We start from the raw sequence: 54491 nt of genomic DNA on the forward strand, positions 1-54491 counted from the left end.
GCGCACGCGGTTGAAGCCTGCGAGCATCCGGCGGTGGCGCCCCTGCCAGAGGGCGGCGCCGGGGATGGCGACCGCGTGAAGGCCGATCTTCTTCAGGATGATCCGGTCGAGTTCGCCCTCGGTCACGTCGATGGTGTCCCCGGCCTGGTGCACGTCGGCGATGCCGTACATGCGGGGCGGGTCGTCCTTGATCGTGTTGTACTTGCCGTGGAAGTGAGCGCGGTGGTCATGGTCTTCCAGGCAGCGGAAGCGGATGGTCAGAGGTTTGCCGTTGCGGTCGAGGTACGGGATGGCGAGCATTCCGCGGAAACGCTCATGACCGGGGAAGGGGCGGTCACCGACGACGCCAAGCCGGTGTGTAACCGCCTGTTCGCGGTCGATTCCCCTGTCGAGGAGATACCGCGCGGCGCCCGGCGTAAGCGCTGCCTGATACGCGCTGGTCGCCTCCTCCAGCATCTCTCGTTGCGAGGGCGAGAGAGGCTGCAAGGGCTCGTGCTCCGACAAAGTCAGTGCCTTCCTTCTCCATGATCAGACTGAATGAGTCGCCGCCCTTCCCGCAGCTGTGGCATTTCCACAGGCCCTTGTCGGTGTTGAAGGACATGGAGGGGGTGTTGTCCTCGTGCAGCGGGCAGGCCGCCATGCCTGTGGCGCGGTGCGAGTTGAAGTCGATGCCGTAGTGCTCGAAAACGGCTTCGAGAGTGGGCTTGTCGTGGCCCTGGTGGTCGCTGTCGATGCGGCGGAACCTCACGGCACCCGCCTTCCGACGAACCATCCCTTCTTGTCGTCGTAGCCGAGCGACTCCAGTCCTGCGGCCCCGGCCGTCTCCGGATCGAAGCGCCCCAGCTCCTCGACGAGGCGCTCGTACTCGGCGGCCTCTTCGTAGGTGATGGCGTTCACTCGGCGTCGTCCAGGCCGAAGTACGCCTCGACCGTGGTCAGGACGAAAGCCTTCCGCCAGCCCTTGCCTCGGCGCTTGACGACGACGATCGACTCCACGCGGCCTGGGTCGATGCCCCGGTGCTTGGCGAAGTTCAGGCGCTCGCGCTCGGCCTCGTCGAGGAACGGGCCCGGCTCGAACTTCGCGTTCTTCGCCTCGATGACCGTGAACAGGCCGCCGTCCTCGCGCACGGCGAGGTCGCCCTCGTCCTCCGCTCCGGTCAGCCGCAGCCGTTCAACGTCCTCGCCGACAGACCGCAGGCCCGTCATGAGTTCGATCTCCCACTCGGCGCCTCGGCGCTTGTTCGCCTTGTTCCGCTTGGCGATCGGGTCCAAAATTTACACCACCTTCTACTTCGTCAGGGCATCTGTGGGAGACCAGGGCTTCGCGGGCGTAGCCGCCGGCACCGCGCGTTCGAGCTTGGAGAAGCGCGTCACCTCGGGGTGGCACCGCATGCTCGCGTACCGCCTGGCGGTCGGATCGCAGGGGCCCATCCGTTGCTTGATCACGGCGACCCGGTACTCGTGCGAGGTCGGGTCCAGCGCGACGGAGAGGGACAGCTCGGGCTTCTCCGACAGGCCGCCCTTCACCTGATCACGCGAGGGCGGCGCCCACGGGTCCGACTTCGCCTCCCAGCTCTTGTCGCTCGCGTGGTGCAGGACGATCACGGTCGCCCCGGTCGCGCGGGCCAGCTCGGTAAGCCCGCTCATCACGGACATCTGCTCCGTGTAGTCGGACTCGGCCCCCTCGAAGTCCATGAGGTTGTCGAACACGAACACCTGCGGGTAGGCGTCCCACAGCTCGACGAACGCTTCCAGCTCCTCGTCGACGTTCTTCCAGGTGATCGGCGAGCCGAACGCGAAGGTGATGTTCGAGTCCGCGAGGGCGGAGAGGTACTCCTCGCGGTGGCGGCCACCGGCCGCCATCCCGGCCTCGACCATCTCCGTGGTGTCGCCGGTCGCCATCGACGCCAGGCGCGAGGACGCGGTGAAGGCGCTCATGTCCGCCGAGAAGTACAGGGTGGGCAGATTCATGGACGCGACCCAGAACAAGGCGAAGCCCGACTTCTGCGTGCCGCTCCTGCCCGCGATCATGATGACCTCGCCGTGACGCGGACGGCACCCCATGCCGTACAGGGCCTCGAACGCCTCGACCCTGGGCAGTTCCTTGCCCGACTCGGCGTGCAGGGCCAGCGACCTAGCTGGGGTGAGCACTCGGCGACTCCTCTCGATGGACGACGCGGCGGATTCCCGCCGCACGGATCAAGGTCATGCAGGCCGGGCACGGCTTGCGGGTGACGTACAAGGTCGAGCCCCGGAGCTGGGTGGGGTCGGCGTGATGGATGGCGTTCGCCTCGGCGTGGATCGCCGCGCAGTTCGAGTAGTCCGAATCGCGGGCGCACTCCTCGACCGTGAGCCGCCCCCGCGGGCAGTTCGCGGCCGTCGCGCAACCGGGCAGCCCCGCCGGCAGGCCGTTGTAGCCGACGCTCAGCACGCGGTGCGTGCGGGACAGGAGCACGGCCCCGACCTGCGCCCGCGTGCAGTCTGCGCGAGTCGAGACGGCCTCGGCGATGCTCATAGCCCAGCAGTCCCAGTCAGGACGGTTCACGGGTCCTCCAGACCCGCGAGGCGGGGGCCAGCCAGGCGACCAGCCCCCAGCTCCTCGCGTGCGTCAGTCGAAGTCGGGGGCCTGGGCGACAGCGGCCTCGACGGCGGCCTCGCGAGCCTGCGCGTACTCCATGACCGCCTTGCGGATCGCCGCGTCGGTCACCGGACGCCAGACCCAGGCGGGGTGAGCGCCCGGCCGCTTCGGCGGGACCTGATCCAGCCGGACGATCGTCGCGGCGCCGACGACCTTCTCCAGATCGCGGGCGAGAAGGGTCTGCTCGACGCGCATCCCCTTGTTGATCTCGGGCGCCTGCTTCTCCAGGGCCTCGCGGTCCTTGAAGACGGTGATGTCGCACAGCGCCGAGTCCTTCGGGCCGTTCGGCGTCGGACGCTGGGCTTCGTACGAGTTGACCTCGACCAGGAACGCGATGGCGTCCTTCACCTCGGCGGGCTTGAACCAGCCGCCGCCAGCGGTCGGGATCTCGACGAAGTTCAGGGTCACTCGGTTTCTCCTTCGGTGGTGATGTTGCGGTAGTACGGGGTCGGCTCGGTGAGGCGCGGGACGACGACGGAGCCCAGCGCCGAGACGACCAGGACGAAGGCGAGGATCACGACGAGCACGGGATCACCCGTTCTTCAGGGCCCGTCCGCGGGCCTTGTAGGCCGCCATGACGGCGGGATCGGAGAACATCGCCTGGTTCGCCGCCCAGAGCTTTTGAAGGCCGGTGACGGTCGTCTGCTTCTCGATCTCGCCGAGAATCCAGGCCGAGTCGTTGCTCGTGGTCTGCTCGGCCTGCGAGGCCGCAGCCGCCCAAGGGTCGTTCTCCGGGGTCTGGGCGGGAGTCTCGGGGATGACCCGAGCGTCGAGGATCGAGGCGATGTTGCCCTTCCCGTGCGCGGCGTTCGTCGCGTTCACGACGAGATCGCTCAGCGACAGTCCGGTCTCATCTTTACACTCGAACCCGAAGTAGTCGCAGATCAGCTCGCGGACCTGCCTCACGGAGCCGCGGAAGACGGCCCAGGTGTCCTCGTAGCCCTTGCCGTACTTGATGGTGACGGCGATCGAACCGTCCGGATAGGACGCCACAAGCTCTGCCTGATCTGCTCTCACTGCTACTCCCTCTCTTCTGATCCAAACTTAACACGCGGGCCGACGTTATGCAGCCTTCTGATCTGTGACACCGCTCACCCACGGGAGCATCGCGCCCTTCAGGCTGCGAGTGGCGCGGACCTCCATCGCCAGGCGTGCGGCGGCCCAGCCGATCTCCAGGTCGACCCAGTGAAGCGTGCACTCGCCGGACCCTGCGGGCAGGTTGATGATGATGCCCCACTTCTGCGACACCGCCGGCAGGGGCGTGTACGCCTGGGCGGCCTCGGCTGCGGGAACTTCCCGCTTCTTCCAGTCGGCGAACGCCTTGCGGTCCGCCGGGTCGACGGGAAAGCGGGTGTGGTCGTACAGCTCGCCGCGCGAGTACACGGCGAGCTGCATCGCCATCTTCAGTGCCCCGTACTGTACGGAGCCCGTCTTCAAGTCGCCGATGAACAGGCCCTCGACGTGCTCGCCGTTCGGGCCCGGCCCGGCGTATTCGAGGAGCCGGTCGAACGTGCCGCCCGTGCGCAGCTCGGGCACGACGACGAACTTCTCCACGGCCCTGACCTCGAAGTCCACGGTCGCCGCCATGTAGGCCGCCATGTCGAGTACGTCCTTCGCGGAAGTGCCGGCGGGCAGGGGCTCACCACGGTCGACGTACTCCGAGAGCGTGTGAAGGTGGGTGCCCTTCTCCCGCTTCGCGTTCGCTCCCGAGATGTCCTGGGCCTGCTCGGCGAGGGCGTTCAGCCGCCTCTTGTCATCCGGGTCATCCGGGTCGAGCTGCCTTGCCACATCGAGGATGGACGGCCGCCTTGCGGCGCCGACGAGGGTCATGCGCGCCTTCCAGTCGGAGATGGCGCTCTTGTCCTCGATGCAGTCGATGAACGTCGTGGTGCGAGTCAAGGCGACCGGCTTGCCTCCATGCTTCGGCACGACGAGAGGGCGGTCCCGCCCGTCACGCGGGACGGTCAGCTCGGGCGTCAGGTCGATGAACTTCAAGCGAAGGACTCCATGTTGTCGTCGGCTTCGAAGGGGTCTTCGGGGGCAATGGGGACGAGCCAGATGCGCACCGAGCCGTCGTCGAGCAACTCGGGCTCGCACTCGTCGTCGTCCAGCGGCTCAAGGCCGAAAAGGTTCACCACCGCCAGAGCCTCCTGCATGTCTGAAGGGGAGGTGTCAGGCTGGACAATCAGGGCACGATCCCAGGTGGAGGAGTCTCCGACCAGCTTGATACCGGCCGGTAGGCTAAGCTCGCTACCGACGAGTATCCATCTGCCGATGTGGTCCTCGCCCAGGGCATACAGGTCCGGCAGTGCTTCTTCGTGGGGAACGTCTTCCCTGTCCCGCACGAACAGGCACTTCGTAGTGAAGCGCTTCAGTTCCTCGATGCCCTCGGTTCGCACGATCCCGGTGAGCGGCATCCGTTGAGCCCCCTACGTGTAAACATTGGACTTGCCGGATCTTTTCTACGTGGGTCCTTCACGCAATGTCAACCGGCCGTGTCTCGACGTTCACATGAGCGCACGCAAGCGGAACCACACGGGCCGCTTACGGCGGTCACCCTAACTTCCGCAGGTCAGGGGGCCTATCAGACTTCAGAACGAGAAACCCCCCGCCGATCTCCGACGAGGGGTTGATTCGAACTTGAATCGAACAAGGGCAAGCTAGTCACGGGCTCGGTTGCCGGTCGGGGCCAGCGGGCGACGGATCAGGTCAGTGTCCTGCTCCTCGCGGGGGATGTAGAAGAAGCCCTCTTCCGTGTCGGGGTCGTAGTGCACGACGAGGTTGTCCTCGTCGAGGGACTTCTTCCAGCTCTCCAGGCGCCGCAGCTTGGTCGGGTCGATCGGGCGCCCATCCCGAAGACGGCCCTCAAGACGGAGCATGAGGGCCGGGTAGAGGTGTCTGTGTTCTGCCTTGATCTTCCAGGGGAGTAGGTCGTCAGCGCGCGTGTTGCGTCGGTCGAGGCCCTTCCGCCGGCGGAAGGCCGCCCACATGGGAATCGTGGTCTCGATCCCGTACTTCTCGCGGTACTTCTGCTGCATCCACTCGTACGTGCGGCCCTCTTCGAACCACCTCACGACTTCCTGTTCATCCTGGATTTTCCGAGGTGGCATGTGTCCCCCTTCTGTGATGGCCGTCCCACTTCGACCTTCGCGTACAACCTCTGGCTATTGAGTAAAGGTTGACTCAAGGCGGGTAACCATGTCAAGCTGTGACCGGCCAAAAACAAGGTCACAAACTAAACAGGTGACCCCGGCAGCGCGCCAACGCTCCGGGGTCTGGCACTGAGAGTCGGTAGCTCCCAATGCAGATCCATCGTATCCCCTCGCATGAGCGGGACTTCGTGATCATCGCCAACAAGGCGATCCAGGACCCGCGCATTTCCCACACGGCGCGCGGCATCCTCGCGTTCTGCCTGTCCCTGCCCAGCGGGGCCAAGGTGAACGTCCGCACCCTGTCCGACAACTTCCCGCAGGGTCGCTCCGCGGTGGCCAAGGCCGTCAAGGAGCTGCGCGAGTTCGGCTACTGGGTGACGAAGACCGAGCGCGACAACGAGACGAACCAGATCGTCTCCACCGTGGACGTGTACGAGCTGCCGAACCTGGCCTCGTCTCCGGTTCCCACCCGTCCGGTCACCAGCACTGCGGACACCCGGAACACGGGCACGTCCCCTTCCGGGGAAAAGGACTCTCTCAAGGACGGGGACAAGAACCCTCCCTTCCCTCCCGCTGACCAGGACCGCCCGGCCGCGCCTGCGGCGAGGGAGGGCTTCAGCGAGAAGCAGGAGAGCGAGACCCCCCAGCTCGCCGAGGCCGCCCGCATCCTGCGCCGCCTCGCCGCCATCGACGGCCGCCTGAAGCTGTCCGACCGACAGGTGAGCAAGCTCGCCCCGTCCGTCGCCGACTGGCTCGACCGTGGCGCGACCGTCGCCGAGATCACCGATGCCGTGACCCAGGGCCTTCCCGCGAAGGTCTACTCCGCCGCGCGCCTGATCGCGGACCGCCTCGACCGCAAGCGCCCCGAGCGCAAGCGGCAGTGGAAGCAGTTCGCCGAGTGCGCGGACGGCTGCGGTCGTGTCCTGCCCGCTGGCCAGGAAGGCATCTGCCGCTTCTGCGCCGGGGTCGAGGTCTCCCCGGAGACGAAGGCGCACCTCGGCCTCGACCAGGCCGCGCCCGGCCCGCTGGCCCCCAAGGGCCTCGCCGCCTTCCGCGCCGCCCGTGCGGCCTGCGGCATCTGAACCTCCCCTTCCCTTCACTCGCACCACCCTGAAAGGCACACCCATGTCTCAGCCTGCCCGCATGCCCCGGTACGCCTACGTCGTCGGCGGCCTGGTGCTCGCCGTCGCCCTGGCGATGTCGGCTCCCGGCGAGTACCAGCTCGCCCGTACCGCCGGATGGAACGAGTGGGTCGCCGCCGGCATGCCGGTCTGCATGTCCGTGTACGCCGTCGTCGCCGTCTGGTTCACCGAGAGCCGCGCCAAGGGCGAGCGCGGCCGAGGCAGCGCCATCGCGGGTGCCGTGGGCGCCCTGGGCATGACCCTGGCCGGTCAGGTTGTCGCGCACTGGATCTCCGCCGGGTACATGGCCAGCTCGAAGGCCCTGGTCGCTGCCGTCTCCGCCGTCCCCGCGATCGTCGCCGGGCACGTCGCCCACATGGTGATCCGCGCCGCGAAGCATGTGCCGGCGGAGGCCGCGCTCGTCGTCGAGAACCAGGCCGACGACGAGCGCCAGAGCCAGGACGCCGAGCCGGTTCAGCCGACCCTCGACGGCGAGGAGCCGCGGGTCGACGAGGTTGCCCAGGCCCGCGCCAAGCGCCGCCCCGGCCGCCCGGCCCCCAGCCTTGAGGAGATCCGCCAGGCCGCCGAGCGACTGAAGGCCGAAGGCCGCGAGGTCAACGGTCCCAACCTCGCCAAGGTCATGGGTCGCGACCGCCGTACCGGCAGCCGCTACCTGAACCGTCTCCAGGCCGCCTGACCGACCCTAACTGCGAGCCGCAACCCCGGTGGTGGGGGACACTGTTGGCAGAACAGGTCCCTCACCACCGGAAAGCGGAGGAATGGACGTAACGATCACCATGCGCGTTTGCGACATCTGCAAGCGTCAGGACCGCCCCGCTACGCGGTACACCCTCACCCCAGAGAACGGTAAGCCGAGGAAGCGGGACCTGTGCGACGAAGACGCCGCCCCTGTGCTCGCAGCCTTCGGCGACGCAGTGAGTGTGGCCCGCAAGGATAAGTCCCCGGCCCAGGGCAAGGCGCCCGCAGCGAAGACTCCGGCCAAGACCACCACCTCCCGCAGGCGAGGTAGGACGCCGGTCGCCACCCTCGAAGAGATCGAGGCGAGGAAGGCTGCGGCCGACAAGTCCTGAGACAGAAGAAAGCGCCCCCCTACCGACCCGAGAAGGCCGATAGGGGGGCGCGGTGCTACTCGTCGCCGGGCCGGTCGACCAGGCCCAGGGAAGTGGCCACCTGGACGATCAAGGCGATCTCGGGCCTGTCGGCGTAGACCACGGCGGCGACGCTCACCAGGACGCCCAGGGCCGCGCAGACGGCCCCAGCGCGCGAGCGGTAGCGGACAGGCAGGACAGACAGGAATGCGGCGACGGGCTTGCGATGCTTGCTCATCGGCGCCCTGCCTGCTTCTGAAGTGCGATGAAGCCCCGCGGCCCGATCTTCGGGTCATGCAGGCCGACACGGTACTTCGGGTTGCGGTCGTGGAAGCGGGCCACGGCCCGCTGCGTCTCCGGGCCGTAGAAGTCGGTCACGGCGCCCTTGATCGGACCGTACCCGGCCCGAATGAGGAGCTGCTGAAGCTCCTTGACCTGGGGGTGCCGCACGCCGGGCCTCACGGCCGGGTTCAGGGAAACGATCTTCGAGGCGGGCTTTGCGGCGGACTTGGATGCCGCGGGCTTCGGTGCCGGCGTCTTCGACTTCTGGGACGCGACCCCCTTCGGCGCAGGCATGCCGTCCTTCACCCACTGGTACAGATGAACGCCGGGACACGCGGTCGCGTAGCCATCCTTGTGTCCCCGCTTGGCCAGGGTTCGGCCGGTCCGCTTGCACGCCTCGTCGTACAGCGCGCGAACGGATGCGAGGGCCTTGTCGCTGGGCTTCTGGTCGCCGCCGATCGCGACGTACACACCGAAACCACTGACGTTGTGATTGACACAGTGGGCGCCCTGAAGGTTCCACCCCCGGCCCTCGTAGATCGTCCCGTTCTGGTCGACCATGAAGTTGTAGCCGACCCCGGCCCACTTGTTCGCGAGGTGGATCTTTTCGACCTCGCGCGGGACAGCCACGCCGGTCGAATGGGCGGGAACGCCGCCGTGATAGTGGACGAAGAACTCGGTCCGCTTACTCATGGGGACAGTTGCAGGGGCGCCGTTCCAGGGCTTCGCGCCCCAGGTCTTACGGCTGACGATCGAGACAGTCACGGGACCTACCTCCGGGCATGACAAAGGCCCCGCACGCGACGGGGCCACAGGGACAAAAAACTGGGTCAGCTGACCTTCGGGCCAGCCATAGAGATGTGGTTGTCGAGACGATCGGCGACGGCCAGGCGCTCGCTGCGCTCATGGGACAGCTCTGCGCGCAGCTCGCGAATGTCCCGGCTGTGCTCGGCCTGCCCTTCAAGGACGCGATCGAGTCCCGCGATCACGCGGTCGAGGTCGTCCCGAAGGTTCGTGGTGTGCGTGTTGGAGACCTGTTCGCGGGCCTCCTGCGCGTGCTCGCGCACCTCGGCAATGGCTGTGCCCTGGCGACGCACCAGCTCGACGAGGACACCCATGAAGGCCGCGGTGACCACTCCGCCGGCGGAGACAAGCGCAACCTGGACGTTGGGGTCAATACTCATCGGGACATGTCCCTCACAAGCTGCTCCAGGCGCTCGATGCGCTCGGCCTGGTCCTGCACGACAGACAGAAGGGCCACGCCGAGAAGGTCGTAGCGCAGGGCATCGACGCGCCCCTCCTCGTCGTACTGGACGATCTCGGGCAGGTGCTCAGCAACCTCTTCAGCGATCAGGCCGAATTCGTCCCGCAGGTACTCGCCACCCTCCTCCTTCGGTAGCCGGTCGTAGAGGCGGGGACGCAGGGACAGAACTGCCTCGGGGTCGATGTCGATGTCCCGGATGTTCTGCTTGAAGCGGCGGGACGAGGTGTTCCGCGCGAAGGTGCCATCGCCCTGCACCCACACCGCGTAGTACGTCCCGGAGCCGGACACGCTGTCGGCGTGCACACGCTTCGTACCGTTGGCCCAGGCGATCGTGTCCCCGGCTTCCAGGTAGGACGAGTGGGAGTGGGACGAGGGCGGGAACGTGGACGGCTTCGAAGTAATGCTCGACCACGAGTGCGTGTGGGACGACGGCGGATACGTCGCGGGCGTCCCCGTGATTTCGCTCCAGGCGTGTCCGTGCGTGGTGGGCGGGTAGCTCGTCGGCTTGCCCGTCACCTGCGACCAGTCGTGCGTGTGGGCCGTCGGAGGCAGGGACGAGGGGGCGTCGGTAATGTCCGCCCACTTGTGCGTGTGCGTGGACGGCGGGAACGTCGCAGGCTTGCCGGACAGGTTGGCCCAGTCCACATTCGAGATGAGCGGCGTCCACTCCGTGTCGTTCCAATACTCCCAGCGATCGGTGTCGGCGTTGAAGCCGAGCATCCCAAAGCGCGGGGACGCCGGGCGGGTGCCGGTGTCCCACACACCGACACGATGCCCCACGAAGGTTCGGGTGAGGGCGATGTCCGCGGACGTGATCGAGGTGACGTTCGCGCCCACCGTGACGGACGCGAGCCCGATCTCGAAAACGCCCGTGTCCGTCTGAGTCAGGGCCGGGGGAGTTGTCGACCCGGCGGCGCCTTGCTTTACCGCCAGGACGATGGAGTTCAAGGACGGGTCGAGACGCAGAACCACGCGGTCCACGCGGACGGACGTGCTCGCGGACGGAATCGCCAGGACTTCAGTTGCAGTGCTCTGCACCATGAAGCCTCGCAGGAAGGCCAGGCCCGCCGAGACGTTCACGTTCATGCCGGTGCCGGCGGTGACCTGGAAGCCCGAGGACGAGCCGAACGAGGCGACGACCCCCGAGTCCTGGAACTCGCGGAACATCTGGCTGTACTGCGTCTCGGTGACGACCTGGGCATCAAAGGGGTAGGAGGTGATAGCCAAGGGGGAACTCCTTACAGAGCCGGTCCGGCATCCTCGACGGCGAGCGTCGAACGGGTTGAGGTGAGGTACCGGACACGGCCGTACGTCGCGGCGGCCCGTCGCGCCACGAGGGAAACGCCGACCGTGATCAGTCCGGCCGGCGGGTCGTTCAGGTAGAAAGTCGCTTCCACACCGGTTGAGGTGTTCGAGTCGTCGTCGAAGACGGTCGTGTAGAAGGTGCCGAGTGACGCCGCCGATGTGGTGACGGTCGAGGCCGCCGCCCACCTGACGGTGGTCATGGCGCTCTGCTTGGCGTACCGAAGCGAGGTGGAGTCGCCGGTCCCGTCCGTATCCACCGACGCGATCCTGAGAACCACCTTGTAACACCGGCTCGCTTCAGCGGTGAAGCTCTGGGTGTAGATCATGGTTTCGGTATCGCCGACGTACTGCGCATCGGTCATGGCCGTGAGGGTCTGCAAGGCGACGACGCCCTTCGCGGCCTTCTCGTTGAAAGCCGAGGTGCGCCAAGCCGTCCAACCCGCCGCGTCGTTACCGGTGCGCGTCCACTGCTCGACCGTGGTCGAGCTGAGCCGTAGCCACGTCTGGTGGGCGTAGGTGCTGCCCACGGGGCGGACGGTCCGCAGGGTGCCGTACTTGCCTCCGGTACCGAAGGCCCATCCGCCGGCGGCTGCCTGCGTGTCGTTCATCGTCAGAGTGGACACGCCGTAGGGGTAAGTGCTCGGCAGAGAATCTTGCGTGTAGCTCGCGGGATTCAGCAGCGCATCGAAACCGACCTGCCGCCAGGGACCCCAGCCGGTCTCGTCGCTTCCGCTGCGCTCCCAGTCCTGCGTGCCATCGGCGGTGCTCAGGCGACTCCAGCGCTGGTGGGCGTACGTGCCGCCGGGATTGCGGAACGTCCGCAGGACGCCGTACCCGGCGCTCGCGAAGGACCAGCCGCCAGCGCTCGCCTGCGTACTGTCCAGCACGACCCAGGAATCGCCGTGCGGATAGGCGGTCGGCAGAGAGGCTTCCGTGTAGTTCGCCGCGTTGAGCTGACTGTCGAAAGCCACCTGGCGCCAGGGCGACCAGCCGCCCGAATCGCCACCGCGGACCCACATCTCATGCTGCGAGGTGGTCGCGTGCACCCTGCGCCATGTCTGGGTGGCGTCGCCGCCCTCCCAGGTCCGGGTGGTGACGTATCCCGCCTTGCCTGCGAAGTCCCATCCGCCCTGCGTGGATGCGGTGGAACTCAGGAAGAACTCGACGGTCTCGCCCTCCGGGTATCCGGTGGGCGGGGTCGCTTGCGTGATGCCGGTCGGCTGGATGACTCGGGGGCCAGGCGGGGTGGCCTCAGCCGTGCGCTCCAGAGAGGAGACGCGGGACTCTAGATCCTTCTGCGCGGAGGCCGCAGCCGCCTCGGAAGACAGGGGAGTGGGGTCGCCCAGGGTGGCGCCGAGCCGGTAACCGTCTGAGTCGACCTTCAGGACCATGCCCGTGACGACGGCCGCCATCTCCGTACCACCGATGATGACGGACACCTTGTCGCCGAGGAACCAGTCGCGGCCGAAGTCGAGCGCGGAGTCCTCCATCGGCACGGCCTGGGCCGCCCGAATGGTCGTACCGCCATCGGCGAGGGCCTCCGTGCCCTTCTGCGTCAGCTCGGCTGTGTCGGTCGAGGACCGCTCGTCGATGAACGTCTCGATCCTTCGGCCCCAGTCCGCCTCGGCCGCGATCGAGTCGGCGTTGTCGACGGGGACGAAAAGGCGGTTCGAGCCGTCTCCGTCGCCACCCACGATGACGCGGGTCTTTGCCGGCGGCGAGACCGTCACTCGCTGACCCGCGAGCGTGTTGTTCACGACGCCAAGGCGGACCTCCTTCGTGCGGTCCTGCACCGCGTACGTCTCGAAGACGAGGTTCGAGCCGCGCTGCACGACCCGGAAGCCCAGGCCGTTCGGCTCGGCCAGCTCCTTGCACAGCTCGCCGAGCTGCTGGAAGCGGGCCGCCTTGCTGACGATCGTGCCTCGCGCGCCGTTCGTGCCCATGACGAGACCGGCCCGGCGCCGGGCGGGCGGGGCGCTCGGCCCGCAGTTCGCGTCCACGTAGTAGTGCATGAGCGACTCGGCCGCGTCGGTCCGGTCGTCGTAGGCGCGTGCCTGGGTCGAGGCATCCCCGTTGGTCGGCTCGGGCCAGGCAAGCATGTCCGCCAGGATGATCGTGTCGTCCACGCCCTCGACGGTCAGCGTGCCGAGGGGGTCGGTCGCGGTGACGGCGGTCTCCGCCTTCGTCACCGGCCCCGAGAACAGAACGTCCGTGGGGCCGGTCACGATGATGCCCGCGCCGGGCGTGGACAGGACGGCGGCGAGTGGATGCTCGGCGCTCAGGCTGAGCTTCCACGTCCCGACGTTGTTGTGCACGTCCTCGGCGTCCAGCGTCAGCAGATCCGCGGGGATGGCGCCGACGCGCGTCAGAGTCTTGTCGCGCACCTCGACGAGGAGATCCTCTTGCCTCACTAGATCACCACCCACTTACGAGGACGCCACGAGCACACGATCTTGGAAGCCGTCGTGGTATTGAGGAGAGAAGCCGTCACGGTCGAGGTGCCGGGCGCGACCGACCAGAAGTGCGGAGCCGGGGCCAGCAGGGCGTACCGGTTCGCGCCGGTCCCGTCCTTCACGGTGCCGGCGCCCATGTCGACGATGAGCTTCTGTCCGGCCGCGAGCGTCCCGGTCCAGTGCAGGGTCTTGCCGGTCGGACTGATCGCCTTGAAGTTGTCGCCCGGCCCGGTCACCTCCCATACGGGGAAGGCCGGCACATCACCCTCGTTGGCCAGCTCCACGGAGCCGATCGCCTGCGACGAGGCGAGCGGCATGGACGACAGCGACGACAGGAACGGGCTCGCCGTCGCGTCGCCGATCGTGACCGTCTGCGGGGAGTCGGCCAAGAAGTAGGGGGACGGGGCCCGCAGGGTGATGACCGTCTGCACGTCCCGCATGCCGGCGCCTGCGTCCATCTCTCCGCCGCCGATCCATGCGACCGGAGTCGACCAGCGCCCGCCCGTGCTGTCGATGTACGTCAAGGTCAGGCCGCTTTCGTCCGCCAGGACCCGAGCGAGGCGGGTCACCAGCTCGGACAGGTGTGCCCTGTCCCGTCCCACGATGTCGAGGGGTATGTCGATGTCGCGGGGGAGGACGCGCCGCCCACGGTAGGCGGCGCCGTCCCCTGCGCCTTCGAGCCACTGCACGGAGAGCTGGGGCAGGCCCAGGCCGGTGATCCCGGCGAGGGCCTGGAACCCCATCCCGTCCGTCTCGAACCCGTCCAGGCGGAGCCTGTCCGAGGCCGAACTCAGCTCCAACTTCACCAGCCGACCATCCTTGCCCGCGAGGCAGCCGCGAACAGCTCCTCCTCGGACGAGAGGGAGCTTCCGGAGCCCGCGTAGTAGTTGAGAACCTTCGTCACGGTCTGGCTGGGGCCAGCCGTCGCCAGGCCGCCAGAGACGGCGGCCGTGACCTCCCGAGAGGCGCCCGAGACGGCGCTCGACGCGAGCGCGTTGGTGGCGCGTTCGACGCGCCCGCGCTCGTCCTCGACGCCCAGGCCGAAGCCCTTGCCGACGAACGAGCCGAGCTTGCGGAACAGGCGCGAAGGGCTGTGGATGTCCAACGCCTTCTTGATGGCCTTCACCATCGCGTCGGCGATCTTGAGCATCTGCGCTTCGATCTTGTCCTGCTGCGCTTCCAAGCCCTTGACGAGGCCCTCGGCCGCCTGAATCCCCGCGTCGTACATGTAGTGCGAGGCGGTGGACCCGGCCTTCGTGGCGTACTTCTCCAGCTCCTTTTGCAGGTCGTTGATCTCGGCCACGCCAGATGCGCCCGCGTTGGCGATGGCCTCGGCCGCGGCGAGCCCGGCTTCCGGCCCGGCCATAGCGATCTGGTCAAAGGTGGTTGCGTTCAGCCCGAGCTTTCTGAGCTTTGCGAGCACGTCCGCGAACCGCCTGGCCTGTACGACCGCGTTCTTCAAGGAATCCGAGATCGTTTCGAAGCTCGCGTCCTTGACCTTCGTCACGTCGCCCGTGTCGATGACCCGATCCGCGACCTGCTGCGCGTACTTGCTCATGTCGTCGCGGAGTTTGTCGAGATTCTCCTGCGCCGCCTTGAGCTTCTTCGTTCCGGCCTCCCACTGGGCGGCCAGCTTGAGGAGCTGAGTCCGGTCCGAATTGATCCGGGCCTTCAGGCCCTTTGAGGCGTTCTTCGGGATCTTCGCCGTCAGTTCGTTGAGCGCCTTCTTTACATTGTCGAACTGGCTATCCAGACCCTTAATAAGCCCCTGGATGATCAGTCGACCGGCCTCGTAAAGAATGACGGCATCCTTCTTGGCCGGACCCTTCCAGTCCGGGAGCGAGTCGGTCAGCTCGCCGAGCTTGGCCTTGACTGCGCCGAACATGCTGCTGATGCCGGAGATGAAGCCCTTGATCAAGGTGACGCCGGCACTCCTCAGCGTCGAACCCAAGTCGCCGAGCCTCTGCCGGGCGAGACTCGGCAGCCTGCCGACCGCCTCGGCGCCCTTGCTGATCCACTCGCTGATCGTCGAAACCAGAGCGTTGAACTTCTCGACGGCCGTCGTGCGGACCGAAGTCCAGCCGTCAGAGAAGTATTGCTTGATTCGACTGATGCCGGTGGACGCCTTCGAGAGCAGACCGGAGAAGAACGACGAGAAGCCCTCACTGATCGAGGACCAGGCGCTCTTACCGAATGACTTAACCGCTTCCCAGCCAGCCTTGAAGGTGTCCTTGATGGCGGTCATGCCCCTCTTCGCGGCGCCAAGAACACTGACCGAAAGCCACGTCAAGAACGCGCCGAGGATCGTGTTCCAAAGGCCCTTCACGACCGACCAGAGAGCCTTCAGGATGTTGATGATGTCCTGGCCTAGCTCGTCCCACTTGCCGGTGAAGAGATCCTTCCAGAACTCAAAGACGGCCCTGATGTAATCAAAGGCGCCCTTGAAAATCTGCTTCAGGCCCTCCAGCATCATGGAAACGCCGTTGATCGCGGAGATGAACGACCCGATCAGCAATTCAGCGATGAACTGAATCGCAGGCGCGAGGACGGGCATCAGGAAGTCGATCAGCGACTTGATCGCTTCCAGGAAGGGCATCGCCGCTTGAACCAGGCGATCCCAGGCTTGCGCCAGGAGCGGGAGCATCGTCGCGGCGATGTTCTGCACCACTGGAATCAGCGGGAGCAGAACGGCTTGCAGGATTTCCAGGAGTACCGACACCAGCGGCATGGACGCCTGGACAACCTGACCGATGAATTGCGCGACTATCGGCAGGATCGGGGCAAGGCCCGAGACGAGCTGCGCGACGAGCGGCGCGACCGCCGCCATGATCTGCGTGAACGCCTGGGTGACGATCGGCAGAATTTCAGACAGCGCCGTGAACGCCTGGCCGAGGGCCTCGGAGATCACCGGCACCAGTGCGGCGATGACCGGCGAGAGCTGCTGGAAGACGCCGGTCAGGGCGCCGCCCAGAAGCTCGATGACTGGCAGGACGGACGGGACCAGCGCGGCGAAGGCGTTCGCGAGCGGAGTCAGCGCGGCAGCCACGAGCGGGCCAAGCTGGGCCGCGAGCGCGCCCACGACTTCGAGCACAGCGCCGAGCGCCTTGCCCAGTGGGGCCATCGCCGGGACCAGGCCCTCGACCGCGGCCTGTATGCCGTCGAAGAGGGCGTAGAGGCCGACGAAGACCTCGGGCTGGTTCAGCGCAGCAGCGATGCCGCTGACGGCCGTACCGATGATCGTGCCGACCTGCGGCAGGAGCACCGTGAGCTGGGTCGCGAACTCGCTGAAGAATGCCTTCAGCTCGGCGCCGCCGGCGGATGCCATGTTCGACATCGCGGCGTGCGCGGCCGAGAACAGGCCGACGAGCTTGGCCTGCACGCCACTGCTGTCGATGGCGGCGTGGATGCCCGCGAGGGTGTCGCGGACCATGCCGAGGGTGGACCCGCCCGCCTCGTTGGCCGCGCGGGAGATGCCGGCGAAGATGCCGCCGACCTCGTACAGGATTCCGCCGAGATCCTTCAGGGCTTGGATGCCCTGGTCGATCTCCTCGCGGAGGCCGGACTCGCCCTTACGGTTGAGCCAGGCGTTCGCCTTCTCGGAGACCTCGACGAACCACGTCGCGAGCTGGGGGAGGTAGCCTGCGCCAACCTCGCCCAGAACCTTGATCATGTTCGCCCAGGTGGCGGTGCCGCCTGTGGCAATCTCGATCGACTTCGAGAGGTCGTCGAACATGCCGCCCAGCGCGGGGGCGACGGTCGACTTGATGGCGGTGGCGAATCCGCCGAAGAACGAGCCGAGCTGCGTTGCGGTCTTCCCGAACCCGGCTTCCAGCTCAGGCAGAAGGCCGTTGATCAGCCCCCGGATCGGCGCCTCGGCCTTGGCCCAGAAGTTGTTGCTGATCAAGTTCTGAAGCTCGGAGAACTTCCCCTTAACCTCGGGAAGGACCTTGTTGAAGTCCTTGAGGGCGGCGATTGTGACGCCGAGGCCGATCGCGATGCCGCCAAAGATTCCGGGCAGGGTCAGGGACGTGGCCCCGATCTGCGCCAGCGACGCAGACAGCGTGAACAGGTTCGACGCCGCAGCGATGCCCCAGCTCGCCAGACCGGCTATCGCCGTGGCCAGGGTGCCGATGATCGGCACGGACTTGTCGAGGCTGCGCAAAGCTGCGCCGAGCTTCTCGAAGACCTCGCCCAGAACACGCCCGCCCGAAAGCGCTGCAAGCATGGCGCCGGCGGACGCGGCGGCCGACAGGGACACCTTCGGGAACAGGTTGACCACGCGGTCGCGGGCCAGGCGGCCCAGCGCGAGCGCCACCGCAGCCATCGCGCCGTGCGACACCTCGGGCTCGATCTTCGCCTTGAGGCCGTCGATCTTGTCCTGAAGCTCCTCGATCTCCCGCTCGACCTTGCGCTTCGCCATCGCGTCCAGCTCGGGCGTGAGTTTCGCCTTCAGCTCCCGCATCCGCTCGAAGGCCGCTTCGAGCTGCCGCTTCGTCTGGGCGACCATCTTCGCGTCGAGCCCCGGCCGGACCTTGATGGCGTCCATCTGGGCCTGGATCTCTTCGCGCGCCCTCTGGGCTGCCTCGCGGTCCACGGCGACTCTGACCCGAGCGGAAGCGTCGAAGGTGATGCGTCGCTGGTTGGCTCGCTGCTGGTACGCCTGGGCGGCGCTCCTGACCTCCGACGACACGCCGGACAGGTCGAGCTTCGTGTAGAAGCGGATCTTCCGGGAGTCGGTCGCCCGGTTGTCGCGGTTGATGTCCCGGACGGCCTGAAGGACATCGGCGCGGGCGCCGGAGGCGTCAGCCTTCGTCCGAATCGTGATCGCGAGATCGTTCTCGATCCGTTCGAGCTTGGCCTTCAGGTCTTGCTTGAAGCCGGACGTGTCCGGCATGACCTTGACCGCGATCCGACCGACGATGTTCGGTTCCGACGCCACGGGCTTACCTCCGCTGGAAGTGCTTGTAAATCTCCGCGACGGTCCGTGGCTTCTTGGCCTTGTCCTTTTTCTTCTCGGCCTTCGTCGCCTTCGGCCTCGGATAGGCGGGGATCTTCGGAGCCTTGCCCTTGCCCCACTGGCCCGTTGCGCGGGTGTTCTGGTTGATGGCGTCGAATAGGTCGGCGGCCAAATGCCGGTCCTGGCCCCAGCCGAAATGCTCACGGCCGCCCGACGCCAGAGCGACAGTGAGGGAGGTGTCGGGAAGCCTCTGCACGAGCAGAAGGACGAGCGCAGGGGAGGGCCCCCGGCCCGCTATCACGTCGGCGAGATCGACGCCGAAATGGAAAAGCAGGTCCGGGTAAAGGCCCTCTCCGTATTCGTCGATCAGCCCTGCGAGGCCGAGGCTTCCCCCACCTGAGTGCTCTCGCCGTAGTGGCCGAAGATTTCGGCGAGGATCGCGAGGTCGCCCCCCACGGCGTCGAGGAGCTTCTCGGCGGCCTTCTCCGACTCCGCGACGGTACGGATGGCCTGGGCCAGAAGCTCGGCCTGGTCGGAGTCCTCGTTCCCCATCTCGTCCTGAAGGGCGAGAAGCGCGTCACGCCGGGCCTTGGGCAGACGCAACGGGTTGAGGAGGCGAACCACGTCCTCGCCGAAGGTGATGTCGGTCGAACCGTACTTGCGCTCGGCGGCGGCACGGATGTCGTCGAGAGAGAAAGTGGCCATGAGGGTGCGGACCTCCGAAACGAAAAGACAGGAAAGGGGCTGCGGACCTGGGAGAGGGAGGGGAGGACCGGCGCGGGCGGGTCCGCATCACACCCGCGCCGGGAGTTGTCAGGCGGCCTCGCCAGCCGCCCAGGCAGAGCCGGTCCAGTGCGCCTTCGAGCCGTCGCCGAGAACGACGTGCTGACCGGTGGTCCACGCACTCGACGGGGTGGCGATGACACTGGACATGGCGGCGAGGTTCTCCGGAGGAACAGCGCCCTCCGGGGTGAAGTAGCCCGGCGTGCCGGCGGTCGCGCCGGTCGCGAGGGTGCCGCCCAGCGGCGTGATCGCGTACGTCCAGACGTTGTTGCCGTAGGCCATCGGCTTCACGCCGAGCGGCAGACCGGCGAGGCTCTCCGTGTCAGAGATCGCCATGTCGTCCGCGCGGTAGATTTCCGCGCGCGGCGCGTAGAAGGCGAAATGGTTGTCGCCGTCGATGAAGACCGCCAGGAAGGCCGCCTGGGTCGGCTCGGGCTCGGTAGGAACGCCAACCGATCCGTCCGGCAGGATCGGTGCGTTGGCGCCGAAGTAGAGCTTCAGTGCAGCGGTGTCGAACTGCTGCAAAGTGAAAGTCATCGTCTCCGTGCGCGCCGAATACTTGGTGCGGAGAGACTTGTTCTGAAGCGACCCGATAGTGGTCGCCTCGCCACCCTCGGACGTGATGCCGAAGATGTCTTCCAGGGAGGTGTGGCCGACGTTCTGCCACGGGGAAGTCGGGGTCAGGAGATCCGCCGGCATCTCCGTGCCGACCGGCGCCGTCAGGTAGTTACCGGAGCCGACGACAAGGGTTGCTGCATCGTTGATCGGCAAGGGGCTGCATCCTTACTCGCGCACGCAAAAGGCCCGCACCCCCGAAGGGGGCGGGCCTGCGTAAAGGGGAACTGTCAGGGGGTATAGGGGCGAATCCGCGGCTTGCGGATCTGCACGTCGTAGATCGACTCGTAGCGCCAGACCCCGGTGGGGAGGTCGGCGTACTGCACGGGGCCGGTGGCGGTCGCCCAGTCCGAAGCCCGCCTCGGCGCGGAATTCAGGTCCACGCGGATGATGTGACCGAGGCGCGGATAGACCTTCTGGTTCAGCCAGGCGTCGCGCATCACCACGCGGACGGCCTCGGACAGAATTGCGGCGTCTTCGTCGCCGTTCGGGTCTGGCGCGAAGCAGTTCACGACGATGCGCGCCGCGTCGGTGAAGCGGGTGTCGCCCTGCCATTCACCGAAGGTCGGGTCGCGGCGGACCAGGACCAGGGGGAACTTCTCGTGCAGGTCAATGAGGGACTTCACCCGGACTCCGGGCAGGCCCTCGCGCAGTACGGCGAGAAGGAGATCCTCGACCGGGGACAGCTCCGCCAGGGCCTTGATGTGGTCGGGAAGTCCTGCCATTAGTCGAGGTGCACCTTCCCCTTCCGCTTCTTCGGGAGGTTGGCGGCGCGGGCCAGGATGAACAGGCCCTCGGACGCAGGGATCACGTCGAGGTACTTCGTGCCGTCCTTGCGCCTCTTCACGACGATGGACTCAGCGCGGCCGTACTCGATCGACAGAGCGGCCTTGTCGCCTCGCTCGTCGTCGAGGATCACGTACTTGTCCACGTCGCCGTCCGCCACGTCGATCCTCGCGTGGCCTTCCTGGCGGTGTTGGAGAAGCAGAGCCTCGGCTCGCGCGGCGACCTCGAAGCGCTTCTCGTCGAGTTCGGCCTGCACGCCAGGCAAGGTCGCGACGAGCCGTTCGAGCTGCCGCTTCCCGCTGCGCTCATAGATTTCTGCCATCAGGGCCGCTCCCGGATGTCCACCGACCAGTGCCGCGTGCGGCGGTCGCCGTGGTGGTAGGCGGGCGGCGTCACGATGTCCCACATGCGGCCCTGGTACTCGACACGGGACCACAGGGTGACGCCCTCGACATGGGCGTCCACGATCATCCGCGTCACGTTGATCTGCTGCTGGCCGGGGACTTCGGCCTTGCCTGACCGCTGCGGGATGAAGGCGGCCTTGACCGTGACGGGGTTGTCCTCGTCCACGGTGATCACGGTGTTGCCCCGGTTGTCGATGACCTCTTTCGTCCGCCACACGCGGGCCGTCTGGCCGCGCCTGCGCTGCATGCTCACCAGGGGCTCACCCCGTCACTGAACATGGGGAAGGGGGAGTCCGCGGAGTAGTCGACGGGTACGTGCCCGGCCGCATCGCGCTGGGGGAGCTTCGTGCCCCAGGCGGAGACGACCGCGCTGTAGATGCCGCGCTTGCGCCCGGCGAGGTCTTCGAGGAGCCGGATCTCGTCGCGGGTGAAGTACACGCTGCCGGCGTCTCGGCCGTGGGCGTCCGACCAGGCCAGCGTCTCGTCACCAGCCCGGCTCTGCGTGTACCCGTTGGGGTTGCGCACGTAGCGTGCTGCCGCCTTCAGCACGAGCGTCTTCACCAGGCGGGGCACCGTGGCCTCGGGCCACTCGCGACCGTACGAGGCCGCAAGCTCCGAGGCATCCACCAGCGCCCCCAGGGCGATGCGCTCTTCGCCCTCGTCCAACTCCCAGTCGAGACGGCCCTTCAGCTCGTCGAGAGTGGCATACGCCAATGAGGCTCCTCTCGGGAGAAGGGGCGGCGGAGCTGGGTCATCTGGAATCAGGGCCAGGTGAACCAGCTCCGCCGATCAGGTCAGGCGTTGGCCGGGTCGGTCTCCGCCTTCATGCCGGTCGGGGTCCACACCTTCGCGTCGGAGACGCCGGTGATGGTGGCCAGCTCGGAGCCGGCGGGCGGGTAGTCCGAGGCACCGTCGAGGGCGAGCTTGATGCCCCGCACGAAGTGCTCCTGCGAGGAGACGATCTCCTTCTCGTTCGCCTGGTCCCAGCCGACCAGGACATCGGTGACGGAGCGGAAGCCCGCGTAGGTGTTCACGACGGAACGGTCCTGCATGTAGAGCGGGTCGTAGTCGCGCACCCAGCGCAGGGCGATGTTCTCGAACGAGGTGGTCGCGCCGTAGGGGACCGACTGCGGGACCGAGGGGGCGCCGGACAGGAAGATGAACGCCGAGGACGCGAAGGCGTACGCAGCGTCGGCCGGGATGGTCTGGTCGACCACGATGCGGAAGCCGAAGCGCTCGCCGATGGTGGCGGTACGCAGTGCGGACTCGGCCTCGGAGTCGCCAACGTTCTGCGCGAGGTTGAGCTTGTCGTCGTTCAGGAGCGCCGACTCGAACTCGGTGCCGACGAGGAGGTAGCGGCCCTCCTTCGGGGCGTGGAAAGCGTTCAGGACCCGGCGGGCCTCGATCAGCGCGCCGCGAAGGTTCTGTACGGCGTTGCCGATGGTGACGTTGTACGTCTGGCCGGTCAGGGTGTTGACCGCCCGGCGCTGGAGGCCGCGGGCGACCGCCTTGGACTGCGGGCGCAGGAGCTTGGCCCACTGGTCGATGTCGAAGTCGTTCTGCTCGTCGGTGAGCTTGACCGCCGAGTAGACGTTCCCGCCGAAGGTCACAGCGATGGTCCGCTCGCTGTACTCGTCGAAGACGATCGGGTTCGTCCGGTCGTTCCTCCAGCCGTAGTCGTGGAACGGCAGGATTCCCTCGACCTTCATCGAGATCGTGTCGTTCTCGGCGCCCTTGAACTGATCGACACCCTGCTTCTGAAACAGGTTCGGGATGACGAGTTCCTGCTCCAGCATGCCGACCGCAGTGTTCACGAGCTTCTGCGGCTTGACTACCTGATGCTGAACGGTGGGCAAGAGTGCTACCTCCGGGGGCATGAAGAAACCCCCGGCCGGGTCAGCACGGGGGTTGAGTAAGGGGGGTCATCGGGGCGCTAGAAGCGCCGGGTGCGCCGCGCGAGCTTGCGCGGGTCCATCTCTCCGTCGTCCTCGTCGTCGGACGGGGTGAGGCCGCCGCCCAGGGCGGGAGGGGCCGCGGGGGTGAGGAGCGCCTGAAGGGCCTTCGCGTCGGCTTCCAGCTCCTCGGGGGTGTCGCCGCGCAGGCGCCCGGCCAGTTCCTCGGGGAGGTCGTACTTCCGGGCCACGGACGCGACGACGAGCGAGCGCTCCAGCTCCGCGTTCTTCGCCTTCACCTCGGCGAGAGCGGCCTCGAACTCCTCCGGGCTCTTGGCCTCGGACAGCTTCGCCTCGGCGTCCCGCAGTCGAGTACGGTAACCGGCCGCCTCCTGGCGGACCTTGGCCAGCTCCTTGCGGGCCCAGTCGGGCAGCTCGTCTTCCGGCTGGCCGCCGGCACCGCTCTTGTCGTCCGGCTTCTGCTCGTCGTCCGGCTTCTGCTCGGGCGCCGTCTCGCCCGGCTGCTCGCCGGTCGGCTTCTCGTCAGGCTTCTCTTCGGGCACTTCACGCCTCCGGGGCTGTGTCAGTGGACTGCCGCGCCTCCTGGGCTGCGGCTCGTTGCTGGCTGCGGATGAAGCGGCGCCAGACGGACACCGCGGCCTTTCCGCTGTGGCCCTTTGTGACCTCCGGCCACAGGGCCTCGTACTGCCGCGAAAGCGCGGTCAGCTCGCTCGACTGGTACTGATCCCGGTTCCAGACCGGCATCGCGTAGCAGTGGCAGTTGTCGTGGTAGCGGTCGCCGTCGCTGAACAGCGCGGACGACTCGCTCTTGTAGACCGGGCCTCGGCTGATCAACATGGCGCACCAGCCGCACGGGGTGCCGGTGCGCGACAGGCGCACGTACCCCAGGGCCCGCCGGTCGCGGCGCATGTGATTCCAGTTCGTTGACCGGGCGCCGTTCATGGCGATGCGGGCTGCGGCTGCGGCCTGCCGGGCGCCCGCCTGCCGGTGGGCCTCGTCCGGGTTGGCGTCCTCGACGGTCAGCTTGCGGTCGAGGTTGGCGGGGCCGAGGGCTTCCAGCGCGATCCGAAGTTCTTCCTCGGCCTGGCGCTCGATGCGCTCCTCGTCCTCGCGCAGCCCTTCGAGTTCCTCGACGAGGATGCGCTCCCAGTCGGGCTCGTCCTCGTCGTCGTCCTCGGCGGGCTGGGCGGGCGAGGCTTCCCCGTCCTCGACGGTCGCGGCCTCGCCCGCCTGGTCGGTGGGCGGCTCGTAGGTGCCTGCCAGTTCGGCGAACTCGCGGCGCAGGTCCGCCAGGGTGACGTGCGACGGTTCGGGGTGGTAGGGGTCGGCGACAGTCCGGCCGGTCTGGAGCGCTCGGGCGAGCCGGTAGTAGGCCCGCGCGAGGTCCCGGCTCTGCCGCCGGCGGCTCATGACGAGGGTGATCGCCTTGCGTAGCCAGGCCCCAGCCGTAGCGGCCCGCCGCTCGGGCGGAACGTCCTGCCACAGAGCCAGGGCCTCGGCCGTGGTCCGCACGCCGATCTCGGTCAGGGCGGCATGGAAGGCGGCCGAAACCTCGTCGGTCTCGGCCATGCGGGACGAGGCCACTACGCAGCCACCGCCACCGAATCCGCGGTGACCGGCTCAGGGTCGGCGGTCGCCCGCGTCAGCGCGGAGGCCAGCTGGCCCACCGAGTCTTCCTCGTCCGCGAGGTCTTCCCACTCGTCCAGCTCGGTCTGCGTGACGTTCGGGACGCGCTTCCACAGGCCCTTCGCCGGGATGCCGAGCTGCTCGCGCAGCTTGCCCAGGGCGTCAGCGGCCTGCGCGAGGGAGCGCTGCTCCATGTCGCGCCAGATGACCTCGCCCTTGAAGTCGTCCACGCCGGCGGCGCCTTCCAGCTCGGCCGCCAATCGGAAGACTCTCTCCCAAGCCTCACCGAATACGGTCCGGAATTCCGCGATCTTGCGACTCAAGGCCGTCTCGGCGGCCTGCAAGGCTTCGGCCGAGAGGTTGGCGATCTGCCCGAGAAGGTGGTGCGGGGGCACCTGCGCGACGGCGCTCAGGTGCCGGATGCTCATGTCGATCGACTCGATGAACCCTTGCAGCGGAGTCTCGTCCAGCGATCCAAACTTGACATCCGGGTCCTCCGCGAACAAGAACCGCTTCGCGTTGTGGTTGATCGGCAGTGGAATCGGGTTGCCGTGCTCGTCGTAGATGACCTCGCCCGTCTCCGGGTCGCGCTGAACCGGCGGGGCCATGCCCGTCACGGTCCGGACCTTCGTCGAGCCGTACGACTGCGCGAGCAACAGGTCGAAGATCGTCTGGTTGATGCGGTTCTGGAGCGGGATCATCGGCTCGACCACGCCCACCGTGCGCCCTTCGAGGTCGACCGACGCGGCGAAGCGGGTGACGGGGCACTCGCTCGCGCCGTGGCGCTTGCCCCTGCTGACCCGCACGCCGTCCGCGTCGTCGAGGGACTTGAAGGTGACCGCGTACTCGAAGCGGGCATCCCACATGCGGGCGGTGCCGGCGGACTCGCCGGACGGCCAGGCCGTAACGGTCAGGGCCGCGTACGGGATGTCGTCGTTGGCCGGATCCTCGTACAGGGCGGCCGTCCGCAGCGCGGACAGCCCCTTCGTCAGGACCACGCCCTTCACGCGCTCGGTCAGCGTGAACGAGTGCCCGTACGTGAGCGCGCCCTTGTAGATGGCGGACTGGCGGGCGTCGAGACGGGACCGCTGCCAGTGCTCCCACTGCGGGGAGGTGAGGTCCGGCGCCGAGCCCTGGCCGCCATCGTCGCCCGCGCGGTAACCATCCACGTAGAGAGCCTGGGCCGGGGTGTTGACCAGGAGCGGCATCCAGTTCGAGATGGCCCGCTTCGCCAGGAGCCGGTACTCGTCGTCCGCCATAGCGGGCATGTACGGGTCGTCATGCCTGCCGTGGAGGTAGTTGTCGATCCGGGTCAGCCGGTCTTTGTCCCGGCCAAGGATGGCGAGGAGCTGCACCGCGAGGGATGCAGGCGTGGGGTCGGCCATGTTTCACCACCCTTGGTCTCAACTTTACACAGCTACAGGAAGTACCCTCGGCCGGTCCGCTTGCGGACCTTCCTGCCTCGGGCGCGAAGGTCGACCAGGGCCTCGTGCGCGAGCATGAGCGCCGCGTAGGCGTCGACCTTCTTGGGGCTCTCGCGCGACTCCTTGCCGAAGCTCACGCCGTAGTTGTTCGTGCGCCGACGCGCGTTCAGGACGTGCCGGCGGAGCTTGCGGTCGCCGTCGTGGACGAGCTTCCGGTCGAAGATCGAGCGCATCAGGCGCTCGTTGGCCAGGGTCGACGCCTTCAGGCTGGTACGCATGTCCCAGCCGATCGCGTCCTTGCCGGGCGCCTTCACGGCCAGGCCCTCGCCGTACGTCGCCGACCACTCGGAGATGTAGGACTCCCAGAGCGCCACGTCGGCGTAGAAGCCCTGCACAGAGAACACGCGGAAGGCGTCGTGCACTGCCGAGTCGACCTGATCGCGGGGGACCTCCCAGTCCTTCCCCTGCGGGCCATCCGGCTTCTCCCACAGGCCGAGCACGAAGGCGCACATGTCCTTGACCCTGAGAGCCACCAAAGCTGTGCTGTCGTCGCGGAGACCGCCGTCGAACCCGAGCGTGATCTCGTCGCCAGGCTGGAGCTGCTTCGTGTCGTCGCGCAGGACATCCCACTCGGCCGGACCGAAGAGGGCGTCCTCGCTCGCAACGATCTGGTTCAGCCACATCCGCCGCGAGCGGCTGGGCGCGATCGTCGTGTCGAGGATCGACTGAAGGATCGTCTCGACCCGAAGCCACACCGCGTCACCGCGGATCTTCGGCAATACGATCCGGATTGCCTCGGGCGTCAGGGGAGTGGCGGGGTGCGCCTCGATCGAGTCGTACAGGAAGCCCACGTCGGCGGCACGGCCTTCGAGGATCTTCTCGTACGCTTCGCGCATCCGCTCGGCCACGGAGTCTTCGCCGGGCAGGAAGGCGTTCGTGATCGCGAGGTAACGGCTGTCCTTCTTCGTCGCGTTACCGTCGATCGTGGCGTACATCTGGTCGCCGTTGTTGCCGGCGACCCAGTGGTGCGTCTCATTGAGAACAACGAACGTGGACCGCTAAGGACCGCGCCCCTTCTAGGGCGCGGTAACTACTTGTCACCGCCTCAAGTCGCTGTCGGCCCCCGTTCGCGCGGATCAGCTCAGCCCCGGCCTTGATGCCGTAGGTCTCGATGAGCTTGTCCGACATGAGCGACGGCATGAGGGTCATCGTGTTGCGTGTCTGATCGCGACTGACGGCCGCGATCTGCACCCACGCCTGGGGGTGCGGGGCGCCGACCGGTTGCCCGGCCGCATCCCAGTGCGAGAAGCGGGAGGGCCCCACAAACTCGACGAGGCTGATCACCGCGAGGAGCGGGTCCTTGCCTTAAGCCCCAGCCCTTGAGGCGCTGAAGGACTCCCTTGCGGTAGACGAAGCGGCCGTTCTCGTCGACCGCGTACCACCACAGGACGAAGCGGAGCTGCTCGCGCGTGAAGCGCCAGGGACCGCCGTCCTCGGCCTTCAGGAACTCGGCGCACCAACCGGCGATCTGCCAGCCGAGCGTGCGCGCCGGCAACTTCCAAGAGCCGTCCGGCTCGCGCAGCCACGTAGGGCCGAGGTAGGTCGGTTCGAGCGCCTCGATCTCTTCTGCTGTGAGGGCTGGAATGGGACTCACCTCCCCTCGCCGGTCGGGCCGCCGGCCGATCAACTGTCAGCGCCGGGGGATAACGTCAGCTCCATGAGGAGTGGGTGGGATTGGATCGACGATGATCCCGAGATGTGTCGGATATGCGACGAGTCGGTCTACGCAGATGAGCGGCGCTACGGCCGGAATCTGTGCCCCGAATGCGGCCCCGCCGACCGGCAGGCGAAGCGGTACGGCCTCACCGTCCCGCGCGTGAACGCGATCCTGCGAGTTCAGAACGACCGATGCCCGCTCTGTGATGACAGCCCCGGAGACGACGCAGCGTATGGGCCGATCTGGTGGCGCATCGACCACGACCATGACTGCTGCACCGGTTGCCCGCACTGCGTCCGCGGGCTGCTCTGCCAGCCCTGCAACACCCACCTCGGCCACTACGAAAAGCAGTTGAAGCAAGGCCGCCTGCGATGGCCAGTGCCTACGGTCAATGCCTACCTCGCGGCTCCGCCCGCTCGGATGCCCGAGGCGCGCAAGCTCCACCCGGACGACTTCGGATGGGCGAGGGTGAGGGCCACCAGCCTTACGTGGCGCATCCCTACGTGGAAGGGTCAGGTGTGGAGCCCCAAGTCCCTCTTGTAGTCAGCGATGGCGAGTACGGCCGCGGACTGCTCCTCTGGCTCGGGCTCATGTAGTTCGATGCGCACGCGGCGCCGGTCGCCCTCGGCGACGAGGAGCCGCTCGAAGGCGCTGTAGATGGTCTGGAGCATCTGCCCCGACCTCTTCCCGGACTTCTTGTAGTAGGAGAGGTCTTCGCAGAGGGAGTAGGCAAGGGCCCAGTCGGACTGCTGGTAGAAGTCGGCCTGGCCGCTCTGCTTCAGCGAGTCCCACAGGCGCTTCGCGATCGGGTGCCAGTCCCGGTCGGCGTTCGGCACCTTCGCGGGCCGGGCGACGCCGCGCGTCACGGACTGAACGTCGCCGCCCTTGCGCTCGCGCGGGCGAGCCAGGTCGGCTTCGCGGTTGGGTACGGGGCCGGGCACTGGCTCACCTCCTTGTCACACAGCTCCGCCGGTCAGGAAGTGCGCGGACAGCCAGGCCATGAAGGCAAGCAGAACAAGCCGCCGCACACGCACTGAACCGGTAGGTGCCGGCCGTCGCTCTCCTGCTCGGCCGACTGCGAACCACTTCCAGACGTGCTCGGAGAGGGTGTCCCCTCGGTCGTCTCTCGCAAGGGCCACTCCTTCGATTACGACGAAGGCCCCGAGCCAGCCGACCCAGAGCCACGACCAGATGTCCACGCAGGCCCGGCAGGAGTCGAACCTGCTGCCGTCGGCTTTGGAGGCCGGGGCGCGACCACTCGCTCGAACCCTTAGCCCATCCGATTTGAGGTTCATCGGGAACCCTTGGCCACGATCCAGGGCTGAGATCGTTGGGCGCCTGCGCGCTGGCAACCCACGGGCGCATGCAAAGCAGAGGCGGCACCGGACCCACGTTCAGAGGAGACCCGGATGGGTCTCGGTCCTGCGGAACCTGCGATCTATGCGCCGGCGCTTCGCCGCCAGGGCGAGCGCGCCTTCGCGTGACGATTTGGCCTGGTGATGCCACCCACAGAGCGATCGAAGGTTGGCCTCTCGGTGGTCGTCACCAGGCACGATGTGGTCCACGTCCGTGGCGGGTTCTTCGCAGCGCTGCCCGTACTGATCGCGGGCGGTGCAGCGGTGTCCGTCTCGCCGCAGGACGCGAAGTCGGATCTTCGGCCAGTCCGCCGGCAGGCGCTCGCGCCTGTCTGAGCTGGACCAGTTCGGCATCACACCTCCAGGTCGAGGAGCGCCGCGAACGCCGCGCGGGCCTGCTGGGGCACCACGCCGTTGCCGAGGATCTGGAGCTGCTGTCCGCGTGTCAGGCCGGGGATGTCGGTGACGTATCCGCGGGGCAGGCCCATGAGCCACTCGACCCACCGCGCGCTGACGCGCGGGCTGCCCTGAAGGCCGATCTCGGTAGGCGGGGGAGCGGCCCTGCCGGTCACGTCCTCCCACTGCCGGATGCCGGGGAGGTACTCGCCCCACCAGGACGCGGGGGAGTGCGGGCCGTCGATCTCGGGCTCGGGCTCACGGCCCTCGCGGAGCGCGATCGAGTAGGGGAGGACAAAGCTCGCTTCGTCGTCCAGCGTGGGGCCGTGGCCACCAGCTCGGCGTTCGTCAGGATGCCGGGGGCCGCCGTTAGACCCCAGATTCGCGGTCGGCGTCTTCAGGGGTCGCGACGCAGAACCACCGGTCCCGCAGGTGGGGGGCGCCAGCCTCGGAAGCTCGTACGCACGCCCATCGCGCGCTGTACCCGATCGCGGCCAGGTCGGAGACGACGACTTCGAGGCCGCGTGTCCGGAGGTTCGAGACGTTCTCCAGGAAGACGAGCCGGGGTCGTATGACGCGAACTGCTTCAGCGACGTGGACCCAGACCCCGGAACGCTCGCCTCGTATGCCAACCCGGTTCCCCGCAATCGAGATGTCCTGGCAGGGAAACCCCGCCGTGATCGCGTCGACCTCGCCCCTGAGCGGGATCCAGTCGACCTCGCGGATGTCGCCGAGGTTGGGGGCGTCCGGGTACCTCTCGGCCAGGACGGCACTCGGGCCGGGCGCGATCTCCGCCACGTACACGACGCGGCCGTTCACGAGAGGAGCCACAGCCATGCCCAGGCCGCCGTACCCAGCGCAGAGTTCGAGGATCTTCAAATAGACCCCCTCACGCGAAAGACGTACTTACGTACTCGCGCCTTTCGTCTTCGGTCAGGTGGCCCCCTTCGGGGGCCCAAGCCTGGCAACTCGCGATGTACGTACAGCGTCTTCATGCAGGCGAGCCCCGACAGGGGCTCAAGCCTTGCGAGCCTCGCGACTTACGTACTTACACTTACAAGTCGCTAAATGATCTTGGTTTCGGAAACGAGAAAGCCTGTGACCTCGCTCACACTTCGGCGGCGCCCGAAGGGCGACGGCGAAAGAGTGCAGCGGCGAAGGAGTAGTGCCGCCCGGAGGGCGGCCACAGAGGGAAGACGGTAAGCGGCTGTGGCGGCCGGTAGGCCGCCCCTTCGTGAAGACGCGAAGACGTACTTCGCCCAGGTGGACGCCGGTAGAGTTGCCGACATGGATGACAGCGCGGCGACTCTTCGGTACGAGGTGTACGTGCCGGATGCGAACTACGCCCTGTTGGCCGAGAAGTACCCTGCCCCCAAAGGGGAGACGACCACATGGAGTGGAACAGCTCACGACCTCGGTCGTCTGGTCCTACAGCGCTGGCGTGAGTCCTTGCCCGAGGATTTCCGGGATCTCGCGTCCTACGTCTATGTGAGCGGCGATGACGGGCGATCCGCAAAGGTCGCGGATGCCACCCCGGCTCACGGGCCGGTGCTCGCGCTCGAATGCGCGATCGAGGAAGTCCAAGCCGCTGAATACGCCCGCGTCATGAAGCGCGAGAAGCTCGCCAAAGCAATGCAGGATGCCAAGGAGTTCGGCGGCCTGTCCGAGGATGAGATCAGGTTTCGCGCACTCCAGGCCACCCTCGCCCCGGACGAGGTGGATCGGATTCTCGAAGGCAAGAAACTGTGACGATCTGGCTGTGGACCGCCGAACTGCACAGCTCATTCCTGTGCAGTGCCGGCGAGCGCCGGTAGGGTGGCCGCGACGAGCGCAACAGGAGGCGTAGCAGATGGGGGCCATCCAAGAGCCGACCTCGGACATGGGGCCGTACCGCACCGAAATCCGAGGCGAGTCCTTCTACCTGGCGCGCGTCGGCGAAGGTGCGTCCCACCTGAGCCGACACGAGGTTCGGGTGCCGGCGGCAGAGATTCCGGCACTCCTGGCGGCGCTGAAGCAGGCGACCGATCACCTCGGGTACCGGCAGTGGGCGGCGTCGAACCCCGAGCCCCCAGACGCTTCCTGGGTCCTGCCGCCGGGCGAAAAGGGCGAGGCGCCCTATCCGGACTGGTCCGTGAGCCGGGAGCGGAGCGACATCATCATCCGCGGGCCGTGGGTCGCGTATCCCCCCGAGGAGTGGCAGGAGCGGCCGGTCGTGACGGGCGAGATCGCCTATTGGGACGTGGAGGCTCTACGCGGCGCACTGCTGGCTGCCGACGCACGCGCGAGTGGCCGTGTCGGCCCGGTTGTGTAGCCCTCATTCCTGTGCAGTGCCGGCGACCACCCTGCAGAGCGGTCGCACTGGCGCTGACCTGCGGAAACTTGCGGCGCCGGGGCCGAGGTGGTAGTGCCCTCGTCGACCTTGGAACCGTGGCAGAATCCGAGCTGCTGAGACGCGGCGGCCGGAAAAGCGATCGGCAAGGGGTCATATCCCCTACCCCCCGCCATGTGCCGAGAAATCCGGCCAGGTCGCCCAGGTCGACGCCCTCACGGCGAAACGGACATCGAGGGGCCAGGCCGGCGCCTCGTGGGCACAAACGGACACACATGCACACGTCTGCGCATCGAGCACACACGGAACAGAGAGCTACGTGAGCCGCGTACGTACGCACGCACGGCAGAGCGCAACGCAAGCGGGCAGGGCAGGGCCATGCAGGGCAGACAGCGCAAGCCAGGCAGAACGGACAGCGCGCACGGGCACGCGCGCGTAAGTGGCTAGAGACTCCGGCCGCCCCGACCGGGCCGGATTGGACGCGCGCCGTCCGGAGCGTGTTAAGGTGTGACCACACCGCGCCAAGCGGCCCGGCAACGGGGCGCACGGAACGGCACGCAGGACCGGGAAACCGCAGCTCACGCAAGGGGGTTGCGGATCGAACCGGGAAGCGTGTTAAGGTGGGACCACCACCGAACGGAACGGGTCGCAAGATCCGGGGCCGCTCGCAACGGGCCAAGGTCCGGGGGTCGCAAAAGGGATTGCGGCTCTGACCAGCCCAAACGCGAAAGCCCGACCGAGAGTGTGGTAAGTTGAGATCACGCCGAACCGAACGAGTTCGGCAAATCAAACCGGCTGGTGTAAACTTGAGACCGGCCAAGTCCGAAAGGTAAGGTCACTTGACCGAGTACGTGTTCAGCGACGCCGATCGCCAGTACGGCAAGCGGGTCGGGGTCAAGAAGTCGGACGGCGACTTCCGCTGCTACCAGTGCGTCGACTTCAGCTTCTACGAGGCGGAGGTGTCCGAGAAGGACGCCGAGGAGCGTTGCTCCTACTGTGGGGGGTTCGTCTTCATCACCCCCCAGGTGATCGCCCAGATGGAGGCGCCGGCACCCGTGCGCCCGGTGGACCTCAACAAGCGCGAGGCGCAGCGGTTCGACCTGCTGTCCATCGCCTACCACCTGCGCCAGCGGCTCGACGAGGTGTCGTACGCCTACGACAAGGCCCGCCAGCGGATCGCGGAGCTGGAAGCCCAGCTCGCCGACCGTGACGCCGGGTTCGTCGAGGTCGTCGACGAGGAGGACGCCGGCTTCGTCGAGGCCGAGATTTACTAGGCCCTTCTGTAAACATTGGACCACGGCCGCCCCTGCCCAGACAGGGAGTGGGAGGGGCGGCCACCTCACCCGAAAGCGAGGAGACATGTCGAAGCGCCGTACCTTCCGCATCACCCTTGACAAGGCATACGGGGGCGCGACCCTCGAAGCGCCCACCTTCTACGAGCTGTGCGGGGAGGTCGCCCGAGACGCACACGGGGACTGCACGGACAACACGTGCGAGATCCCGAGCATGATCGAGCACGGCCACTACCGGGCCGCAGTGCATCGCCTCGCCGGCTCCTCGGAGTTCCCCGCCGTCGATGCCCTGTACGAGAAGTACGGCCGGTGGCTCACGATCAAGCGGTGCGACAAGGACGCCGACGAGTGGTGGGACTTCGTCCAGCCCTTCAGCGTCAAGTGCCAGGACTGTGGGGCCATCGTGTACGGCGACCCGGTGAACGAGACCTTCCCCGACGAGCAGTGCGCGAACTGCTGGAAGCCGGTCGCGGTCGAGTCCTTCATCGAGACCTTCACGGACTCCGTGATCGAGTCCCTTCTCTGGGCCACCCGAGTCTGGAACGCCGAGGGGGTCGACGTGGCCGACGCCGATGAGTATTTCGAGGCGTGGGATATCCCGTCCGAGAAGCGTGACGAGATCGAGCAGATGTGCCGCGCCTTCGTCTCCTCGAACTGGGAGATCCTCGGCCACTACCAGGACCACGCGCACAACCTCGGACACGAGTACCTCGTGATGGCTGCGCACCTGGACTCCGGGTTTTACCGGTACGTCTCCGCCGAGCACGGCGAGGCACTGCGCGAGGCCGCGAAGGCCGACACCCTCCCCGAGCTGCACGCCTACGAAGGCGATGACGGCGAGTTCCACCTCGACTGATCTACCGGCCGCCCCTGCCCAGACAGGGAGTGGGAGGGGCGGCCACCTCCCCCCGGATGCAAAGGCGAAACGCCCCCTGGGGCGTCGGCGGCAGGCGGTTCCTGCCCCCTGACGATGCCAGCCCGCATCGAACCATCCCCGAAAGCGAGGAGCACATGTCCACGACCCTTACCGACGCGATCAAGGCTGCCGCCGGCATGGTGGACCGGCACCGCGGAGTGGTCTGTCTCGCCCTGACCACCGACCGCGAGGAGCTGCGGCTTGCGGCCCTCCGGTTCCGCAGCCGGTCGGTTCACACCGTGGCCAACGAGCGCGAAAGCGAGTCGGAACTCGCCGGTCACATCGCGAACGCACTGACCTACAACTCGAACACGGCCTTCTGGGTCGAGCAGCACTGGCAGACCATCTTGGCCGCCGTGATCCGCCGCGAGGCGTCCGACCTCGCTTACCGCCGGTCGATCCTGCGCTGGCTGGGCAGGTACGAGGGCCCGACCGACGCACCGGTCTTCAAGGTCCAGTCCTGGCAGTACAAGGCGGCCGGGCAGCGCGCCGAAGCGCTCGCCGAGGTCAAGGCCGCTCTCACCGCAGTGCGCGACGCATCCCGCACCGCTGCCGCCTGACCCTCCCCCCATCCATCGGCCGCCCCTCCCCGTACAGGGAGTGGGCAGGGGCGGCCCTCCCCAGCAACTCGCACGTGAGGACCACATGCTCAAGGACTGCGACTTCTGCAACCTCGCCGGTACCGCTCGCTGGCAGTACGTCCTGCCCGAGGAGCGCCCCGTCGTCGGCCTCGCCAACGAGGACGGTCACGTGATCGTCCTGGACGACGACGGCCTCTGGAACGCCTGCATCGGTTGCTCCCTCATCGTCGACCGGGGAGACGTGGCGGGCCTGATACAGCGGGTCGAGCGCCACCTGGCCCCCGCCTTCCCCGACATGTTCGGCCCGCAGGCAGGCGAAACCTGGAAGGCCATGATGACCGTCCGGTACGCCGCCGTGATGCTCCCCGGCACCCAGAAGCGCCGCATCTGACCTCACCCCAGCGCAAAGGCGAAACCTCCGAGAAAGGAGGTCGGCGGCAGGCGGTTCCTGCCCCCTGACGATGCCAACCCGCGCGTCAGTCACCCCGAAAGAGAGGAACACATGCTCACCGTCCGCACGATCGACCCGCAGGTCTGGATTGGCTGCCTGGCCTGTTACACCGCCGGTCGCCTGGTGGGCGACTGGTACGCCGCCAACGCGGCCGACCTGATCACCCCGGCCGACCTGCACGGGCGGGAGACCACCCACGAGGAACTGTGGGTCATGGACCACGAGGGGTTCTGCGGTGCCCTCAAGGGTGAGTGCTCGCCCTCCGAGGCGGCCGAGGTCGCCGAGATGCTGGCCGACCTGAAGGAGCACGAGGCCGCCCCCTTCGCCGCCTGGGTCGAGGTCTTCGGCGAGGAGTCCGAGCGGGAGCACTGGGTCGACCAGTTCCGCGACGCCTACCGGGGCTTCTACGAGGACGAGGCCGCCTACGCGAGGGAGTGGGCCGAGGAGACCTCCTCGGACGAGGACAAGGAGCGCATGAAGCGCTGGCCCTTCAACGAGATCGACTGGCGGCGCGCGGCCGAGGAGCTGTTCAGCGGTGGCCTGCACGCCGAGGACGCGCCCGGCGGGATCTGGGTCTTCTGGTCCCGCTGACCCCTACCCCCCTTTCACAGAACGGAGTGTAAACATGAGACTTCAGAACAACCCCCAGCTTGACAAGATCCGCGCCCTCCTGGCGAAGGCGGAGAATCCCGCCGCGACGCCGGCAGAGTCCGAAGCGTTCTTCGCGAAGGCTGCCGAGCTGATGGCGAAGTACGGGATCGAGCGAGCGATGCTCGCCGACTCCGACCCGAACGCCGATCGTCCCGGCGACCGCGTGATCGTCGTCGAGGGCACCTACGCCAACGACCGCGTGTACCTGCTCGGCTACATCGCCGACGCCCTGAACTGCCACGGCATCGTCAAGGACAAGAGCCGGGGGAGGAGCGAGATCCACCTCTTCGGCTACGAGTCCGACCTCGACCGCGTGGAGATGCTGTTCACCTCGCTTCTCCTTCAGATGTTCAACGGCATGCGCCAGGGCCGCCCGGCCCCCGGCGAGAGCACGATCACCTACCGGAAGTCGTGGATCGCTGGGTTCATCCTGGCCGTCGACAAGCGGCTCCGGGAGATCGAGGCCCGCGCCAGGCAGGAAGCCCCGGCGACCGCTTCGGGCCGCTCCGCCGAGCTGGTCATCGCCGACCGCAAGGCCGTGGTCATGGCCCGCTTCAACGCCGCCTATCCCAACGCCCGGTCGAACGGCCGCAAGAGCCGCCGCCGCGGGACCGGTTACGCCGCCGGACAGGAAGCGGGCCGCCGAGCCGACCTCGGACAGACCCGAGTCGGCGGACGCCGAGCCCTCGCCGCCTGACCCCACCCCTTCACCGGCCGCCCCCTGCACACAGGGAGAGCGGGGGGCGGCCCCCAGTCCAGAGAGCACGCAACAGGCCGCCTCTCCCCACAGGGAGAGGGGAGGGGCGGCCCTACCCGAAAGGCTACCCAATGCACGCGATCCGCTGCGGCGACTGCGGCGCTCCCTTCAGCATCCGGCCAGACGGCCTCTTCCAGTGCGACGGAGACCAGGCGCACGAACTCGACTCGCGAGACATCGACCTCGACGGCTCCGACACATGGGCGGTCGACCCCGCCGGCACGCTCGTGATCGTCGTCGACCCGGCCGCCGCAACCCAGTGGGCACGCGAGGCCCTGGCCGAGTACCTCGAAGCCGAGCCCGAGTCCTACGCCGAGTGGTTCGACCTCGGCAGCTTCTCGAACGCAGTCGGCGCACTCCTCGACGCGGCCCGTGCGGGCCTCCCCCTCTCCCGCCTCTCCTGACCCCGAAGGGACCTGACGTGAAGAACCTCCGCGACCACATCGACCTGACCGCCGAGAAGGCCCAGATCGACGCCGACATGCAGTACGCCGTGACCTTGGACTTCGGCCCCTACCTCGGCTACCTCGCCCACTACGGCGCGAAGATCCGCCGCATGGCGAGCGCGTACCAGCAGCACGAGATCGCCGAGCGAATCCTCATCGCCTACGCCGACGAGGCCCTCGACCGCGCCAAGGGCGACTGACCACCCCAACTTTCCTGAAAGGCAGGACACATGACCGCCCCGTTCCTCTCCTCCTTCCTGCGCCCCACCCCGCGCAACCTGGAGAGCCTGCAAGCAGCCTGGGCCCGCATGCTCGAACTCGGCTACGCCCCCCGCACGACCCCGGTCGACGAGCCGGAAGGCTGCACCCGCACCCGGTGCGCGGGCGCCCACCAGGGCTACCCCGGCAGCGAACACCGCTGGGCCCTGCACTGCCTGCTGTGCGCCGCCGACATCGAGGTCTTCTACAGCCACATGCGCGAGCGCAAGGGCAAGAACCCGGCCCCGCCCCGCCGCCACAAGGGCTGCAAGTTCTCAGGCCCCAGCCGCGCCCAGGCCCGCGCCGCCCGCTACATCGAACTCGGCCTCACCCTCCCCGACTGGGACACGGACGCTCGCGCCGCCGTCGCAGCCCTCGCCGCCTGATTCACCCATCCACCCACGGGCCGCCCCTGCACACAGGGAGAGCCGGGGCGGCCCCCCACCCACGAGAGGAACCACCATGTCCGACGTTCTCGCCACCACCGAAGACGGCCGCTTCCGCGTGCGCCTGGTCCACGACGAGCACGCCGAGAACCCCCGCCAGGACGCTGAAACCCTCGCTCACGTCATCACGATCGACACCCACCTCGGGCAGTACCTCCCCGTCGACAAGGACGGCGGCCCGCTCGCCTGGGCCTGGGAGCGCCTGAAGTGGAACCGCTGGAACGGCGTCGACATCTTCACCCGCTACGTCTCGATCTTCCACGACGGAATCGTGCTGGAGTCCAGCCCGGAACGCGGCCCGCGCTCCCTCTGGTACGTGACCGGCGAAGAGGCCCGAGCCATCGACGGCGGCCTCCTCACCGAGGGCTACGTCGAGGCCGAGATGCAGGAGTACGAAGCCTGGGCCGAGGGCGACGTGTGGGGCTACGTCGTCGAGGAGCGCGTCGATTGGACCCGCGACGACGACGAGGACGAGCACATGCAGACGTGGGAGCACGTCGACTCCTGCTTCGGCTTCTACGGCAAGCCCTACGCCCGATCCCAGGCCCGCGAGGCGCTGCGCTTCTACGCCACCCGCGACGCCATCCAGGCCGCCTGACCACCCCAGCACAGAAAGGAAACCCGACATGAAGCCCTACACCGACCGCGTGACCCTCTCGGACGGGGCCACCATCCGAGTCCGCATCGAGCGCGGCATCACCGGAGACGCGGTGTTCCACGAGCTGAACTCGAACAACTGGCGCGGCGGAGGCCGGATCTACTGGAGCGGCGAGGGCCTCTACCTGATGTTCGGCAACGAGCTGCTGCGCATGCAGAACTCCCGCTTCGAATCCGCCGGCACCGTGGCCGAGGCCGCCGAGAAGGCCCTCGCGTTCTTCGTCGAGTGCGCCGAGAACTGCATCCGCCACGCGCGAGAAGAGGGCATCCCCGTCTCGCAGTGCTACGGCGACTGACCCCCGCACCACCCACCATCACGGCCGCCCCTGTCCACACAGGGAGAGGGCAGGGGCGGCCCTCTCACCAGAAAGCAGCGACCACCATGAGCAAGAACGAGACCGTCTTCGAGCATGTCGCACACATCGGCCTGTCCTTCGGGACTGTCCACATCTTCCGCCTGACCGAGGAGCCCGCCGACAAGCCGCAGGAGACGGCCGAGCTGCCGTGGGTGACCACCTACCGCGTGAGCGGCCCTCGAATCAACGGGACAGTCCGGATCGCCCCCGTCTACGACGAGCCGCTCGTCACCTGGCACACGAACGGGCCCAACGAGTACGCCTGGGAGTTCCTCCCGTCCGCCTTCTACGTCGGGTACGGCCGAGCTAACTACACCGCCTGCGAGGGTGACCTCGAAGTGTGGGGGTCGCGCCTGGCCGAAGGGGTGCACGTCTACACGAAGCGCGAGATGCGGTGGGGATTCCCGGTCCGCCGCAAGGACTACGGCGGGTACGGCGACTACGCGGCCCCGCGGGGCGTGCGCGACAAGACGCGCGAGTTGATCCGAGCCCTGGTCGACCTGCACAAGGAGAACGCCGCCCTGGTCTACGAGAAGGCAGCCGCCTACGCCAGCGCCCAGCGCGCCACGCGCACCGCCGACCTGCGCGAGGAGTACCGCGAGGTCGACCGGATGCTCCGCGAACTCCAGAGCCGCCACGCCGAGCTGCGCATGCGCGTCGGCCTCATGGAGAGCGACCAGTCCTTCGAGACCGCCATCGACGAGGCGGCCCCGGCCGTCACCGCCTGAAACCCCGACCACTAGGAGAGACATCGTGAACGCACGCCAGAAGCTCGCAGCGAAGCTCGACCACCTCGGCGAAGACGAACGCGAGGCGCTGCTGAACGCCTTCCGGAACGCGGTCCTCGACGAAGCGGCCGACGTGCTGGAGAGCACCGACGACGAGCGGTGCGCCGGCGCCTGGTGCTGCGGGCTGGAGTCCGGCGACTTCGCCGAGATCGTCCGCGAGATGCGGACCGCCTGACGCACCACCCACCCAGGCGCCCTTGGCGCCGCTGGTGAACCCAATCGGCCGCCCCGCAGACAGGCAGCGCGGGGCGGCCCCTCATGAAGGAGATGAACACATGCACATCCCTCTGATCGGTCTTGCCGGTGCCGCACGCTCGGGCAAGGACACCGCAGCTCAGGCCCTTCTCGACGTGGGATGGACCCGCCGGGCCTTCGCGGACAAGGTGCGCCACATGCTGTACGCGATGAACCCCGTACTCGACGAGCCGTCGTACACGGAGGGGTTCACCTCCCTGCGGTACGAGGTCGACACGTACGGCTGGGAGGCGGTGAAGGAGATGTACCCGGAGGTGCGCCGCTACCTTCAGCGACTCGGCACGGACGGCGGCCGGGAAGTTCTTGGCGAGGATGTGTGGGTCGATGCCCTCTTCCGAGACTTCGAGACGTGGGGACCAACCGTCATCACGGACGTGCGCTTCCCCAACGAGGCCGACGCGATCCGGGCCCGTGACGGCCTGGTCGTCCTGATCGAACGGCCCGGCATGAAGCCGATCCGCGAGGCGGGCCACGTCAGCGAGAACGCCCTCGCCGGGTACCTGTTCGACGACGTGATCCCCAACGACGGCACCGTTGACCAGCTCCGCGATCGTGTGATGGGGCTCATCCCGCTCACTATGTAAACATGAGAGCGTCATGTTAAGGTTGGTCCATGCGACTGACCCCCCGAAAGGAGGAGATCGAGGCGGTCAAGGCGCTCTTGGAGGACCCCACCTTCGAGAGCGCCGATCAGATGGCCAAAGCCCTGATCAAGGAAATCGCCGAGATCCTCCAGATGCGCGACCTGTTCGCCCTCGTCCACACCTGGGCGGACGGTCACCGCGGCCTCAACTTCGCCCCCTTCGGCAGTGAAGCCGAGGCCAGAGCCTTCGCCTCGAAGATGGCGTTCGGAGGCACCGGCCGCCTCGTCCAACTCCACGGCCCTGGCCTGACGTTGGCCAACCTGGACGGCAAGAAGGGCTGGAAGGGCTACTGCTTCCACCCCGAGTGCGGCCACGCCCCCTTCACCCACTCCGCCGCCGGCGCCGCCCGTGGCGCCTGCCAACTCCCCACCTGCCCGTGCGACAAGTTCCGGGCGAAATGACACCAGAACGGATACCACCATGATCGACGCACTCCGCGGCCCCAAGATGACCGACGCCGAGATCGCCGAGCTGCGGGCCCTGCGCGAAGGGAAGCGCGTCACCGACGCCTTCCTCGTCCGCCTCGCCACCCACTTCATGCAGGCCGAGGCCGATGGCGTGCTCAACCCGGCCCGCCACCTCGCCGAGTACCTCGGCGTACAGCGTCAGACCGTCCTCACCTACATGCGCATGGCCCGTAACCGGGGCCTCATCGCCCGCCGCTGAATCAGGAGAGAACCCCATGAAGACCGTCGGCTTCCACACCTGCGAGTGCTCCGACAAGCGCGCCTTCCCCGACAAGCGCGCCGCCGAAAAGGCCCTCGGCCGAGCCCAGGCCAAGCGCGACCGCCAGGCCCAGCACATCCGAGGACGCGGCCCCATCGACCGCGAAAACCGCGTCTACGAGTGTGAGTTCGGCATGTGGCATCTGACCAAGCAGTCCCGCCGCTCCTACGAGGAGTACACCGCGAACCACGCGGCCTGAATGTAAACTTGAGACCGAAGGACCCAGCCGTGACCACCCTCGACATCCGCTCCGACGTGACCGTGCAGCTCGTCGACCACAACCTCTCGGACAAGGCCGTCGTACGCGCCGCCCGCGTCTCCACGGTCGGCCAGACCCACAACAACCCCACCGAGGACGCCGACCGCGACGCGGGCCTGATCAACTACCTCATGCGCGAACGGCACGGCAGCCCCTTCGAGCACGGCTCCCTGACCCTCTTCGTGGAAGCCCCGATCTTCGTCTTCCGCGAGTGGCAGCGTCACCGCATCGCCTCGTACAACGAGGAGTCCGCCCGATACCGCGAGCTGCGGCCCGTCTTCTACCTCCCGGCCGCCGACCGCAACCTCGTCCAGGTCGGCAAGCCCGGCGCCTACCGCCTCAAGCCCGGCACCGCCGAACAGCTCGCCTTCGTCGACTGCGAACTCCTCAACGCCTACGAGGCCGCCTACGAGGCGTACGAGCGGATGCTCGTCGCCGGCATCGCCCGCGAGATCGCCCGCGCGGCCCTGCCGGTCGGCATCTACAGCTCGATGTACGTCACCATGAACCCCCGCGGCCTGATGAACTTCCTCAGCCTCCGCACCCACCGCGAAGACGCCGCCTTCGTCTCCAACCCGCAGCGCGAGATCGAGATGTGCGCCGAGAAGGCCGAAGCGATCTTCGCCGAGCTGATGCCTGTCACCCACGCCGCCTTCGAGGCGAACGGGAGGGTCGCCCCGTGATGACGAAGGAGGAGTGGCTCAAACGCGAACTGGCCAAGGCACCCGTACGCGACGAGGCACACCGGCAGTACGTCATGAAGCTGTGGGGCCTGAAGCCCGCCAAGAGAGAAGCCCCCCTCCCCAGGTAGGGAGGGGGGCTCCCCCTTACGCCGCCTGGTTCTCCTGCCAGACGATCTCGATAAGCTCCGGATCGAACCGCTTGCCCCTGCCGGCGGGATGCACGATCACGGCCCGCACCGCCGCCTTCAGCCGCGTACGCTTCTCCGTCATCGTCAGACCCTCCCAGTCCGCGAGAGCGTCCGGCGAGAGCATCGCCTTCTTCCGCTTCTGCAAGGCGAGCTGTCCGCGCTTCGAAAGCAGCTCCTCCCGCTCCGCCTCCAGCTCCTCGATCAGGTCGAGAGCCTGCGAGGTCGAGATCCGCTTCGCACGGCGCCGCTCGTTCACGTCGTTGATCTCCGCCTTGATTTCCTCCAGGCGGGCGTCGTGAACCGTCTCGTCGACCTCCTCGGCCTTCGTCACGTCCTCGCCGAGCGTTGCCCGCGTTTCCAGCAGGAACGCCGTCTCGACCAGCTCATCAACGGGCGGCCCCACGCGCGTCACGCCCCCGCAGCCACCCTGGTTCGACAGGCAGGCGTACCGGAACCCGTACTTCGCGAACGCGCCGGGGTTCTTCGTCTTCGAGTACGGGTTCGCCCACATCGGCGACGAGCACTTCCCGCACCGCGCAATCCCAGACAGGAAGTGCGAAGCCGTGGTGTCGTGCTTCCCGCTCTTGAGACCCTTCTTGTTGGCCTCCTTGCGCCGCTTCACCTCGTCCACAGCGGCCTGCCATTCGTCCGGCGAGCACGGAGCCTCCCAGTCGCCGCGGACCGGCTCGCCGTCCTTGTAGACGATGAAGTCAGGCAGCCACAGGCGCCCCGAAGCCGTCCGGCGGACCGACTCGGGAACGTGGAAGCGGTACCCGGCCACACGCGGGCTCATGAGAATCTGCTCGGCGGCCGTGTGCTGGATCTTGCGCGGACCGTCGCCGGAACGTTTGGTCCTCTTCGGCTCGTAGCCGTATTCGATCAGGGCCCGGCGGAAGTCGGCGATCTTGTACCCGCCAGGGATGGCGAGGATCGCCTCGCGGATCATCTTCGCTTCTACGTCGTGCAGGGTCCGCCGGTCGTCCTGCCACCCGAAGGGGCGGGGCGCCCCATGCATGACGCCCTTCTCGGCGACGCGGCGGTTCGTGCGGGTCACACGACGGCGCGTGTTGCCGATCTCCATGTTGCCCACGGTGGCCTGCATGACGAACATACCCCGGCCTTCGACCGTGCTGAGGTCGACGCCGCCCTCGACGCTCAGGCCGATGTAGTCGGGATTCATCTCGAAGATCCGGCACACGCGGGCCGCGTCGTAGACGAGGCGGGCGAGCCGGTCCGAGTGCAGGAAGAGGATGCCCCGGATGACCCCCGCTTCAAGATCCTTCAGCATCCGCTCGAAGTCCTCGCGGACAATGAACGGGTCACTCGCCGGGGTGTTGTTGTCGCAGTAGTCGCGGACGATCGCGGCCTCGAACGGTAGGGCCTTGGCCAGGGCCCGAATTGCGTCTTCCTGCTCTTTGACCTGCTCCTCGATCTCCCGCCAGTTCGAGGCGAGGCCCTTCATGGCCTTGTCCTCGGAGACTCGCCGGTACATGCCCAGTGGGACGAGCATGCCGGACTGGATCGAGTCCGGTACCGCTATCAAGTGGTGCTCCCTCACGGTCCGCTGCGTGCTGACGCAGGTGTCCATGCTGGTCAGCGGCTTGCGAGCCCTTGCCGGGGAGCGATTATCACACGCGGGACCTACGGTCCCGGAGGTGGGTTAAACGCTGTCCTTGGGCCAGGCGAAGATCACCTTCCACTTGCCCTCGTAGGTCTTGTGGTTGATCTTCTCGAACTCCTTGCCCTTCTCCAGTGAGACGCAGGCGGTCAGTTCGAACTCGGGGAACTTGTCACCGACAGTGAGCACTAGCTCTCCTCGCAGCGAAGAAACACCCGTTTTGCAGGCGTTTCCCATGGGTTGGACGGAGTTGATGTTGGCACAGCGCGGATTGATTACGGAAATAGCTACACTCGGTCGGGTTGATCGGAGGTGGTTATCGGTGCCGACGGGGCGGGAGAGGCAGCCCAGTCTCGCCCAGCTGCGGGCCTTCGCCGCGGTCGCCGAGCATCTGCATTTCCGGGACGCCGCCGCCACGATCGGCATGAGCCAGCCGGCCCTGTCCGGCGCCGTCTCGGCCCTGGAGGACGCCCTCGGCGTCACGCTGCTGGAGCGTACGACCCGCAAGGTGCTGCTCTCACCGGCCGGCGAGCGGCTCGCCGAGCGGGCGAAGGCGGTGCTGGCGGAGGTCGGGGCGCTGATGGAGGAGGCGCAGGCGGTGCGGGCGCCGTTCACCGGGGTGCTGCGCCTCGGCGTCATCCCGACCGTGGCGCCGTACCTGCTGCCGACCGTGCTCAACCTCGTCCACGGCCGCTACCCGGACCTCGACCTCCAGGTCCACGAGGAGCAGACCGCCTCGCTGCTGGACGGCCTGGCCCGCGGCCGGTTGGACCTGCTGCTGCTCGCCGTCCCGCTCGGCGTGCCCGGGGTGACCGAACTGCCGCTGTTCGACGAGGACTTCGTGCTCGTCACCCCGCTCGGCCACCCGCTCGGCGGCCGGGAGGGCATCCCGCGCGAGGCCCTGAAGGAGCTCGACCTGCTCCTCCTGGACGAGGGGCACTGCCTGCGCGACCAGGCCCTGGACATCTGCCGGGAGGTCGGCCGGGCGGACGTGCCGGTCAGCACGACCGCCGCCGGGCTCGCCACCCTCGTCCAGCTCGTCGCCGGCGGCCTGGGCTGCACCCTGCTGCCGCGCACCGCCGTCGAGGTGGAGACGAGCCGCAGCGACCGGCTGTGCACCGGCTGCTTCGCCGCCCCCGCCCCGACCCGCCGCATCGCCTTCGCCATGCGGACCGGGGCCGCCCGCGAGGCGGAGTACGAGGAGCTGGCGGCCGCCCTGCGCGAGGCGCTGCGGCCGCTGCCCGTCCGGGTACTGCACGGCGGCGGGTGACGCCTCCTCACTCCGTGCGCAGCCCCTCCGGCCGCATCATCCGCAGCAGCGGCGGCAGGCTGAGCAGCGTCACCGCCAGGACGACCGCGGCGCCGATGCCGGTCATCGACAGCACGCTCGCCCAGTCCACGCGCACCGACGCGCCCGTCATCCGCAGCAGCACCGCGCCCAGCGCCAGGCCCGCCGCCGAGGCCAGCACCAGGCCCAGCGCGATCGGGACCGCCGTCTGCCACAGCACCGACAGGGTCAGCGTGCGCCGCCGGGTGCCGAAGGCGACCAGCGACGCCAGCAGCTTGCGGCGCTCGCGCAACTGCTCCAGCTGGGAGACCAGCAGGCTCGCCCCGATCAGCGCCAGCACACAGGCGGCGCCGACGAACAGCCCGGTGCGGATGGAGGTGTACCGGCCGGACTGCTGCGTCCCGGACCAGGACTGGGGATACGTCAGCGGGTGGACGGCCGCCGCGGTGTTCCGCACGTGCTCCTCCGCGTCCGGCACGGCCGGGTCGAGCTTGACGTACGCCTCCCCCTCCAGGGCGGGCGCGGCCGCGGCGGGCAGCGCCTTCGGCGTGATCAGGAAACCGCCCCGGTCCGAGCCGGTCGGGCCCACGCGCGCCGCCGCCCGCTTCAGGTCCCGCGGCACCGTCCAGGCGACCTCCCGGCCGCGCGGAGAGTCCTCGTAGGACGGGTCGAGGAACAGTTTCCGGCCGGGTTCGGCCACGAGCGGGGTCTCGGTGTCGTACTCGGCGCCCCGGACGGCGAACACGTCCCCGTCACGGCACGCGGCCAGCTGCGCGATCTCGCGCAGCGAGGCGCAGTCGCCGACGGTCACCTGCGCACCGTGCTCCGGGGCGCGGCGGCGGTCGCCGGCGTAGCCCTCGGCGTAGGCGAGGACCCCGCGCACGCCCTCGGTGCTCCGCAGTTTCCCGGCGGCCGCGTCCAGCGGCACCTCCTTCGGCACGGACACCTGCATCTGCGCCCGCGAGAGGTCGTACCCGGTCTGCTCGGTGTAGTCGCTCTCCACGCCGGAGAACAGCATCTGCAGCGCGATCGCCCCGGCCACCGCCACCGCGATGCCGTTGACCATGCGGGCCGCCGTGCCGCTGCTCAGCTGCAGACGGCGCACCGCCAGCTGCCAGGAGACGCCGCCCGCGCCGAGCCGGGCGACGACCGTCTCCACCACCCACGGCAGCAGCGTGGTCACCCCGACCAGCAGCAGCATCACGCCGCCGACCACCAGGTAGGTGTTGAAGTTCCCGTCCTCGCGGCCCTGGCCGACCATCGGGGAGAGCATCGCGAGCCCGCCCAGCGGCAGCAGCAGCCGCCACCACAGCCGGCGCCGCGCGGGCCTGGCCGTGCGCACCACGCCGAGCGGCTCGATCACCACGCCGCGCAGCGCGAACAGCGTGACCAGCACCGCCGCCGCCGGGACCGCGACGGCGACGAGCAGGGCCAGCAGCGGCGAGGGGTCGAGGTAGTCCGGGAACACGCTCACGTGGAACAGCTCGACCGAGCCCACCGCCTGACGGCCCAGCAGGAAGAAGCCCGCGCCGAACACCAGTCCGAGCAGCGCGCCCGCGAGTGCCTCGCCGGCCGCGATGCGCCGGGTCATCCGGCTGTCGGAGCCGACCAGCCGGAGCGCCGCGAGCCGCCGGTCGCGCCGCTCGCCGCCGATCCGCACGGCCGCCGCGATGAACACGGCCACCGGCATCAGCAGCACGACCAGGACGACGACGATCAGCAGGAGCAGCACCGGGTCCAGCGGTTCGGAGGACGGGTCCGGGTCCCCGAACCGGTCGATCCGGGTCACCCGGCTGCCGTCGAGGTGCGGGGCGAGTCCCTCGCCGCCCCGGTAGAAGGCGAGTTCGGCCGGGCCGACCAGCCCGCTCTCGCCGATGGTGCCGACGATCCGCTCCGGCAGCCGCTCGCGCAGCAGCCTTCCGCGGTCGGACTCCAGCAGCCGCTCCAGGGCGGGGGAGACGATCATCTCGTCCTCCGCCGGGAACTCCGCGACCCCCGGCGGCAGCGGGGCGCGCGGCCCCTCGGGTTCCAGCTCGCGTCCGCGGATGCTCTGGTCGCGGAAGTCCGTGCCGACCTCCGCGACCAGGAGGGTGCCGTCCCCCTTCGGTATCGGCGCGCCGAAGGTCAGGTCCGTGCGGGCCTGCTCCCGCTCCTCCCGGGCGGCCAGCGCGTTCGGCAGCGCCGTCGTCAGCAGCAGCAGCGCCACCCCGAGCCCGACGCCCACCGCGGTCAGCAGCGCCCGGCCCCACCCCTCGCGCCCGCCCGCGAAGGCGAAGCGGACGCCCATGGCCAGGTCCCGGGCCCACCGCCCCCTCATACGACGCGCTCCATGTCCCGGGACCTGCCGTCCCGCACCACGATCTCGCGGTCGGAGTACGCGGCCACCCGCGCCTCGTGCGTGACCAGGACGACGGCGGCGTTGGTGGACCGGGCGGCGTCCGTGAGCAGCTCCATCACGCGCTCGCCGTTGAGCGAGTCCAGCGCGCCGGTCGGCTCGTCGGCGAACAGCACCCGCGGGCGCGTGACCAGCGCACGCGCGACGGCGACCCGCTGCCCCTGGCCGCCGGAGACCTCACCGGGCCGCTTCCCGGCGAGGTCGTCGACCTCCAGCCGCTCCATCCACCCCAGCGCGGCCTTCTCGGCCTCCCTGCGCGAGGCGCCGTTCAGCCGCAGCGGCAGCGCCACGTTCTCCACGCAGGTCAGCTCCGGCACGAGCTGCCCGAACTGGAACACGAACCCGAACTCGCTGCGCCGGAGCGCGCTGCGCCGGGCGTCGTTCATGGCGGACAGCTCCCGCCCGTCGTACGTGATCGTCCCCGCGTCGGGCGGGACGATCCCGGCCAGGCAGTGCAGCAGCGTCGACTTGCCGGACCCGGACGGGCCCATGACGGCGACGACCTCGCCGGGATGGATGGAGAACTCGGCGCCGTCCAGCGCCAGCGTCGGGCCGTAGGCCTTGCGCAGCCCCTCGGCCGCGAGCAGGGAACCGGCGGGCGGGGTCATCGGGCCACCGCCGCGCGCAGCTTGTCCAGACGCGCCGCGGTCAGTTCCAGCCACCGCAGGTCGGCCTCCAGGTGGAACAGGGCGTGGTCGCAGATGAGCTGGTCGGCGAGGTCGCCCTTGCGCTTGCGGTCGGTGAGGACGCGCATGCTGCGCAGGTGCTCCGAGCGCTGGGTGTCGAGGATGCCGGCCGCGTCCCGGTGGGTGAGCAGGGCGAGGACGACCTTGGTGTAGAGGGTCGACTGCAGGTACGGCTCGGGCTTCTCCGGCGTGGCGAGCCAGCGCTCGACGTCGGTGACGCCGGCCTCGGTGACGGCGTACCGCTTGCGCTCGGGGCCGTCGCCCGCCTCGATGCCGTCGACCTCGACGAGGCCGTTCTTCAGCAGGCGGGACATCGTCGAGTAGACCTGGCCGTAGTGCAGCGGCCGGTCGTGACCGAACTTCTCGTCGAAGGCCCGCTTCAGGTCGTAGCCGTGGCGGGGACCGGACTCCAGGAGTCCCAGAAGTGTGTGACCGATGGACATGCCGGGGACTCTACACGGTGTGTATACGCAGTGTGTATACACACCGTGTACAGACCCCTGCGGGAGGTGCGAGGGGGCAGGTGAGGGGCGATTGTCACGGTTCCGTCACACGGGCGCGCCTGTCGCGCGAGTGCGCCCGCCGGCCGGGCGCGCCCGTCGGACGGGGCGCCCGTCGGACGGTGTGTCCGCCGGCCGGAGGCCCCGCCGCGTCTAGGGGGCGGGATCCGCGGGCGGGCGCCCGCGGCGCGGGATCGGGCCCGCCTCGCCGGGCAGCCGGCCCGCCTCCGCCAGCGCCCTGCGCAGCAGGAACTCGATCTGGGCGTTGGCCGACCGCAGCTCGTCCGACGCCCACCGCGCGAGCGCCTCGTACACCAACGGGTCCAGCCGCAGCAGCACCTGCTTGCGCTGCTGCGGCCGGCGCCCGGACCGGGAGTCCTCGGCAGGGGGTGTCACTGGTACAGCGACCCGGTGTTGAGGACCGGCTGGGCGGAGCGGTCGCCGCACAGCACCACCATCAGGTTCGACACCATCGCCGCCTTCCGTTCGGAGTCCAGCTCCACGATGTCCCGCTCGGTGAGCCGGGCGAGCGCCATCTCCACCATCCCCACCGCGCCGTCCACGATCTGCCGCCGGGCCGCGACGACCGCGCCGGCCTGCTGCCGCTGGAGCATCGCCGAGGCGATCTCGGGAGCGTACGCCAGGTGCGTGAAGCGCGACTCGATGATCCGCACGCCGGCCGCCTCCACGCGCGCCTGCAGCTCGACGGCGAGCTTCTCGGTGATCTCCTCGGCGTTGCCGCGCAGCGACAGGCCGCCCTCCTCGTGGGCGTCGTAGGGGTACTCGATGGCGATGTGCCGCACGGCGGCCTCGGTCTGGGTGGAGACGAACTCCACGTAGTCGTCCACCTCGAAGGTGGCCTGGGCGGTGTCCTCCACCTTCCACACCACCACGGCGGCCAGCTCGATCGGGTTGCCGTAGGCGTCGTTCACCTTGAGCACGGCGGTCTCGTGGTTGCGGACCCGGGTGGAGATCTTGCTGCGCGAGGTGAACGGGTTGACCCAGCGCAGCCCGTCCTGCCGGATCGTCCCGCGGTACCGCCCGAAGAGCTGGACGACCCGGGCCTCGCCCGGCGCCACCATGTTCAGCCCGCACATCGCCAGGAAGGAGGCGAGGCCGACCAGGACGCCCGCGACGATCAGCGCCGCCTTGGCGCCGGCCGCGGCGGCGACCGTGGCGCCGACGATCAGCACGGCGGCGGCCAGCAGCCCGGCCAGCCCGAGCAGCAGCGCGAGCCCGCCGCCGATGCTGTGCGCCGGGAACTCCCGCACGCGCGGGGCCGGCATCTCCGGCACGTCGGCCGTGACCTGGGTGTCCTCTGTGGGCATGGGTGTCCCCCCGTTCTCGCGCCGGAGCTCTCCTGCCCGGCTCTGGTCTATCTAAGTGATATCACTTTAGCGCGCCATGACAACCCTCCGCCCGGCTCGGGCGTCGATTCCTGTGGAACGGGTGCTGATTGTCACGTCCGTAAAAGGCCGGATCGGCAGCCCTTTGTCATATCTGGTGGTGTTAGCTTTCTGAGCTGACCTGAGCGGCGAACCTGTGTGACTTCTGAGCACACGTGAACGAAGCGGAGCGGATCGGACCCATGGGACGAGCGGAAGAGAGACGAGCGCGACAGCGCGGTGGCCACCGCGCGGCGCCCCGGCGCTCGTCCGGGACGCCGTCGGCCGCCGCCGTCGGCGGCCGGGCCGGGGCCCGCAGAGCGGCCGGGGGCGCCGGCCGGGGCGGCATGCGCGCGCTGTTCACCTGGAGGAAGGCCCTCGGCGCGTTCTTCGGCCTGTGCCTGCTCGGCATCGGCGCGTTCGTCGTGCTGTACCTGGTGGTGGACGTGCCCGAGGGCAACGCGGCGGCACGGCGCCAGAGCAACGTGTACAAGTTCAGCGACGGCACGGTGCTGGCCCGCTCGGGCACGGTCAACCGCGAGATCGTCGGCCTGGACAAGGTGCCCAAGGACGTCCAGCGGACCTTCGTCGCGGCCGAGAACAAGAGCTTCTACAGCGACGCCGGCGTCGACCTGAAGGGCACCGCCCGCGGCCTGCTCAACACCCTCGCCGGCAAGGGCACCCAGGGCGGCTCGACGATCACCCAGCAGTACGTCAAGAACTACTACCTCAGCCAGGAGCAGACCGTCAGCCGCAAGCTGAAGGAGCTGGTCATCTCGCTGAAGGTGGACCGCCAGATGTCCAAGGACGACATCCTCGCGGGCTACATCAACACCAGCTACTACGGCCGCGGCGCCTACGGCATCCAGGCGGCCGCCCAGGCCTACTACCGCACCGACGCCGAGGACCTGACCGTCGAGCAGGGCGCCTACCTCGCCGCGCTGCTCCAGGCGCCGAGCCAGTACGACTGGGCGGTCGCCTCCGGCACCGGCAAGCGGCTGGTGAAGGAGCGCTGGAACTACGTCCTGGACAACATGGTCGAGGAGCGCTGGCTGGACGGGGCCGAGCGGGACGCCATGGAGTTCCCGGTCCCGGAGGAGCCCCGGGGCACCGCCGGGCTCGCGGGCCAGAAGGGCTACCTCGTCCAGCTCGCCAACCAGCAGCTCGCCCGGCAGCTGAGGGAGCAGGAGGGCATCTCCCAGTCGCAGGCGGAGGCCGAGGTCGAGGACAACGGCTGGACCATCACGCTCAACATCGACCGCGAGAAGCAGGCCGAGCTGGAGCGGGCCGTGAAGACGCAGCTGACCGACAGGCTCGACCCGCACAAGCGCGAGGTCGACGCCGCCGTGCAGGCCGGCGCGGTCTCCGTCGACCCGGAGACCGGGAGGATCGTCGCGCTGTACGGCGGCCGGGACTACTTCAAGCACTACCTCAGCAACGCCACCCGCACCGACTACCAGCCGGCCTCGACGTTCAAGCCGGTGATCCTCGCCGCGGCCCTGGAGGAGGGCGCGACCACCCGGGACGGCACGCCGATCACCGCGAGCACGGTCTACGACGGCACCAGCAAGCGCCCGGTCGTCGACCGCGACGGCGACAGGGTCGGCTTCGCCCCGGAGAACGAGGACGACCGGGACTACGGCGACATCACCGTGCAGACGGCGATGAACAAGTCCGTGAACTCGGTCTTCGCGCAGATGGGCGTGGACGTCGGCATGGCGGAGGTGCTGGAGACGGCCGGCGCGCTCGGCATGGACACAGAGGGCCTGAAGGCGGTGCCCGCCCAGACCCTCGGCACCATGGGCGCGAGCCCGCTGGAGATGGCCGGGGTCTACGCCACCCTCGACAACCACGGCAGGAAGGTCACCCCGACCATCATCAAGTCGGCGGAGCAGCGGAGCCGCACGGTCACCATGCCCGACCCGATCGGCGAGCAGGTGATCAGCCGGGAGGCCGCCGACACGGTGACCTCGGTGCTCACCGGCGTGGTCGACGACGGCACGGCCCGCGCGTCCGTACGGGACAACCCGCGGCGGAGCGGCCAGCAGGTCGCCGGCAAGACGGGCACGTCCGACAACAACAAGTCGGCCTGGTTCGTCGGCTACACCCCCGACCTGGTCACCGCGGTGGGCCTGTTCGGCGAGAGCACCAAGCCCCCGCACCCGCAGGTCGAGCTGTACGGCGCGGGCGGCTTCGAACGGGTCAACGGCGGCGGCTTCCCGGCGCGGATCTGGGCGGAGTACACCTTCGGCGTGCTGGACGGGGTCAGCCGGTTCGACCTGGAGACCACCCAGGGCGCGGCCGTCAGGCCCACCCGGACGCCGACGCCCCCCGTCACCCGGCAGCCGGCCGAGACGCCCTCGGAGGAGCCGACCACCGAGGAGCCGACGTCGGAGCCGCCGGCCTCCGGGACGCCGTCCCGGACGCCGTCCCAGACGCCGTCCCAGACGCCGTCCCGGACGCCGTCCCAGACACCGACGACGGAACCGTCGGTCGACGAGGACATACCGCAGGACCCCGTCGTACCGGACGAGGACGAGGACGAGGACGAGTAGCGCGCGGGGCGCCCGGCGAGCCGCCGGGCGCCCCGCGCGCACGGTGCCCGCCGGCCCCGCGACCGGTCCCGCTCTTCCGCCCGGCCGGGGCCGGGTCACTCGTCGACGCCGAGCCTCCAGCGGCTGTACCGGCCGTCCAGGGTGAGGTGACCGCCACCGCAGGCGGAGCGGTACCGGCCGGTGCCCTTGGCGACGGCCCCGGGGCGCGTGCCGGACGCGGTGACACCCGTGGACTCGACCCGCGCGGCGGGTCCGCGGACGCCACCCGAAGAGGGCGACGGAACGCCGCCCCCCGCCGCCCGGACGGACGGCGGGGGATTCGACGGCGGGACCCGCCGGGCACTAGGGAGCGGGGGGCACCCCGAGCTCGAACCACACCACCTTGCCGGTGGAGAGCCGGGTCGCCCCCCACCTCCTGGCCACCTTGTTCACCAGGAGCAGCCCGCGCCCGCCCTCGTCCGTGGCCCGCGCCTGACGGAGCCGCGGCAGCTGCGGCACGTCGTCGCCGACCTCGCAGCGCAGCACGTTCGTGCGCAGCAGCCGCAGGGTGACCGGGCGGGTGGCGTACCGCACGGCGTTGGTGACGACCTCGCTGACCAGCAGCTCCACCGAGTCGCTGAGCTCCTCCAGGCCCCAGCGCTCGAGCGCTCGGCGGGCCAGGCGGCGAGCCCGGCCGGGGGCGGCGTCCTCCGGCTCCAGGAACCAGTACGCCACGTCGTTCGGCGCGATCCCGTCGAAGCGGGCGGCGAGCAGCGCGATGTCGTCGTCCCGGTCGCCCGGGCCGAGCATGTCCAGCACCTCGTCGCACAGCGCTTCCAGCGGCGGCGGATGGTCCGGCCCGGTGAGCTGCGCGGTCGCGGCCAGCTTCTCCCGCAGCTGCTCGATGCCGGTCCACACGTCCCTGAGGCGGGACTCGACCAGGCCGTCGGTGTACAGCAGCAGGGTCGCGCCGGCGGGCGCGTCCAGCTCCACGGCCTCGAAGTCGACGCCGCCGACGCCGATCGGGGCGCCCGCGGGCACCCGCAGCACCTCGGCCCGGCCGCCCAGGTGCAGCAGGACCGGCGGCGGATGGCCGGCGTTGGCGATGGTGATGCGGTGCGAGACCGGGTCGTAGACCGCGTACAGGCAGGTCGCCATGCGGTCGATGCCCAGGCGCTGGGCCTGCTCGTCGAGGTGGTGCAGGACCTCCTGCGGCGGCAGGTCGAGGCCGGCCAGGGTCTGCGCGGTGGTGCGCAGCTGGCCCATGATCGCGGCCGAGGTCATGGAGTGGCCCATGACGTCGCCGACGACGAGGGCGACCCGGCTGCCGGGCAGCGGGATCGCGTCGTACCAGTCGCCGCCGACGCGCGCGGTCTCCGCCGCCGGCAGGTAGCGGGCCGCCAGCCGCACGCCGGTCGGGCGCGGCAGGGTCTCCGGCAGCATGGTGCGCTGCAACTCGTCCGCGATGTACGCCTCCCGGCCGTACAGCACGGCCTTGTCGATGCCGAGGGCGCTGTGCGTGGCCAGCTGGGCGGCCACCAGCAGGTCGTCGGCCTCGAAGGCGAGGCGCTCGGGGCGGCGCAGGAACAGCGCGGCGCCGATCACCCGGCGCCGTCCGCGCAGCGGCGCGAGGATCGCCCGCTGCCCCGAGGGCACCGCGAAGTCGCCGCCGTCCCCGAGGAGTTCGGGCAGCGCGGCGCGGGCGGCGGGCGCGTCCGTGAAGACCGGCCGCACTCCGCGCAGCACCTCGGCGAGCGCGCTGCCGGGCCGCACCTCGCAGGTCTCGGCGCCGACCGCGTCCAGCCCGGACGGCTCGGGCTGGACCGGGGGCATGAAGCCGCCCTCGGTGTCGCGCTCGGCCGGGATCCGGTCGGTGCGGCGCAGCCGCAGCACCAGCGGGCCGGTGGGCCGCTCGTCGCCCACGGGCAGCGGCTCGCGCAGGTAGACCAGGATCGCGTCGGCGAACGTGGGCACGGTGGCCCGGCACAGCCCCATCACGATCTCGTCGAGGTCCATGCCGCGGGCGATCCGCCGGGTCGCGGCGCCCACGAAGCGCAGCCGGTCCCCGTCCCGCCGCATCGGCGTGGGCCGGCCCGGCGGCAG

The 54491-nt window shown here is 68.8% G+C and carries 69 protein-coding genes, 1 tRNA gene and 1 pseudogene (2 of these 71 running past the window's edge); 27 read left to right on the top strand and 44 right to left on the bottom strand.

The window, feature by feature from the left end; all coding sequences use genetic code 11:
• The 12 genes from ACIBAI_RS05720 to ACIBAI_RS05775 all read right to left on the bottom strand — a co-directional run.
• Nucleotides 1-300: the 5' portion of a hypothetical protein gene (locus ACIBAI_RS05720; protein WP_399031238.1), read on the bottom strand. The gene continues 165 nt to the left of window position 1, outside the view; only the first 300 of its 465 coding nucleotides appear in the window; the start codon lies at nucleotides 298-300; its stop codon lies beyond the left edge, outside the window.
• A 34-nt stretch (nucleotides 301-334) separates the two neighbouring features.
• The gene (locus tag ACIBAI_RS05725) at nucleotides 335-748 is read right to left on the bottom strand and encodes a CHC2 zinc finger domain-containing protein (RefSeq protein WP_399031239.1); all 414 of its coding nucleotides are present in this window, start codon (nucleotides 746-748) and stop codon (nucleotides 335-337) included.
• Nucleotides 745-897 carry a hypothetical protein gene (locus ACIBAI_RS05730; protein ID WP_399031241.1) on the bottom strand — a complete coding sequence of 51 codons (153 nt, stop codon included), beginning with the start codon at nucleotides 895-897 and terminating at the stop codon, nucleotides 745-747. The genes ACIBAI_RS05725 and ACIBAI_RS05730 overlap by 4 nt, the downstream gene beginning before the upstream one ends.
• A complete protein-coding gene (locus ACIBAI_RS05735) occupies nucleotides 894-1271 on the bottom strand; it encodes a hypothetical protein (RefSeq protein ID WP_399031242.1) in 378 nt (125 codons plus the stop codon). Before ACIBAI_RS05735 ends, ACIBAI_RS05730 begins: the two co-directional genes overlap by 4 nt.
• 15 nt (nucleotides 1272-1286) lie before the next feature.
• Nucleotides 1287-2150, bottom strand: coding sequence for an AAA family ATPase (locus ACIBAI_RS05740; RefSeq protein ID WP_399031244.1), 864 nt, complete (start codon nucleotides 2148-2150; stop codon nucleotides 1287-1289).
• Entirely contained in the window at nucleotides 2134-2544 is a 411-nt protein-coding gene (locus ACIBAI_RS05745) for a deoxycytidylate deaminase (protein WP_399031246.1), read from the bottom strand. Before ACIBAI_RS05745 ends, ACIBAI_RS05740 begins: the two co-directional genes overlap by 17 nt.
• A 63-nt stretch (nucleotides 2545-2607) precedes the next feature.
• Nucleotides 2608-3045 (bottom strand): hypothetical protein, encoded by a 438-nt coding sequence (locus tag ACIBAI_RS05750; RefSeq protein ID WP_399031247.1) that lies wholly within the window; start codon nucleotides 3043-3045, stop codon nucleotides 2608-2610.
• Nucleotides 3042-3164, bottom strand: a complete 123-nt coding sequence (locus ACIBAI_RS05755; protein ID WP_399031248.1) for a hypothetical protein — start codon at nucleotides 3162-3164, stop codon at nucleotides 3042-3044. The genes ACIBAI_RS05750 and ACIBAI_RS05755 overlap by 4 nt, the downstream gene beginning before the upstream one ends.
• 4 nt (nucleotides 3165-3168) lie before the next feature.
• A complete protein-coding gene (locus tag ACIBAI_RS05760; protein ID WP_399031250.1) occupies nucleotides 3169-3654 on the bottom strand; it encodes a hypothetical protein in 486 nt (161 codons plus the stop codon).
• Between the two features lie 45 nt (nucleotides 3655-3699).
• The gene (locus tag ACIBAI_RS05765; protein WP_399031251.1) at nucleotides 3700-4632 is read right to left on the bottom strand and encodes a hypothetical protein; all 933 of its coding nucleotides are present in this window, start codon (nucleotides 4630-4632) and stop codon (nucleotides 3700-3702) included.
• Entirely contained in the window at nucleotides 4629-5054 is a 426-nt protein-coding gene (locus ACIBAI_RS05770) for a hypothetical protein (protein ID WP_399031252.1), read from the bottom strand. The genes ACIBAI_RS05765 and ACIBAI_RS05770 overlap by 4 nt, the downstream gene beginning before the upstream one ends.
• Nucleotides 5055-5297: 243 nt before the next feature.
• The gene (locus tag ACIBAI_RS05775; RefSeq protein WP_399031254.1) at nucleotides 5298-5711 is read right to left on the bottom strand and encodes a hypothetical protein; all 414 of its coding nucleotides are present in this window, start codon (nucleotides 5709-5711) and stop codon (nucleotides 5298-5300) included.
• Nucleotides 5712-5938: 227 nt separating this feature from the next.
• On the opposite strand from ACIBAI_RS05775, the gene ACIBAI_RS05780 reads away from it, so the two are divergent.
• The 3 genes from ACIBAI_RS05780 to ACIBAI_RS05790 all read left to right on the top strand — a co-directional run bounded on the left by ACIBAI_RS05780 (nucleotide 5939) and on the right by ACIBAI_RS05790 (nucleotide 8001).
• Nucleotides 5939-6871, top strand: a complete 933-nt coding sequence (locus ACIBAI_RS05780) for a hypothetical protein (protein ID WP_399031255.1) — start codon at nucleotides 5939-5941, stop codon at nucleotides 6869-6871.
• 43 nt (nucleotides 6872-6914) lie between these two features.
• Nucleotides 6915-7607 carry a hypothetical protein gene (locus ACIBAI_RS05785; RefSeq protein ID WP_399031257.1) on the top strand — a complete coding sequence of 231 codons (693 nt, stop codon included), beginning with the start codon at nucleotides 6915-6917 and terminating at the stop codon, nucleotides 7605-7607.
• A gap of 244 nt (nucleotides 7608-7851) precedes the next feature.
• Nucleotides 7852-8001, top strand: a complete 150-nt coding sequence (locus ACIBAI_RS05790; protein WP_399031258.1) for a hypothetical protein — start codon at nucleotides 7852-7854, stop codon at nucleotides 7999-8001.
• A gap of 55 nt (nucleotides 8002-8056) precedes the next feature.
• Here ACIBAI_RS05790 and ACIBAI_RS05795 read toward each other — a convergent pair whose 3' ends face one another.
• From ACIBAI_RS05795 to ACIBAI_RS05890, 20 genes are all read right to left on the bottom strand, one after another.
• Nucleotides 8057-8257 (bottom strand): hypothetical protein, encoded by a 201-nt coding sequence (locus ACIBAI_RS05795; protein WP_399031259.1) that lies wholly within the window; start codon nucleotides 8255-8257, stop codon nucleotides 8057-8059.
• Nucleotides 8254-9066 (bottom strand): N-acetylmuramoyl-L-alanine amidase, encoded by an 813-nt coding sequence (locus tag ACIBAI_RS05800; protein WP_399031261.1) that lies wholly within the window; start codon nucleotides 9064-9066, stop codon nucleotides 8254-8256. The genes ACIBAI_RS05795 and ACIBAI_RS05800 overlap by 4 nt, the downstream gene beginning before the upstream one ends.
• 65 nt (nucleotides 9067-9131) lie before the next feature.
• On the bottom strand, nucleotides 9132-9485 hold the full coding sequence (locus ACIBAI_RS05805; RefSeq protein WP_399031262.1) for a DUF2746 domain-containing protein: 354 nt from the start codon (nucleotides 9483-9485) through the stop codon (nucleotides 9132-9134).
• A complete protein-coding gene (locus ACIBAI_RS05810) occupies nucleotides 9482-10792 on the bottom strand; it encodes a tail fiber domain-containing protein (protein WP_399031263.1) in 1311 nt (436 codons plus the stop codon). Before ACIBAI_RS05810 ends, ACIBAI_RS05805 begins: the two co-directional genes overlap by 4 nt.
• Nucleotides 10793-10803: 11 nt before the next feature.
• Entirely contained in the window at nucleotides 10804-13254 is a 2451-nt protein-coding gene (locus tag ACIBAI_RS05815) for a hypothetical protein (RefSeq protein ID WP_399031265.1), read from the bottom strand.
• A 26-nt stretch (nucleotides 13255-13280) separates the two neighbouring features.
• A complete protein-coding gene (locus ACIBAI_RS05820) occupies nucleotides 13281-14129 on the bottom strand; it encodes a phage distal tail protein (protein WP_399031266.1) in 849 nt (282 codons plus the stop codon).
• Nucleotides 14126-18262, bottom strand: coding sequence for a hypothetical protein (locus tag ACIBAI_RS05825; protein WP_399031268.1), 4137 nt, complete (start codon nucleotides 18260-18262; stop codon nucleotides 14126-14128). Before ACIBAI_RS05825 ends, ACIBAI_RS05820 begins: the two co-directional genes overlap by 4 nt.
• A gap of 4 nt (nucleotides 18263-18266) precedes the next feature.
• Nucleotides 18267-18536: a hypothetical protein gene (locus ACIBAI_RS05830; protein WP_399031270.1), complete on the bottom strand. Its 270-nt coding sequence runs from the start codon at nucleotides 18534-18536 to the stop codon at nucleotides 18267-18269.
• A 110-nt stretch (nucleotides 18537-18646) separates the two neighbouring features.
• Nucleotides 18647-18985 (bottom strand): phage tail assembly protein, encoded by a 339-nt coding sequence (locus tag ACIBAI_RS05835; protein ID WP_399031272.1) that lies wholly within the window; start codon nucleotides 18983-18985, stop codon nucleotides 18647-18649.
• 108 nt (nucleotides 18986-19093) lie between these two features.
• Nucleotides 19094-19834 carry a hypothetical protein gene (locus ACIBAI_RS05840; RefSeq protein ID WP_399031274.1) on the bottom strand — a complete coding sequence of 247 codons (741 nt, stop codon included), beginning with the start codon at nucleotides 19832-19834 and terminating at the stop codon, nucleotides 19094-19096.
• Nucleotides 19835-19908: 74 nt separating this feature from the next.
• Complete coding sequence (locus ACIBAI_RS05845; RefSeq protein WP_399031276.1) at nucleotides 19909-20403, bottom strand: hypothetical protein; 495 nt, start codon at nucleotides 20401-20403, stop codon at nucleotides 19909-19911.
• Complete coding sequence (locus ACIBAI_RS05850) at nucleotides 20403-20786, bottom strand: DUF5403 family protein (protein ID WP_399031277.1); 384 nt, start codon at nucleotides 20784-20786, stop codon at nucleotides 20403-20405. The genes ACIBAI_RS05845 and ACIBAI_RS05850 overlap by 1 nt, the downstream gene beginning before the upstream one ends.
• Complete coding sequence (locus tag ACIBAI_RS05855) at nucleotides 20786-21115, bottom strand: phage head-tail adapter protein (RefSeq protein WP_399031279.1); 330 nt, start codon at nucleotides 21113-21115, stop codon at nucleotides 20786-20788. Before ACIBAI_RS05855 ends, ACIBAI_RS05850 begins: the two co-directional genes overlap by 1 nt.
• A 2-nt stretch (nucleotides 21116-21117) precedes the next feature.
• On the bottom strand, nucleotides 21118-21582 hold the full coding sequence (locus tag ACIBAI_RS05860) for a hypothetical protein (protein WP_399031281.1): 465 nt from the start codon (nucleotides 21580-21582) through the stop codon (nucleotides 21118-21120).
• An 80-nt stretch (nucleotides 21583-21662) separates the two neighbouring features.
• Nucleotides 21663-22682: a hypothetical protein gene (locus ACIBAI_RS05865; RefSeq protein WP_399031283.1), complete on the bottom strand. Its 1020-nt coding sequence runs from the start codon at nucleotides 22680-22682 to the stop codon at nucleotides 21663-21665.
• 119 nt (nucleotides 22683-22801) lie between these two features.
• Nucleotides 22802-23323 (bottom strand): hypothetical protein, encoded by a 522-nt coding sequence (locus ACIBAI_RS05870; RefSeq protein WP_399031284.1) that lies wholly within the window; start codon nucleotides 23321-23323, stop codon nucleotides 22802-22804.
• 1 nt (nucleotide 23324) lies between these two features.
• A complete protein-coding gene (locus tag ACIBAI_RS05875) occupies nucleotides 23325-24350 on the bottom strand; it encodes a hypothetical protein (RefSeq protein WP_399031286.1) in 1026 nt (341 codons plus the stop codon).
• 14 nt (nucleotides 24351-24364) lie between these two features.
• Nucleotides 24365-25792, bottom strand: coding sequence for a phage portal protein (locus ACIBAI_RS05880; RefSeq protein WP_399031287.1), 1428 nt, complete (start codon nucleotides 25790-25792; stop codon nucleotides 24365-24367).
• A 32-nt stretch (nucleotides 25793-25824) separates the two neighbouring features.
• The gene (locus ACIBAI_RS05885; protein ID WP_399031288.1) at nucleotides 25825-26826 is read right to left on the bottom strand and encodes a terminase; all 1002 of its coding nucleotides are present in this window, start codon (nucleotides 26824-26826) and stop codon (nucleotides 25825-25827) included.
• A gap of 37 nt (nucleotides 26827-26863) precedes the next feature.
• Entirely contained in the window at nucleotides 26864-27175 is a 312-nt protein-coding gene (locus ACIBAI_RS05890; protein WP_399031290.1) for a hypothetical protein, read from the bottom strand.
• Between the two features lie 412 nt (nucleotides 27176-27587).
• On the opposite strand from ACIBAI_RS05890, the gene ACIBAI_RS05895 reads away from it, so the two are divergent.
• Nucleotides 27588-28091, top strand: coding sequence for an endonuclease domain-containing protein (locus tag ACIBAI_RS05895; protein WP_399031391.1), 504 nt, complete (start codon nucleotides 27588-27590; stop codon nucleotides 28089-28091).
• On the opposite strand, the gene ACIBAI_RS05900 is transcribed toward ACIBAI_RS05895, so the two are convergent.
• The 4 genes from ACIBAI_RS05900 to ACIBAI_RS05915 form a co-directional block, all read right to left on the bottom strand.
• A complete protein-coding gene (locus tag ACIBAI_RS05900) occupies nucleotides 28061-28489 on the bottom strand; it encodes a hypothetical protein (RefSeq protein WP_399031291.1) in 429 nt (142 codons plus the stop codon). The genes ACIBAI_RS05895 and ACIBAI_RS05900 overlap by 31 nt on opposite strands.
• Before the next feature lie 259 nt (nucleotides 28490-28748).
• Nucleotides 28749-28818: transfer RNA gene (locus tag ACIBAI_RS05905), tRNA-Trp, on the bottom strand.
• Between the two features lie 438 nt (nucleotides 28819-29256).
• The gene (locus ACIBAI_RS05910; protein ID WP_399031293.1) at nucleotides 29257-29475 is read right to left on the bottom strand and encodes a hypothetical protein; all 219 of its coding nucleotides are present in this window, start codon (nucleotides 29473-29475) and stop codon (nucleotides 29257-29259) included.
• A gap of 193 nt (nucleotides 29476-29668) precedes the next feature.
• Nucleotides 29669-30178 (bottom strand): DNA cytosine methyltransferase, encoded by a 510-nt coding sequence (locus ACIBAI_RS05915; RefSeq protein ID WP_399031295.1) that lies wholly within the window; start codon nucleotides 30176-30178, stop codon nucleotides 29669-29671.
• Between the two features lie 408 nt (nucleotides 30179-30586).
• Between ACIBAI_RS05915 and ACIBAI_RS05920 the strand changes: the two genes are divergently transcribed.
• From ACIBAI_RS05920 to ACIBAI_RS06020, 21 genes are all read left to right on the top strand, one after another.
• Nucleotides 30587-31048, top strand: a complete 462-nt coding sequence (locus tag ACIBAI_RS05920; protein ID WP_399031297.1) for a hypothetical protein — start codon at nucleotides 30587-30589, stop codon at nucleotides 31046-31048.
• A gap of 100 nt (nucleotides 31049-31148) precedes the next feature.
• Nucleotides 31149-31610 (top strand): hypothetical protein, encoded by a 462-nt coding sequence (locus ACIBAI_RS05925; RefSeq protein WP_399031299.1) that lies wholly within the window; start codon nucleotides 31149-31151, stop codon nucleotides 31608-31610.
• A gap of 857 nt (nucleotides 31611-32467) precedes the next feature.
• Entirely contained in the window at nucleotides 32468-32902 is a 435-nt protein-coding gene (locus ACIBAI_RS05930) for a hypothetical protein (protein ID WP_399031301.1), read from the top strand.
• An 85-nt stretch (nucleotides 32903-32987) separates the two neighbouring features.
• The gene (locus ACIBAI_RS05935) at nucleotides 32988-33776 is read left to right on the top strand and encodes a hypothetical protein (RefSeq protein ID WP_399031303.1); all 789 of its coding nucleotides are present in this window, start codon (nucleotides 32988-32990) and stop codon (nucleotides 33774-33776) included.
• 155 nt (nucleotides 33777-33931) lie between these two features.
• Nucleotides 33932-34396 (top strand): hypothetical protein, encoded by a 465-nt coding sequence (locus tag ACIBAI_RS05940; RefSeq protein ID WP_399031305.1) that lies wholly within the window; start codon nucleotides 33932-33934, stop codon nucleotides 34394-34396.
• A gap of 85 nt (nucleotides 34397-34481) precedes the next feature.
• Nucleotides 34482-34808, top strand: coding sequence for a hypothetical protein (locus ACIBAI_RS05945; protein ID WP_399031306.1), 327 nt, complete (start codon nucleotides 34482-34484; stop codon nucleotides 34806-34808).
• A gap of 111 nt (nucleotides 34809-34919) precedes the next feature.
• Complete coding sequence (locus ACIBAI_RS05950) at nucleotides 34920-35459, top strand: antirestriction protein ArdA (protein ID WP_399031308.1); 540 nt, start codon at nucleotides 34920-34922, stop codon at nucleotides 35457-35459.
• Nucleotides 35460-35493: 34 nt separating this feature from the next.
• Nucleotides 35494-36216: a DUF2786 domain-containing protein gene (locus ACIBAI_RS05955; protein WP_399031310.1), complete on the top strand. Its 723-nt coding sequence runs from the start codon at nucleotides 35494-35496 to the stop codon at nucleotides 36214-36216.
• Between the two features lie 131 nt (nucleotides 36217-36347).
• Nucleotides 36348-36680 carry a hypothetical protein gene (locus ACIBAI_RS05960; RefSeq protein ID WP_399031312.1) on the top strand — a complete coding sequence of 111 codons (333 nt, stop codon included), beginning with the start codon at nucleotides 36348-36350 and terminating at the stop codon, nucleotides 36678-36680.
• Between the two features lie 17 nt (nucleotides 36681-36697).
• Nucleotides 36698-36922: a hypothetical protein gene (locus ACIBAI_RS05965; RefSeq protein ID WP_399031313.1), complete on the top strand. Its 225-nt coding sequence runs from the start codon at nucleotides 36698-36700 to the stop codon at nucleotides 36920-36922.
• A 30-nt stretch (nucleotides 36923-36952) separates the two neighbouring features.
• Entirely contained in the window at nucleotides 36953-37366 is a 414-nt protein-coding gene (locus ACIBAI_RS05970; RefSeq protein ID WP_399031315.1) for a hypothetical protein, read from the top strand.
• Nucleotides 37367-37442: 76 nt separating this feature from the next.
• Nucleotides 37443-38024 carry a hypothetical protein gene (locus ACIBAI_RS05975; RefSeq protein ID WP_399031317.1) on the top strand — a complete coding sequence of 194 codons (582 nt, stop codon included), beginning with the start codon at nucleotides 37443-37445 and terminating at the stop codon, nucleotides 38022-38024.
• A 28-nt stretch (nucleotides 38025-38052) separates the two neighbouring features.
• Nucleotides 38053-38379, top strand: coding sequence for a hypothetical protein (locus tag ACIBAI_RS05980; RefSeq protein ID WP_399031318.1), 327 nt, complete (start codon nucleotides 38053-38055; stop codon nucleotides 38377-38379).
• A gap of 86 nt (nucleotides 38380-38465) precedes the next feature.
• Complete coding sequence (locus ACIBAI_RS05985; RefSeq protein ID WP_399031320.1) at nucleotides 38466-39167, top strand: hypothetical protein; 702 nt, start codon at nucleotides 38466-38468, stop codon at nucleotides 39165-39167.
• A 25-nt stretch (nucleotides 39168-39192) separates the two neighbouring features.
• Nucleotides 39193-39402: a hypothetical protein gene (locus ACIBAI_RS05990; protein WP_399031322.1), complete on the top strand. Its 210-nt coding sequence runs from the start codon at nucleotides 39193-39195 to the stop codon at nucleotides 39400-39402.
• A gap of 100 nt (nucleotides 39403-39502) precedes the next feature.
• The gene (locus ACIBAI_RS05995) at nucleotides 39503-40066 is read left to right on the top strand and encodes a hypothetical protein (protein ID WP_399031323.1); all 564 of its coding nucleotides are present in this window, start codon (nucleotides 39503-39505) and stop codon (nucleotides 40064-40066) included.
• A 29-nt stretch (nucleotides 40067-40095) separates the two neighbouring features.
• A complete protein-coding gene (locus ACIBAI_RS06000) occupies nucleotides 40096-40527 on the top strand; it encodes a hypothetical protein (protein ID WP_399031325.1) in 432 nt (143 codons plus the stop codon).
• 19 nt (nucleotides 40528-40546) lie between these two features.
• Nucleotides 40547-40792: a hypothetical protein gene (locus tag ACIBAI_RS06005; RefSeq protein ID WP_399031327.1), complete on the top strand. Its 246-nt coding sequence runs from the start codon at nucleotides 40547-40549 to the stop codon at nucleotides 40790-40792.
• Between the two features lie 16 nt (nucleotides 40793-40808).
• A complete protein-coding gene (locus ACIBAI_RS06010) occupies nucleotides 40809-41051 on the top strand; it encodes a hypothetical protein (protein ID WP_399031329.1) in 243 nt (80 codons plus the stop codon).
• A 29-nt stretch (nucleotides 41052-41080) separates the two neighbouring features.
• Nucleotides 41081-41794, top strand: a complete 714-nt coding sequence (thyX, locus tag ACIBAI_RS06015) for an FAD-dependent thymidylate synthase (RefSeq protein ID WP_399031331.1) — start codon at nucleotides 41081-41083, stop codon at nucleotides 41792-41794.
• A complete protein-coding gene (locus ACIBAI_RS06020) occupies nucleotides 41791-41922 on the top strand; it encodes a hypothetical protein (RefSeq protein ID WP_399031332.1) in 132 nt (43 codons plus the stop codon). Before thyX ends, ACIBAI_RS06020 begins: the two co-directional genes overlap by 4 nt.
• 16 nt (nucleotides 41923-41938) lie before the next feature.
• Here the strand turns inward: ACIBAI_RS06020 and ACIBAI_RS06025 are convergent, their stop codons facing one another.
• Together ACIBAI_RS06025 and ACIBAI_RS06030 are read right to left on the bottom strand one after the other, a co-directional pair.
• Nucleotides 41939-43492 carry a recombinase family protein gene (locus ACIBAI_RS06025; protein WP_399031334.1) on the bottom strand — a complete coding sequence of 518 codons (1554 nt, stop codon included), beginning with the start codon at nucleotides 43490-43492 and terminating at the stop codon, nucleotides 41939-41941.
• Nucleotides 43493-43651: 159 nt separating this feature from the next.
• Nucleotides 43652-43789: pseudogene (locus tag ACIBAI_RS06030) on the bottom strand (redoxin domain-containing protein); the annotation flags it as partial.
• A gap of 133 nt (nucleotides 43790-43922) precedes the next feature.
• Here ACIBAI_RS06030 and ACIBAI_RS06035 point away from each other — a divergent pair.
• A complete protein-coding gene (locus tag ACIBAI_RS06035) occupies nucleotides 43923-44870 on the top strand; it encodes a LysR substrate-binding domain-containing protein (RefSeq protein ID WP_399031336.1) in 948 nt (315 codons plus the stop codon).
• A 7-nt stretch (nucleotides 44871-44877) separates the two neighbouring features.
• Here the strand turns inward: ACIBAI_RS06035 and ACIBAI_RS06040 are convergent, their stop codons facing one another.
• From ACIBAI_RS06040 to ACIBAI_RS06060, 5 genes are all read right to left on the bottom strand, one after another.
• On the bottom strand, nucleotides 44878-47205 hold the full coding sequence (locus tag ACIBAI_RS06040; RefSeq protein WP_399031338.1) for an ABC transporter permease: 2328 nt from the start codon (nucleotides 47203-47205) through the stop codon (nucleotides 44878-44880).
• The gene (locus ACIBAI_RS06045; protein WP_399031339.1) at nucleotides 47202-47891 is read right to left on the bottom strand and encodes an ABC transporter ATP-binding protein; all 690 of its coding nucleotides are present in this window, start codon (nucleotides 47889-47891) and stop codon (nucleotides 47202-47204) included. Before ACIBAI_RS06045 ends, ACIBAI_RS06040 begins: the two co-directional genes overlap by 4 nt.
• Entirely contained in the window at nucleotides 47888-48412 is a 525-nt protein-coding gene (locus ACIBAI_RS06050) for a PadR family transcriptional regulator (RefSeq protein ID WP_399031341.1), read from the bottom strand. Before ACIBAI_RS06050 ends, ACIBAI_RS06045 begins: the two co-directional genes overlap by 4 nt.
• Before the next feature lie 210 nt (nucleotides 48413-48622).
• Nucleotides 48623-48865 carry a hypothetical protein gene (locus ACIBAI_RS06055; protein ID WP_344605711.1) on the bottom strand — a complete coding sequence of 81 codons (243 nt, stop codon included), beginning with the start codon at nucleotides 48863-48865 and terminating at the stop codon, nucleotides 48623-48625.
• Entirely contained in the window at nucleotides 48862-49797 is a 936-nt protein-coding gene (locus ACIBAI_RS06060) for an SPFH domain-containing protein (RefSeq protein WP_399031343.1), read from the bottom strand. The genes ACIBAI_RS06055 and ACIBAI_RS06060 overlap by 4 nt, the downstream gene beginning before the upstream one ends.
• Nucleotides 49798-50057: 260 nt before the next feature.
• Between ACIBAI_RS06060 and ACIBAI_RS06065 the strand changes: the two genes are divergently transcribed.
• The gene (locus tag ACIBAI_RS06065; RefSeq protein ID WP_399031345.1) at nucleotides 50058-52409 is read left to right on the top strand and encodes a transglycosylase domain-containing protein; all 2352 of its coding nucleotides are present in this window, start codon (nucleotides 50058-50060) and stop codon (nucleotides 52407-52409) included.
• 342 nt (nucleotides 52410-52751) lie between these two features.
• On the opposite strand, the gene ACIBAI_RS06070 is transcribed toward ACIBAI_RS06065, so the two are convergent.
• Nucleotides 52752-54491, bottom strand: the 3' portion of a protein-coding gene (locus ACIBAI_RS06070) for a SpoIIE family protein phosphatase (RefSeq protein WP_399031347.1). It continues 360 nt past the right edge of the window; only the last 1740 of its 2100 coding nucleotides appear in the window; its start codon lies beyond the right edge, outside the window — the gene reads right to left on this strand; it ends in the stop codon at nucleotides 52752-52754.

Origin of the sequence: Streptomyces sp. NPDC051041, from assembly GCF_044456065.1 — a bacterium.
Lineage (GTDB): Bacteria > Actinomycetota > Actinomycetes > Streptomycetales > Streptomycetaceae > Streptomyces > Streptomyces glaucus.

Bases quoted from the DNA above. Each gene is read 5' to 3' on its own strand.
- ACIBAI_RS05770 (WP_399031252.1), bottom strand. From the start codon at position 5,054: ATGCCGCTCACCGGGATCGTGCGAACCGAGGGCATCGAGGAACTGAAG.
- ACIBAI_RS05780 (WP_399031255.1), top strand. From the start codon at position 5,939: ATGCAGATCCATCGTATCCCCTCGCATGAGCGGGACTTCGTGATCATC.
- ACIBAI_RS05785 (WP_399031257.1), top strand. From the start codon at position 6,915: ATGTCTCAGCCTGCCCGCATGCCCCGGTACGCCTACGTCGTCGGCGGC.
- ACIBAI_RS05795 (WP_399031259.1), bottom strand. From the start codon at position 8,257: ATGAGCAAGCATCGCAAGCCCGTCGCCGCATTCCTGTCTGTCCTGCCT.
- ACIBAI_RS05805 (WP_399031262.1), bottom strand. From the start codon at position 9,485: ATGAGTATTGACCCCAACGTCCAGGTTGCGCTTGTCTCCGCCGGCGGA.
- ACIBAI_RS05835 (WP_399031272.1), bottom strand. From the start codon at position 18,985: ATGGCCACTTTCTCTCTCGACGACATCCGTGCCGCCGCCGAGCGCAAG.
- ACIBAI_RS05845 (WP_399031276.1), bottom strand. From the start codon at position 20,403: ATGGCAGGACTTCCCGACCACATCAAGGCCCTGGCGGAGCTGTCCCCG.
- ACIBAI_RS05850 (WP_399031277.1), bottom strand. From the start codon at position 20,786: ATGGCAGAAATCTATGAGCGCAGCGGGAAGCGGCAGCTCGAACGGCTC.
- ACIBAI_RS05855 (WP_399031279.1), bottom strand. From the start codon at position 21,115: ATGCAGCGCAGGCGCGGCCAGACGGCCCGCGTGTGGCGGACGAAAGAG.
- ACIBAI_RS05875 (WP_399031286.1), bottom strand. From the start codon at position 24,350: ATGGCCGAGACCGACGAGGTTTCGGCCGCCTTCCATGCCGCCCTGACC.
- ACIBAI_RS05880 (WP_399031287.1), bottom strand. From the start codon at position 25,792: ATGGCCGACCCCACGCCTGCATCCCTCGCGGTGCAGCTCCTCGCCATC.
- ACIBAI_RS05885 (WP_399031288.1), bottom strand. From the start codon at position 26,826: ATGTACGCCACGATCGACGGTAACGCGACGAAGAAGGACAGCCGTTAC.
- ACIBAI_RS05895 (WP_399031391.1), top strand. From the start codon at position 27,588: ATGTGTCGGATATGCGACGAGTCGGTCTACGCAGATGAGCGGCGCTAC.
- ACIBAI_RS05920 (WP_399031297.1), top strand. From the start codon at position 30,587: ATGGATGACAGCGCGGCGACTCTTCGGTACGAGGTGTACGTGCCGGAT.
- ACIBAI_RS05925 (WP_399031299.1), top strand. From the start codon at position 31,149: ATGGGGGCCATCCAAGAGCCGACCTCGGACATGGGGCCGTACCGCACC.
- ACIBAI_RS05935 (WP_399031303.1), top strand. From the start codon at position 32,988: ATGTCGAAGCGCCGTACCTTCCGCATCACCCTTGACAAGGCATACGGG.
- ACIBAI_RS05940 (WP_399031305.1), top strand. From the start codon at position 33,932: ATGTCCACGACCCTTACCGACGCGATCAAGGCTGCCGCCGGCATGGTG.
- ACIBAI_RS05945 (WP_399031306.1), top strand. From the start codon at position 34,482: ATGCTCAAGGACTGCGACTTCTGCAACCTCGCCGGTACCGCTCGCTGG.
- ACIBAI_RS05950 (WP_399031308.1), top strand. From the start codon at position 34,920: ATGCTCACCGTCCGCACGATCGACCCGCAGGTCTGGATTGGCTGCCTG.
- ACIBAI_RS05955 (WP_399031310.1), top strand. From the start codon at position 35,494: ATGAGACTTCAGAACAACCCCCAGCTTGACAAGATCCGCGCCCTCCTG.
- ACIBAI_RS05960 (WP_399031312.1), top strand. From the start codon at position 36,348: ATGCACGCGATCCGCTGCGGCGACTGCGGCGCTCCCTTCAGCATCCGG.
- ACIBAI_RS05970 (WP_399031315.1), top strand. From the start codon at position 36,953: ATGACCGCCCCGTTCCTCTCCTCCTTCCTGCGCCCCACCCCGCGCAAC.
- ACIBAI_RS05975 (WP_399031317.1), top strand. From the start codon at position 37,443: ATGTCCGACGTTCTCGCCACCACCGAAGACGGCCGCTTCCGCGTGCGC.
- ACIBAI_RS05980 (WP_399031318.1), top strand. From the start codon at position 38,053: ATGAAGCCCTACACCGACCGCGTGACCCTCTCGGACGGGGCCACCATC.
- ACIBAI_RS05985 (WP_399031320.1), top strand. From the start codon at position 38,466: ATGAGCAAGAACGAGACCGTCTTCGAGCATGTCGCACACATCGGCCTG.
- ACIBAI_RS05995 (WP_399031323.1), top strand. From the start codon at position 39,503: ATGCACATCCCTCTGATCGGTCTTGCCGGTGCCGCACGCTCGGGCAAG.
- ACIBAI_RS06000 (WP_399031325.1), top strand. From the start codon at position 40,096: ATGCGACTGACCCCCCGAAAGGAGGAGATCGAGGCGGTCAAGGCGCTC.
- ACIBAI_RS06005 (WP_399031327.1), top strand. From the start codon at position 40,547: ATGATCGACGCACTCCGCGGCCCCAAGATGACCGACGCCGAGATCGCC.
- ACIBAI_RS06010 (WP_399031329.1), top strand. From the start codon at position 40,809: ATGAAGACCGTCGGCTTCCACACCTGCGAGTGCTCCGACAAGCGCGCC.
- ACIBAI_RS06025 (WP_399031334.1), bottom strand. From the start codon at position 43,492: ATGCTCGTCCCACTGGGCATGTACCGGCGAGTCTCCGAGGACAAGGCC.
- ACIBAI_RS06040 (WP_399031338.1), bottom strand. From the start codon at position 47,205: ATGAGGGGGCGGTGGGCCCGGGACCTGGCCATGGGCGTCCGCTTCGCC.
- ACIBAI_RS06045 (WP_399031339.1), bottom strand. From the start codon at position 47,891: ATGACCCCGCCCGCCGGTTCCCTGCTCGCGGCCGAGGGGCTGCGCAAG.
- ACIBAI_RS06050 (WP_399031341.1), bottom strand. From the start codon at position 48,412: ATGTCCATCGGTCACACACTTCTGGGACTCCTGGAGTCCGGTCCCCGC.
- ACIBAI_RS06060 (WP_399031343.1), bottom strand. From the start codon at position 49,797: ATGCCCACAGAGGACACCCAGGTCACGGCCGACGTGCCGGAGATGCCG.
- ACIBAI_RS06065 (WP_399031345.1), top strand. From the start codon at position 50,058: ATGGGACGAGCGGAAGAGAGACGAGCGCGACAGCGCGGTGGCCACCGC.